This is a genomic window from Variovorax sp. CF313, from assembly GCF_000282635.1.
Taxonomy (GTDB): domain Bacteria; phylum Pseudomonadota; class Gammaproteobacteria; order Burkholderiales; family Burkholderiaceae_C; genus Variovorax.
In genome coordinates this window covers 1-56,876 of sequence record NZ_AKIW01000042.1, presented here as the reverse complement: position 1 = coordinate 56,876, position 56,876 = coordinate 1, and the positions used below count along the sequence as shown (strand labels likewise).

49 protein-coding genes and 2 pseudogenes (1 of these 51 running past the window's edge) are annotated in these 56,876 nt (G+C 67.2%); 25 read left to right on the top strand and 26 right to left on the bottom strand.

The genetic code is table 11. The features are described 5' to 3' along the window. From glgX to PMI12_RS12880, 6 genes are all read right to left on the bottom strand, one after another. A protein-coding gene (glgX, locus tag PMI12_RS12905; protein WP_007832914.1) for a glycogen debranching protein GlgX crosses the window boundary here: on the bottom strand, positions 1 to 279 show its 5' end (the start). The gene continues 1,884 nt to the left of window position 1, outside the view; 279 of the gene's 2,163 nt are visible here — the first part of the coding sequence; it begins with the start codon at positions 277 to 279; its stop codon lies beyond the left edge, outside the window. Next, on the bottom strand, positions 280 to 1,029 hold the full coding sequence (locus PMI12_RS12900; protein ID WP_007832912.1) for a mechanosensitive ion channel family protein: 750 nt from the start codon (positions 1,027 to 1,029) through the stop codon (positions 280 to 282). A 33-nt stretch (positions 1,030 to 1,062) separates the two neighbouring features. Further along, positions 1,063 to 4,365 carry a maltose alpha-D-glucosyltransferase gene (gene treS / locus PMI12_RS12895; RefSeq protein ID WP_007832910.1) on the bottom strand — a complete coding sequence of 1,101 codons (3,303 nt, stop codon included), beginning with the start codon at positions 4,363 to 4,365 and terminating at the stop codon, positions 1,063 to 1,065. A 15-nt stretch (positions 4,366 to 4,380) separates the two neighbouring features. Beyond that, positions 4,381 to 6,423 (bottom strand): alpha-1,4-glucan--maltose-1-phosphate maltosyltransferase, encoded by a 2,043-nt coding sequence (locus tag PMI12_RS12890; RefSeq protein ID WP_007832908.1) that lies wholly within the window; start codon positions 6,421 to 6,423, stop codon positions 4,381 to 4,383. Further along, complete coding sequence (gene glgB / locus PMI12_RS12885; protein ID WP_007832906.1) at positions 6,420 to 8,312, bottom strand: 1,4-alpha-glucan branching protein GlgB; 1,893 nt, start codon at positions 8,310 to 8,312, stop codon at positions 6,420 to 6,422. Before glgB ends, PMI12_RS12890 begins: the two co-directional genes overlap by 4 nt. Positions 8,313 to 8,578: 266 nt before the next feature. Next, positions 8,579 to 9,490, bottom strand: a complete 912-nt coding sequence (locus tag PMI12_RS12880; protein ID WP_007832904.1) for a formate dehydrogenase accessory sulfurtransferase FdhD — start codon at positions 9,488 to 9,490, stop codon at positions 8,579 to 8,581. A gap of 107 nt (positions 9,491 to 9,597) precedes the next feature. Between PMI12_RS12880 and PMI12_RS12875 the strand changes: the two genes are divergently transcribed. The 14 genes from PMI12_RS12875 (at position 9,598) to PMI12_RS29620 (ending at position 24,992) form a co-directional block, all read left to right on the top strand. Continuing rightward, on the top strand, positions 9,598 to 10,182 hold the full coding sequence (locus PMI12_RS12875) for a DUF3305 domain-containing protein (RefSeq protein WP_007832902.1): 585 nt from the start codon (positions 9,598 to 9,600) through the stop codon (positions 10,180 to 10,182). Then, positions 10,175 to 10,798, top strand: a complete 624-nt coding sequence (locus PMI12_RS12870) for a DUF3306 domain-containing protein (RefSeq protein ID WP_007832900.1) — start codon at positions 10,175 to 10,177, stop codon at positions 10,796 to 10,798. The genes PMI12_RS12875 and PMI12_RS12870 overlap by 8 nt, the downstream gene beginning before the upstream one ends. Then, on the top strand, positions 10,758 to 12,836 hold the full coding sequence (locus tag PMI12_RS12865; protein WP_007832898.1) for a 4Fe-4S dicluster domain-containing protein: 2,079 nt from the start codon (positions 10,758 to 10,760) through the stop codon (positions 12,834 to 12,836). Before PMI12_RS12870 ends, PMI12_RS12865 begins: the two co-directional genes overlap by 41 nt. Beyond that, positions 12,833 to 13,450: a TorD/DmsD family molecular chaperone gene (locus tag PMI12_RS12860; protein WP_007832890.1), complete on the top strand. Its 618-nt coding sequence runs from the start codon at positions 12,833 to 12,835 to the stop codon at positions 13,448 to 13,450. Before PMI12_RS12865 ends, PMI12_RS12860 begins: the two co-directional genes overlap by 4 nt. Positions 13,451 to 13,563: 113 nt before the next feature. Continuing rightward, positions 13,564 to 13,785, top strand: a complete 222-nt coding sequence (locus PMI12_RS28185; protein ID WP_007832888.1) for a hypothetical protein — start codon at positions 13,564 to 13,566, stop codon at positions 13,783 to 13,785. Positions 13,786 to 13,797: 12 nt separating this feature from the next. Beyond that, positions 13,798 to 16,785, top strand: coding sequence for a formate dehydrogenase subunit alpha (locus PMI12_RS12855; RefSeq protein ID WP_007832886.1), 2,988 nt, complete (start codon positions 13,798 to 13,800; stop codon positions 16,783 to 16,785). Between the two features lie 9 nt (positions 16,786 to 16,794). Beyond that, the gene (fdh3B, locus tag PMI12_RS12850) at positions 16,795 to 17,415 is read left to right on the top strand and encodes a formate dehydrogenase FDH3 subunit beta (protein ID WP_007832884.1); all 621 of its coding nucleotides are present in this window, start codon (positions 16,795 to 16,797) and stop codon (positions 17,413 to 17,415) included. After that, positions 17,412 to 17,663 (top strand): hypothetical protein, encoded by a 252-nt coding sequence (locus PMI12_RS12845; protein ID WP_007832882.1) that lies wholly within the window; start codon positions 17,412 to 17,414, stop codon positions 17,661 to 17,663. Before fdh3B ends, PMI12_RS12845 begins: the two co-directional genes overlap by 4 nt. Before the next feature lie 12 nt (positions 17,664 to 17,675). Then, on the top strand, positions 17,676 to 18,935 hold the full coding sequence (locus PMI12_RS12840; protein ID WP_007832881.1) for a formate dehydrogenase subunit gamma: 1,260 nt from the start codon (positions 17,676 to 17,678) through the stop codon (positions 18,933 to 18,935). Next, complete coding sequence (locus tag PMI12_RS12835; protein ID WP_007832880.1) at positions 18,932 to 19,330, top strand: hypothetical protein; 399 nt, start codon at positions 18,932 to 18,934, stop codon at positions 19,328 to 19,330. Before PMI12_RS12840 ends, PMI12_RS12835 begins: the two co-directional genes overlap by 4 nt. Before the next feature lie 39 nt (positions 19,331 to 19,369). Next, positions 19,370 to 20,623: a molybdopterin molybdotransferase MoeA gene (locus PMI12_RS12830; protein ID WP_042673310.1), complete on the top strand. Its 1,254-nt coding sequence runs from the start codon at positions 19,370 to 19,372 to the stop codon at positions 20,621 to 20,623. Continuing rightward, positions 20,620 to 22,539 (top strand): molybdopterin biosynthesis protein, encoded by a 1,920-nt coding sequence (locus tag PMI12_RS12825; protein ID WP_007832878.1) that lies wholly within the window; start codon positions 20,620 to 20,622, stop codon positions 22,537 to 22,539. The genes PMI12_RS12830 and PMI12_RS12825 overlap by 4 nt, the downstream gene beginning before the upstream one ends. A gap of 48 nt (positions 22,540 to 22,587) precedes the next feature. Then, the gene (locus PMI12_RS12820; protein ID WP_042673340.1) at positions 22,588 to 23,418 is read left to right on the top strand and encodes a substrate-binding domain-containing protein; all 831 of its coding nucleotides are present in this window, start codon (positions 22,588 to 22,590) and stop codon (positions 23,416 to 23,418) included. A 71-nt stretch (positions 23,419 to 23,489) separates the two neighbouring features. Then, on the top strand, positions 23,490 to 24,992 hold the full coding sequence (locus PMI12_RS29620) for an ABC transporter permease (protein ID WP_007832873.1): 1,503 nt from the start codon (positions 23,490 to 23,492) through the stop codon (positions 24,990 to 24,992). 71 nt (positions 24,993 to 25,063) lie between these two features. Here PMI12_RS29620 and PMI12_RS12810 read toward each other — a convergent pair whose 3' ends face one another. From PMI12_RS12810 to PMI12_RS12795, 4 genes are read right to left on the bottom strand one after another with little or no spacing between them, the layout of a single operon-like run. Next, positions 25,064 to 26,398, bottom strand: a complete 1,335-nt coding sequence (locus tag PMI12_RS12810; protein ID WP_007832871.1) for an MmgE/PrpD family protein — start codon at positions 26,396 to 26,398, stop codon at positions 25,064 to 25,066. A gap of 32 nt (positions 26,399 to 26,430) precedes the next feature. Beyond that, on the bottom strand, positions 26,431 to 28,515 hold the full coding sequence (locus PMI12_RS12805) for an acetate--CoA ligase family protein (protein ID WP_007832869.1): 2,085 nt from the start codon (positions 28,513 to 28,515) through the stop codon (positions 26,431 to 26,433). A 5-nt stretch (positions 28,516 to 28,520) separates the two neighbouring features. Further along, on the bottom strand, positions 28,521 to 29,321 hold the full coding sequence (locus PMI12_RS12800; protein WP_007832867.1) for an enoyl-CoA hydratase/isomerase family protein: 801 nt from the start codon (positions 29,319 to 29,321) through the stop codon (positions 28,521 to 28,523). 17 nt (positions 29,322 to 29,338) lie between these two features. Further along, positions 29,339 to 30,337, bottom strand: coding sequence for a tripartite tricarboxylate transporter substrate binding protein (locus PMI12_RS12795; protein WP_007832865.1), 999 nt, complete (start codon positions 30,335 to 30,337; stop codon positions 29,339 to 29,341). Positions 30,338 to 30,535: 198 nt separating this feature from the next. Here PMI12_RS12795 and PMI12_RS12790 point away from each other — a divergent pair. After that, positions 30,536 to 31,334, top strand: a pseudogene (locus tag PMI12_RS12790) (IclR family transcriptional regulator). A gap of 33 nt (positions 31,335 to 31,367) precedes the next feature. On the opposite strand, the gene PMI12_RS12785 reads toward PMI12_RS12790, so the two are convergent. Continuing rightward, positions 31,368 to 32,225, bottom strand: coding sequence for an alpha/beta fold hydrolase (locus PMI12_RS12785; RefSeq protein WP_081502650.1), 858 nt, complete (start codon positions 32,223 to 32,225; stop codon positions 31,368 to 31,370). Between the two features lie 134 nt (positions 32,226 to 32,359). Further along, the gene (locus PMI12_RS12780; RefSeq protein ID WP_007832854.1) at positions 32,360 to 33,244 is read right to left on the bottom strand and encodes a LysR substrate-binding domain-containing protein; all 885 of its coding nucleotides are present in this window, start codon (positions 33,242 to 33,244) and stop codon (positions 32,360 to 32,362) included. A gap of 70 nt (positions 33,245 to 33,314) precedes the next feature. On the opposite strand from PMI12_RS12780, the gene PMI12_RS12775 reads away from it, so the two are divergent. From PMI12_RS12775 to PMI12_RS12755, 5 genes are read left to right on the top strand one after another with little or no spacing between them, the layout of a single operon-like run. Beyond that, positions 33,315 to 34,154: an amidohydrolase family protein gene (locus tag PMI12_RS12775; RefSeq protein WP_042673309.1), complete on the top strand. Its 840-nt coding sequence runs from the start codon at positions 33,315 to 33,317 to the stop codon at positions 34,152 to 34,154. After that, entirely contained in the window at positions 34,151 to 34,951 is an 801-nt protein-coding gene (locus PMI12_RS12770) for an SDR family NAD(P)-dependent oxidoreductase (RefSeq protein ID WP_007832850.1), read from the top strand. The genes PMI12_RS12775 and PMI12_RS12770 overlap by 4 nt, the downstream gene beginning before the upstream one ends. A gap of 37 nt (positions 34,952 to 34,988) precedes the next feature. After that, positions 34,989 to 35,948: a Bug family tripartite tricarboxylate transporter substrate binding protein gene (locus PMI12_RS12765; RefSeq protein WP_007832849.1), complete on the top strand. Its 960-nt coding sequence runs from the start codon at positions 34,989 to 34,991 to the stop codon at positions 35,946 to 35,948. Next, positions 35,945 to 36,472: a carboxymuconolactone decarboxylase family protein gene (locus PMI12_RS12760; RefSeq protein ID WP_007832847.1), complete on the top strand. Its 528-nt coding sequence runs from the start codon at positions 35,945 to 35,947 to the stop codon at positions 36,470 to 36,472. The genes PMI12_RS12765 and PMI12_RS12760 overlap by 4 nt, the downstream gene beginning before the upstream one ends. A gap of 13 nt (positions 36,473 to 36,485) precedes the next feature. Continuing rightward, entirely contained in the window at positions 36,486 to 37,013 is a 528-nt protein-coding gene (locus PMI12_RS12755) for a DUF4286 family protein (RefSeq protein ID WP_007832845.1), read from the top strand. 24 nt (positions 37,014 to 37,037) lie between these two features. Here PMI12_RS12755 and PMI12_RS12750 read toward each other — a convergent pair whose 3' ends face one another. From PMI12_RS12750 to PMI12_RS12720, 7 genes are read right to left on the bottom strand one after another with little or no spacing between them, the layout of a single operon-like run. Then, positions 37,038 to 38,336, bottom strand: coding sequence for an MSMEG_0569 family flavin-dependent oxidoreductase (locus PMI12_RS12750; protein WP_007832843.1), 1,299 nt, complete (start codon positions 38,334 to 38,336; stop codon positions 37,038 to 37,040). 32 nt (positions 38,337 to 38,368) lie between these two features. Then, positions 38,369 to 38,653: an MSMEG_0570 family nitrogen starvation response protein gene (locus PMI12_RS12745; RefSeq protein ID WP_007832840.1), complete on the bottom strand. Its 285-nt coding sequence runs from the start codon at positions 38,651 to 38,653 to the stop codon at positions 38,369 to 38,371. Further along, the gene (locus PMI12_RS12740; protein ID WP_007832838.1) at positions 38,644 to 39,654 is read right to left on the bottom strand and encodes a sll0787 family AIR synthase-like protein; all 1,011 of its coding nucleotides are present in this window, start codon (positions 39,652 to 39,654) and stop codon (positions 38,644 to 38,646) included. The genes PMI12_RS12745 and PMI12_RS12740 overlap by 10 nt, the downstream gene beginning before the upstream one ends. Then, entirely contained in the window at positions 39,651 to 40,211 is a 561-nt protein-coding gene (locus PMI12_RS12735; protein WP_007832837.1) for an MSMEG_0567/Sll0786 family nitrogen starvation N-acetyltransferase, read from the bottom strand. The genes PMI12_RS12740 and PMI12_RS12735 overlap by 4 nt, the downstream gene beginning before the upstream one ends. Positions 40,212 to 40,213: 2 nt before the next feature. Next, positions 40,214 to 41,284, bottom strand: a complete 1,071-nt coding sequence (locus PMI12_RS12730; protein WP_007832836.1) for an MSMEG_0568 family radical SAM protein — start codon at positions 41,282 to 41,284, stop codon at positions 40,214 to 40,216. Next, a complete protein-coding gene (locus PMI12_RS12725; protein ID WP_007832835.1) occupies positions 41,247 to 42,293 on the bottom strand; it encodes a Nit6803 family nitrilase in 1,047 nt (348 codons plus the stop codon). Before PMI12_RS12725 ends, PMI12_RS12730 begins: the two co-directional genes overlap by 38 nt. A 15-nt stretch (positions 42,294 to 42,308) precedes the next feature. After that, the gene (locus tag PMI12_RS12720) at positions 42,309 to 42,791 is read right to left on the bottom strand and encodes an MSMEG_0572/Sll0783 family nitrogen starvation response protein (RefSeq protein WP_007832834.1); all 483 of its coding nucleotides are present in this window, start codon (positions 42,789 to 42,791) and stop codon (positions 42,309 to 42,311) included. Between the two features lie 351 nt (positions 42,792 to 43,142). Here PMI12_RS12720 and PMI12_RS12715 point away from each other — a divergent pair, with 351 nt between their 5' ends. The 4 genes and pseudogenes from PMI12_RS12715 to PMI12_RS28180 all read left to right on the top strand — a co-directional run. Next, positions 43,143 to 44,543 carry an aminotransferase-like domain-containing protein gene (locus PMI12_RS12715; RefSeq protein WP_007832833.1) on the top strand — a complete coding sequence of 467 codons (1,401 nt, stop codon included), beginning with the start codon at positions 43,143 to 43,145 and terminating at the stop codon, positions 44,541 to 44,543. Between the two features lie 246 nt (positions 44,544 to 44,789). Continuing rightward, entirely contained in the window at positions 44,790 to 46,220 is a 1,431-nt protein-coding gene (locus PMI12_RS12710) for an aldehyde dehydrogenase family protein (protein ID WP_193386551.1), read from the top strand. Between the two features lie 20 nt (positions 46,221 to 46,240). After that, positions 46,241 to 47,566, top strand: a complete 1,326-nt coding sequence (locus PMI12_RS12705) for an NAD(P)/FAD-dependent oxidoreductase (protein WP_007832829.1) — start codon at positions 46,241 to 46,243, stop codon at positions 47,564 to 47,566. 71 nt (positions 47,567 to 47,637) lie between these two features. Continuing rightward, positions 47,638 to 47,910: pseudogene (locus tag PMI12_RS28180) on the top strand (FAD/NAD(P)-binding oxidoreductase); the annotation flags it as partial. Positions 47,911 to 48,048: 138 nt separating this feature from the next. On the opposite strand, the gene PMI12_RS12695 reads toward PMI12_RS28180, so the two are convergent. The 6 genes from PMI12_RS12695 to PMI12_RS12670 form a co-directional block, all read right to left on the bottom strand. Continuing rightward, positions 48,049 to 49,077: an alpha/beta fold hydrolase gene (locus PMI12_RS12695; protein WP_042673303.1), complete on the bottom strand. Its 1,029-nt coding sequence runs from the start codon at positions 49,075 to 49,077 to the stop codon at positions 48,049 to 48,051. 193 nt (positions 49,078 to 49,270) lie between these two features. Further along, complete coding sequence (locus PMI12_RS12690) at positions 49,271 to 50,749, bottom strand: cytochrome P450 (protein WP_007832824.1); 1,479 nt, start codon at positions 50,747 to 50,749, stop codon at positions 49,271 to 49,273. A 520-nt stretch (positions 50,750 to 51,269) separates the two neighbouring features. Beyond that, on the bottom strand, positions 51,270 to 52,271 hold the full coding sequence (locus tag PMI12_RS12685; RefSeq protein ID WP_007832821.1) for an NADP-dependent oxidoreductase: 1,002 nt from the start codon (positions 52,269 to 52,271) through the stop codon (positions 51,270 to 51,272). 58 nt (positions 52,272 to 52,329) lie between these two features. Further along, complete coding sequence (locus tag PMI12_RS28175) at positions 52,330 to 52,851, bottom strand: alpha/beta fold hydrolase (RefSeq protein WP_007832819.1); 522 nt, start codon at positions 52,849 to 52,851, stop codon at positions 52,330 to 52,332. Positions 52,852 to 52,907: 56 nt separating this feature from the next. Next, positions 52,908 to 53,894, bottom strand: a complete 987-nt coding sequence (acuI, locus tag PMI12_RS12675) for an acrylyl-CoA reductase (NADPH) (protein WP_007832817.1) — start codon at positions 53,892 to 53,894, stop codon at positions 52,908 to 52,910. A 34-nt stretch (positions 53,895 to 53,928) separates the two neighbouring features. Further along, positions 53,929 to 54,717, bottom strand: a complete 789-nt coding sequence (locus PMI12_RS12670) for an SDR family NAD(P)-dependent oxidoreductase (RefSeq protein WP_007832815.1) — start codon at positions 54,715 to 54,717, stop codon at positions 53,929 to 53,931. Positions 54,718 to 54,858: 141 nt separating this feature from the next. Between PMI12_RS12670 and PMI12_RS12665 the strand changes: the two genes are divergently transcribed. After that, on the top strand, positions 54,859 to 55,464 hold the full coding sequence (locus tag PMI12_RS12665) for a TetR/AcrR family transcriptional regulator (protein WP_042673337.1): 606 nt from the start codon (positions 54,859 to 54,861) through the stop codon (positions 55,462 to 55,464). Between the two features lie 207 nt (positions 55,465 to 55,671). Here the strand turns inward: PMI12_RS12665 and PMI12_RS12660 are convergent, their stop codons facing one another. After that, complete coding sequence (locus PMI12_RS12660; protein ID WP_272943563.1) at positions 55,672 to 56,601, bottom strand: DUF3363 domain-containing protein; 930 nt, start codon at positions 56,599 to 56,601, stop codon at positions 55,672 to 55,674. Between the last annotated feature and the right edge of the window lie 275 nt (positions 56,602 to 56,876).

Sequence of the window (56,876 nt, the reverse complement as noted above, 5' to 3'; positions counted from 1 at the left end):
CCCCTCCTCCGGCTTGTAGGGGCCGTGCACGCGGTAGCCGTAGGCCTGGCCGGGGCGCGCCTCGGGCAGGTAGCAATGCCATACGCCGTCGGTGCGTTCGCGCATCGCGATGCGCTGCAGCTCGTGGCGTCCGCGCTCGTCGAACAGGCACAGCTCGACGCCGCTCGAATGCTGCGAGAACAGGGCGAAATTGACGCCCCCTCCGTCCCAGGTGGCGCCGCGCGGATACGGTCGGCCGGGCCAGACGGCCGTGATCGACGGATTGGGTTTTCGTGTCATTCAATGCGGCAGGTGATCATTGCCGGGACGCGGGGTGGAACTGTCGACAGTGGTCACGTTCGGCGGCGGCGGCTTGCCGCCCCTGATCTGCCTCGGCCACCAATGTTCGATCTGCGCCTTCGCCCAGTCCTTGCCTGCCAGTCCGAAGGCCAGGGCGAGCGCGAAGACCACGCCGGCGAGGATCACGAGGAAGCTCTCGCGCACGATGTCGCCGCCGACCTTGATCTGGTCGAGCGCGATCAGGATCACGAAAGCCATCACCGCGTACTGCGCCACCTTGCCGAAGAGGGCCGCGTCCTGCATCTGGATGCCGCGGAAGTAGCTCGACACCGCGTCGCCCACGAAGCGCGCGAAATAGGAGCCGAAAGCCAGCACCAGCAGCGCCACGAACACGTTCGGCACGAACCAGACGATGCGCCCGAGCAGGTCGGCGATGTAGCTCAGCCCCATGCCGTTGAAGGCGATGAGCAGCGAGGCGAAGATCACCAGCCAGTACGCGAGGATGCCGAACAGGCTGCTGGTGTCCCCCGCGAGCCCGCCCTGGCGCAGGAAGTTGTCGAGCCCCGCGCGCTCGGTCAGCACGTTGAAGTTGACGGCGCGCAGCGCCCTGGTCACCGCGAAGCGCACCGCCTTGGCGACCAGCCAGCCGGCGATGACCACGACCACCGCGATCAGCAGGCGCGGCACGAAGGCGCCGACCTGGTAGAGGATGGCGCGCAGCGGCTCCAGGTGAATGCCGAAGTTTTCCATGGTGTGAGCTCCCTTGGGGTTGCGTCGACAACGTCAGGCGCGGGACGGTTGGATGAGCGCGAGCACGCCTTGCAGCGGCACCTGCGCCCAATCGACACGGTTGTCGAGTTCGTAGCGCAACTCGTAAAGGGCTTTCTCGAGTTCGAACAGCGCGAGCAGTTCGCCGTCGAGCGCCCCGCCGTAGCCCGCCAGGAAAGCTTCGCGCGTCGCCTGCTCCCACGCGACGGCCGGGGCGGCCAGCCGCTCGGCCTCGTCGGGGTTCTGCGCCACCCGGCGCAGCGCCGACCAGCGCGCGTAGTTGAACGAGCGCAGCATGCCGGCCACGTCGCGCAGCGGCGAGCTCTTGGTGCGTCGCTCCTCGAAGCTGCGCGCGGGCTCGCCCTCGAAATCGATGATGACGAAGTCGTTGTCCTTCACCAGCACCTGGCCGAGGTGGTAATCGCCGTGGTAGCGGCTCTTGATGCCGGTGCCTTCCACCGGCCGTCTCGCCTCGATGCCGGCCTGCAGCGTGCCGGACGCCGCGAGCAGCGTGCGGGCGTCGGCCTGCACCGTGGGCGGCAGCAGGTCGAGCCGTTCGCGCAGCAGCGCGAGCGTTGCCTCAGCGTCGCTCGCGGCATGGGCCTTGAACCCGGCGAAGTCGGCAGACGCCAGCGGCTCGGGGTCGAATGCGGCGGCGCCCGTGCGCACGGCGAGCGCCTGGTGCAGCTCGGCCGTGCGGCGGCCCAGCGTGGCCATCAGCGCGAGGAAGCCGCCGTGCACCTCCGACACGGCGGGCGCGCCGCCGTCGGTGGTGGCCACGTCGCGCAGGAAGCGCTCGAGGTAGCCGAGCGTGTAGTCCCAGCCGTCGCCCTGGTTGGACACGTAGCTCTGCACCATGGCGAGCGTGATCGTGCGGCCGTCGTTCGCCATGTACTCGAGCGCGCCGAGCACCGGCACGCAGTGCGGGTAGCGCGCCACCTCGGTCAGGAAGCGGCCCATCTCCAGCTCGGGGTTGATGCCTTCGCGCACGTGCCGATAGCCCTTGAGGAACAGGGTCTCGTCCAGCGTGACCACCGTGTTGCTGCTCACGCCGCTCGGGCGGCCCACAGGCAGCGCGTCGATGTCGGCGCCGACTTGCGCGAAGGCCGCCGTCGGCTTGAAGACCAGCCTGCCGTTCGCCGTCGCAAGCTCGGTCCCCTTGCCGATGGCACGCACCAGCTCGCGGCAGAAGGCCTCGTCGTAGAAGGCGTCGCCCATCAGCCCGACCTGCGCCTGCTGCCGCACCTTCGCGATCGCGGCCTGCGCCACGCCGGCCATGCGCTCCTCGTCGCGCTCTTCCCACGCCAGCGCGAGCGGCATGAAGTAGGCGGCGCCGCCGGGCGGGCCATCGAGGTCCAGCAGCGGCAGCATCCAGCTCAGGCCGCCGACCTCCCACACGGCATGGTCCACCAGCCGCGCGCGCCCGATGGCCGTGCCCTTGGAGGCATACCAGCGCTGGATCTCGATGTGGCGCGGCAGGATCTCCAGCTCGAACTGGTTGCGCATGCGTTCGGCCATGTTGATGCGCCAGGGCATCACACGGTCGCGGAAGAAGCTGGTCCAGCCGTCGAACAGTACCAGCGTGGGCCACTCCTGCAGCGCCACGCCTTCCTGGTGCCAGCTCGGCGCATCGGCCTCGGCGGCGAGCTTGAACCAGTAGAAGCCGTACGAAGCCAGCGTGAGCAGGTACGGCAGCTCGCCGATGGGCGGGAACGGTGCGCGCCCCAGCATCTCGATGGGCACGAAACCCTTGAACTCCGACAGGTCCAGCTCCACCGGCTGGGCCGCGCGCGACAGGTTGAACACCGTCAGCACCACGTCGCTGTCGTACTCGCTCAGGTAGGCCAGGATCTTGCGGTTGCCGGGCTTCAGGAAGCGGCGCCTGCCGCGCCCGAAGGCGTGGCTGGTCTTGCGCACGGCGAGCATGCGCCGGGTCCAGTTGAGCAGCGAGCTGCTGTCGCGCGCCTGGGCCTCGACGTTGAGCGCCTCGTAGCCGAACATCGCGTCCATGATCGGCTGCAGGTAGAGGCGCTGCGGGTCGGCGCGCGAGAAGCCCGCGTTGCGGTCGGGGCTCCATTGCATCGGGGTGCGCACGCCATTGCGGTCGCCCACGAACACGTTGTCGCCCATGCCGATTTCGTCGCCGTAGTAGATGATGGGCGAGCCCGGCATGGACAGCAGCATGCCGTTCATGAGCTTCACGCGATCGGGGTCGTTCTCCATCAGCGGCGCGAGCCGGCGGCGGATGCCCAGGTTGATGCGCGCGCGCATGTCGGCGGCGTACATGGTGTACATGTAGTCGCGCTCCTTGCTGGTCACCATCTCGAGCGTCAGCTCGTCGTGGTTGCGCAGGAAGATGGCCCACTGGCAGCCCTCGGGGATGTCGGGCGTCTGCGCCATGATCTCGACGATCGGGTGCCGGTCTTCCTGTGCGATGGCCATGTACATGCGCGGCATCAGCGGGAAGTGGTAGGCCATGTGGCACTCGTCGCCGTCGCCGAAGTACTCGCGCACGTCCTCGGGCCACATGTTGGCCTCGGCCAGCAGGAAGCGGTTGCGGTACTGCGCATCGATGGCCGCGCGCAGCCGCTTGATCACCGCATGGGTCTCGGGCAGGTTCTCGTTGCTGGTGCCGTCGCGCTCCACGAGGTAGGGAATGGCGTCGAGCCGGAAGCCGTCCACGCCCATGTCGAGCCAGAAGCGCATGGTCTTGAAGATGGCTTCCATCACCGCCGGGTTGTCGAAGTTCAGGTCGGGCTGGTGGCTGAAGAAGCGGTGCCAGAAGTACTGCTTGGCCACCGGGTCCCAGGTCCAGTTCGACGTCTCGGTGTCGGTGAAGATGATCCGCGTTCCCTGGTAGATCTGGTCGGTGTCGCTCCACACGTAGAAATTGCGCTCGGGCGAGCCGGGCGGTGCGAGCCGCGCGGCCTTGAACCAAGGGTGTTCGCTCGAGGTGTGGTTGATGACCAGCTCGGTGATCACGCGCAGGCCCCGCTTGTGCGCCTCGGCCAGCATCTCGCGGAAGTCGTCGAGCGTGCCGTACTGCGGGTGCACGTCCTCGTACTCGGAGATGTCGTAGCCGTCGTCGCGCAGCGGCGAGGGGTAGAAGGGCATCAGCCAGATGGTGTTGACGCCCAGCTCCTTCACGTAGTCGAGCTTGGCGGTCACGCCCTTGAAGTCGCCCATGCCGTCGTTGTTGGAGTCGAAGAAGGCCTTGACGTTGAGCTGGTAGATCACGGCGTCGCGGTACCACAGCGGATCGTCGCTGTTGTCGATCTCGACGGTTTCGAGCGCGATGTGCGAGACGGGTGCATTCATGGGCCGGCGACCTCCTCACAGGAAATAATCGAAGTCGCGCTCGTCGCCATGGCGCCGGCGGACCACGAAGATGTGTGCGGGCACGCTGCGCGGATCGAGCCGCACGTAGTGCCAGTCGCCCTGCCAGGTGAAGCGCTGTCCGCTCAGCAGGTCGTGCATCTGGAAGGCCCGCGAGGAAGGAACGCCGACGCTGCCGGGTTCCAGCCCGAGCCAGCCCGATTGCGGCTCGTGCGGATCGAGGCTGACGACGGTGACGATCACGTTGAGGCCGTCCGGCGATTCCTTGGCATAGGCCAGCAGCCGGTCGTTGTCGATGTGCAGGAAGCGCAGGCTCCGGTCCCGCTGCAGCGCCGGGTTCTCGCGGCGGATGCGGTTCACCCGCGCGATGAAGGGGGCGAGGCTCGCGGGATCGTCGTGGTTCCAGTGGCGCAGCTGGTACTTCTCGGAATCGAGGTATTCCTCGCTGCCGGGTCCGCGCGGCAGGTGCTCGCGCAACTCGTAGGCCGGCCCGTAGATGCCGTAGTTGGCCGCCAGGGTGGCCGCCAGCACGAGCCTGGCCATGAACACCGCGGGCTCGCCGGTCTGCAGCTGCTCGTGCAGGATGTCGGGCGTGTTGGGCCAGGCATTCGGGCGGAAGTAGTCGATGCCGGGGGCGCTCGAAAGCTCGGTGAAGTACTCCTGCAGCTCCTGCTTGGTGTTGCGCCAGGTGAAGTAGGTGTACGACTGCGAGAAGCCCAGCTTCGCGAGCCGGTGCATCACCTTGGGCCGCGTGAAGGCCTCGGCAAGGAAGATGGTGTCGGGGTGTTCGCGCTTCACCTCGCCGATGGCCCACTCCCAGAACGGGAAGGCCTTGGTGTGCGGGTTGTCCACCCGGAAGATGCGCACGCCCTCCCCGATCCAGTGGTCGATCACGCTCTTGAGCTCGGCCCACAGTTCGCGCCATTCCTTGCACTCGAAGTTGAACGGATAGATGTCCTGGTACTTCTTGGGCGGGTTCTCGGCGTATTGCACGCTGCCGTCCGGGCGCCAGCGGAACCAGTCGGGATGCTCCTTCACGTAGGGATGGTCGGGTGCGCACTGGAAGGCGATGTCGAGCGCGATCTCGAGGCCGTGTTCCGCGGCGCGTGCAAGCAGCCGCCGGAAGTCTTCGGGCGTGCCGAGCGCCGGAAGGATCGACTTGTGCCCGCCTTCTGCCGCCCCGATGGCCCATGGGCTTCCCACGTCTTCGGGGCCGCTGGCGAGCGCGTTGTTGGGGCCCTTGCGCTGCACGCGGCCGATCGGGTGGATCGGCGGGAAGTACAGCACGTCGAATCCCATCGCCGCGATGGCCGGCAGGCGTGCTTCGACATCCTTGAAGGTGCCGTGCACGCCCGGCTGGGGACTGGTGGAGCGCGGGAACAACTCATACCAGGTGCTGAAGCGCGCGCGCTCCCTGTCGACGGCCAGCGGCAGCTCGATGGGGTAGCGCGCCTCATGCCGCCTGTCGGGATGGCGGCGCACGAGCGCGGCATATTCCTCGTCGAGCGCCAAGGCCTTGAGCGAACCGATGTCGCAGCCGGGATCGGCCGCCATGGCGTCGAGCTCGGTCGCCCAGCGCTGCAGCTCGACGCGGTCGGTACCCTCTGCCCGCGCGGCGGCGGCGGCGATTTCGAGCGCACCGATCTGGGCCGCGATGCGCACGTCCGCGGGATCGACGCGCCGCGTGAGCTCGTGGTGCCACGAGTCGAAGGAATCCACCCACGCAACGCAGGTGTAGACGTAGCGACCGAGGGACGGCGGCGAGAACGCGGCCTCCCACACGTCGTTGCCGAGCGGCTTCATCGGTACTTCGCGGAAGTCGGCCTGCTCGTGCGCGCGCCAGCACAGCTGCACCCGCAGCACGTCGTGCCCGTCGGTGAAGCAATGGGCGCGAACCCGGACCCGCTCGCCGACGACGCACTTGACGGGAAACCGCCCGTTGTCCACGCATGGCAGGACGGCATCGATCACGGCGCGCACGGCGCCCTTCTCGATGTCTGCCGCCGCGGGTACGGGACGCGTCGCAAAGATGTTCTTCATGAGGCGCTGTGCTCCAGGATCAGCGTGGACAACGGCGGCAGCGTCAGGCACACCGATTGCCTTCGGCCGTGCGAACGCACGGGGGCCGCTTCGACGCCCCCGAAATTGCCCCAGCCGGAGCCGCCGAATTCGGTGGCGTCGGTGTTGATGAGCTCGCGCCAGTGGCCGCCGAGCGGCACGCCCAGCAGGTAGTTGGTGCGCGGCACCGGGGTCATGTTGCTCACGACGAGCAGCGGCGGACTGCCGTCGCTCGCCTTGCGCAGGAACGCGAACACGCTGGCGTCGGCATCGTCGGCGGCAATCCATTCGAATCCCGGCGACGAAAAATCCAGCTGATGGAGCGCGGGCGCGCCGCGGTAGACGTGGTTGAGCCGGGCCACCAGGCGCTGCAGCCCGCCGTGCCCCTGGAGCTCGCACACCCACCACTCGAGCTCGCCGTCGTGCGTCCATTCACGGCGCTGGCCGAATTCACCGCCCATGAAGAGCAACTTCTTGCCCGGATGCGCCCACATGAAACCGAACAGCGCGCGCAGGTTGGCGAACTGCTGCCATTCGTCGCCCGGCATCTTGTTGAGCAGCGACCCCTTGCCATGCACCACCTCGTCATGCGAGAGCGGCAGCACGAAGTTCTCGTGAAAGGCGTACACCAGCGAGAAGGTCAGCTTGTGGTGGTGGTACTTGCGATGGACCGGCTCTTCCTTCATGTACGCCAGCGCGTCGTGCATCCAGCCCATGTTCCATTTCTCGCCGAAGCCGAGGCCGTCCATGTCGGTGGGCCGCGATACGCGCGGCCACGCGGTCGATTCCTCCGCCACCGTGATGGCGTCGGGGTGCTCGCGATAGACCGCCCGGTTCAGCGTCTGGATGAAATCGATCGCCTCCAGGTTCTCCCGGCCGCCGTGGCGATTGGGAATCCATTCGCCATGCCCGCGCGCGTAGTCGAGATAAAGCATCGAGGCGACGGCATCCACGCGCAGGCCGTCGACGTGGTACAGGTCGAGCCAGAACAGGCCGGAAGACACCAGGAAGCTGCGCACCTCGGGCCGGCCGTAGTTGAAGATGCTTGAATTCCATTCCGGATGGAAACCCTGGCGCGGATCGGCATGTTCATAGAGGTGCGTACCATCGAAATACGCAAGGCCGTGCTCGTCTGTCGGAAAGTGCGAAGGCACCCAGTCGAGCAGCACGCCGATGCCCTGCTGGTGCAGGTGATCGACGAGGTACATGAAGTCCTGCGGCGAGCCGAAGCGCGACGTGGGCGCGAAGTAGCCGGTGGTCTGGTAGCCCCACGAGCCGTAGAACGGATGCTCGGTCACGGGCATGAGCTCCACGTGCGTGAAGCCCATCTCGTTCACATAGGCGGCGAGCTGGCGCGCGAGCTCCCGGTAGTCCAGGAACCGCCCGTCGCGGCGGCGCCATGAGCCAAGATGCACCTCATAGACCGACATCGGGGCGTCGAGCGCATTGCGCGAGCCGCGCGTGGACATCCACTGCGCGTCCGCCCATTCGTACGAAAGCTCGCAGATGCGCGATGCGGTCGCGGGTGGCGGCTCGGCACTGAAGGCGACCGGGTCGGCCTTGTCCACCGAGTAGCCGCCGTAGCGGGATCGAATGCGGTATTTGTAGGCCTGGCCGATGGTGGCATTGGGAGCATGGCCTTGCCATATGCCGGTGCCATCGGCACTGGGCCTCAGCGGATCGGCATCGCCGGACCAGTAGTTCCAGTCTCCCACTACCGACACCGACTCTGCATTCGGCGCCCACACGGCGAAATGGGCGCCGCCCTCTTTGGAGGGATGGCAACCCAGCACGTCATACAGGCGGGAGTGGGTCCCCTCGCGGAAAAGATGGACGTCTTGCTCGTTCTGGAGTGAATGATTCAACGGCACCGGCAACCCTCGGATTGAAGCCGGCGGAACGATGGTCAAGGAACGACGTCGGTTTCCGCAGGGCTTGGTGCCAATCTGCAGCGAGCCAAGGCAGCGCAGGTACGGCCTGCACCGCCTCGTCTTGTCGGAGAGTTGCCTGTTCGCCGGGGTTTCGCTTCGCGCAGCGTGCAGGACATTTGGCATAACGCCTGGTGCCCGGGGCGACGCCGCGCACTGGAAAGGGGCGCTCAGCGCGCAATCGGAATGATGGGCGGAGGCCTAATGACTTACTGCGCAGTCTTGTCCTGCGGCTGGTCGTGCGGCAGCGGCTCGGCATCGAAGCGCTCGAACCCGCAGTAGCAGAGAAAGTGGCGATTGGCGGCTCGGCCGAACAGCGTCATGCCGAGCTTGCCTGCCAGCTCGTGCCCCATCGCGGTGACGCCATTGCGCGAGGCGATGATCGGCACACCCATGTGGGCCGACTTCATCACCATCTCGCTCGTCAGACGCCCTGTCGTGTAGAAGACCTTGTCGCCACCGTCGACGCCATGGACCGCCATCCACCCTGCGATGGTGTCAATGGCGTTGTGCCTTCCGACGTCTTCCACGAACACCAGCATGTCGGTTCCGCGGAACAGCGCACAGCCGTGCACCGACCCTGCGTGCCGATGCACGCTGTTGCGCGATCTCATCAGTTCGAGAATCCGCAGCAGCGTGCCTTGGGCGATGCGTGCCGATTGCGCCGGCGGCAGGCGGACGGAGGCGAGCTGGGCCATCGCATCGCCGAAAACGGTGCCTTGTCCGCAACCTGTCGTCACGACCCGGCGCGCGGTCTTCTCCCCGAGTCTGGCGACGCCGCGATGCGACTTCACGGCGGCCGCATCCACGCTCCAGTCGACATCGATGCTCTCGATGTCGCTTGCGCGCTGGATCAGGTCCTGATTCAGCAGATAGCCCAACACCAGCAGCTCCGGCGAGGCGCCCAAGGTCATCAGCGTGACGAGCTCGCGCTTGTCCACGAAAACGGTCAACGGCCGCTCCGCCGGAATATCGATGTCGCGCCGTTCTCCGTGCTGGTCGACGATCTCGATCCGGCGCAACAGCGGGCTGCGCGCCTGGTTCAGGCGAGGCGTGCCGGCACGCGTGGAGAGCTGTACCGCATCAAAGGCCAGCGGCGCTTCGTCTTCAGGTGGGGCCATGCAGGAATCCTACGCCACCGGACTGCCGCGACATGCCGGATCCGCGGGCCTCCCGTCGAAGGGGATACTTCTCGCAGGCTTTCGTGCCATCGGCTATCGTTCGTTCGATGCCTTCCTCGGACACTCCTGCCGCCAAGGGCCGCCCGGCGCTCGACGTCGCGGTGGTCATGCGCCGCGAGCGCCTGCACGGCCCCTCGAGCCACTGGCAGCCCTGGCGCTGGACGCTCGACAGCGTGCTGCCCGACGAGCCCGGCTTCGGCACCGAGCCGCGCCTGCTGCGCAATGACGGCGGCGAGCAGCACTGGCTGCATCCCGGCTTCAAGGTCGAGCTGTTCCGCGACGAGGCCGAGGGCTACCACCTCAACGCGATCACGCCAACGCCGTGCTGGTTCGTGCTGTGGCGCATGGACGAGGAGGCAACGCTCGCGTCCGAGCCCATCCCCCGACCGGTCGTGGTGACTCTGAGCTACTACGAGGCCGGGCGCTGGCTCGATGCGCAGGAAACGGTAGAACAGGTTCCGGCACCTGCAGAGGTGGTCGACTGGGTGCGCGCCTTCGTGGACGAGCACTACGTGATCGAACCCAAACGCCGCCGGCGGCCCGAGAGCTTCCGGTCGCTGGTCGACCGTTTCGGCAACGCCGCGAGCGTGACGACCGAGAAGAAGCGCGGGCGGGGCGCTGGCGATGTCTGAGGGTTTTCTCGGACGGTGGTCGCGCCGCAAGCAGGAGGTGCGGGCGGCCGAGACCGCCGTGGAAGAGAAGGCCCCGCCGGCAGCGGCACCTGTTCCGACGCCAGCGGCGGCACCCGCCCCCGTCGCGGAGGCTGCCGCCCTGCCCCCGGCGGGTGAACAGGAAGCTCCGCCGCCACTGACGCTCGCCGACGTGGACGAGCTGGGCATCGAGTCGGACTACAAGCCCTTCCTGGCCAGGGAGGTCACGCCCGAGGTCAAGAACGCGGCCTTGCGCAAGCTCTTTTCCGATCCGCATTTCAACGTGATGGACGGCCTCGACACCTACGTCGACGACTATTCCCGATCCACCCCCGTGCCCGAGAGCGTGCTGCGCCAGATGGCGAGCGCCAAGTTCCTCGAGCTCTTCGACGAGGCGCCCGAGGACACTCCCCCGGAAACCCCCGACGACGCCGAGGCAGCGAAAGTGGCACAGTCCAGGGAATGTGAAACGCTTCCCAGCCCGCCGGTTGCCGAAATGCAGCCCGCCAGCCAAGAAACCGATGACCACCACGCTGATTTGCGACTGCAACCGGACGATGCCGCTCGAGCCGAAGACCCTCGGCGCGGCACTGGCTGAAACGCTTCCGCTGCATTCGTCGCTGTGCCGCCGCGAGGCGACTTCCTTCCAGCGCGCCATCCAGTCCGGCGACGAGGTCGTGGTCGCCTGCACCCAGGAAAAACGGCTCTTCGGCGAACTCGCCACGCAGACGCCCGACGCGACCTCGCCGGTCCGCTTCGTCAACATCCGCGAGACGGGCGGCTGGAGCCGCGACGCCAAGAGCGCGATGCCGAAAATCGCCGCGCTGCTGGCCGCCGCCAGCCTGCCCGAGCCGGAGCCCGTCCCGACCGTGAGCTACACCAGCCAGGGCCGCCTGCTGATCATCGGTCCGCTCGACGAAGCCGAGCGCGCCGCGGCACTGGTCGGCGACACGCTCGACGTGACCTTGCTCGCGCAGGGTCCCGGTGCAGTCGGCGGCGCACAGGCGCGCCGCTGGCCGGTGATAGCCGGGCGCATCGATTCGCTCACCGGCTGGCTCGGCGCCTTCACGCTGCACTGGACGCACGACAACGCGATCGACCTCGACCTGTGTACCCGCTGCAACGCCTGCGTCGTCGCCTGCCCCGAGCAGGCCATCGGGCTGGACTACCAGATCGACAACGCGCGCTGCACCTCGCACCGCGATTGCGAGCGCGCCTGCAGCGCGGCGGGCGCCATCGATTTCAGCCGCAAGCCCCAGGCGCTCGATGCGGCGTTCGACCTCGTGCTCGACCTTGGCCCCGCGCCGCTCATCGACTGGCACGCGCCGCCGCAGGGCTACTTCCACCTGTCCGGCGGCGTCGCGCATGCCGAGGGCCTGCAGACGCTGCTGCGCGTGCGCGAACTGGTCGGGGAATTCGAAAAGCCCAAGTTCTTCGACTACAAGCAGAAGCTCTGCGCGCACAGCCGCAACGAGGTGGTCGGCTGCAATGCCTGCGTCGACGTGTGCTCGGCCCATGCCGTGAGCAGCGACAAGGAACGCCAGCGCATCGTGGTCAACCCGAACCTGTGCGTGGGCTGCGGCGCCTGCACCACGGTGTGCCCGACGGGCGCGCTGGGCTACACCTACCCGCGCGCGCCCGACCAGGGGCTCAAGCTGCGCAAGCTGCTCGCCACCTATGCAGCGGCGGGCGGCCGCGACGCCGCGCTGCTGCTGCACAGCCAGGAAGGCGGCCAGGCGCTGCTCGAGCAACTCGGCCGACAGGCGCAGCTCGGCAAGGCGCAGGGCGTGCCGGCGCAGGTGATCCCCGTGGACCTCTTTCATGCGGCCAGCACCGGCATCGACCTGTGGCTGAGCGCGATCGCCTTCGGCGCCTCGCAGGTGGCGGTGCTTTGCACCGGAGAGGAAGCGCCGCAGTACCTCGCGGCACTCAAGACGCAGATGGACATCGCGCAGGCGCTGTTGTTGGGCCTGGGCTACACCGGTACGCATTTCCGCGTGATCGAAGCCGACTCGCCCGCCGTTCTGGATGCCGCGCTGGCCAGCTTGCGCACGACCACGCAGCGCGTGCCGGCCACCCCCGCCCGCTTCGCCGTCGGCGCCGACAAGCGCGACCGGCTCGAGATGGCGCTCGACCACCTGATGGGCACGGCGCCCGCCCTGCAGACGCAGCTCGACGCACCGCTGGCTTTCGGGTTGCCGGCAGGATCGCCCCTGGGCGCCATCGCGGTCGACAAGGACAAGTGCACGCTGTGCCTGGCCTGCGTCGGCGCCTGCCCGTCGGGCGCGCTGCTGGACAGCCAGAGCGCACCGCAGCTGCGCTTCATCGAAAAGAACTGCGTTCAATGCGGCTTGTGCGAGACCACATGCCCCGAAGACGCCGTCTCGCTCTTGCCGCGCCTGCTGGCTGCGCCCGAGCGCAAGCAGCAGGTGCTTCTGAACGAGGCCAGGCCCTGGGTCTGCATCCGCTGCAGCAAGCCCTTCGGTACGCAGAAGGCGATCGAGGCCATGCTCGGCAAGCTGGCCGGGCATGCGATGTTCCAGGGCGAAGCGCTGGAGCGCCTCAAGATGTGCAGCGACTGCCGCGTCATCGACCTCTACAGTGCCACCAACGAAGTGAAGATCGCCCCGCTATGAGCCAGACCTTTCCCGCCTCTTCCGCACTCGACGAGGAGGTGGCCCGGGCGGAGCTCTACGGCCTGCTGGCGCGGCTCTGGTACGCCGCACCCGATGCCGGGCTGCTGGAGGCCTTCCAGGTGGCGCCCACCGAGGCGCCGGCCGCGGGCGCCTTTCTCGAGGAACCGTGGCGCCAGCTGGTCGGCATCGCGCGCGACACGAGCGCGGCCGCCGCGCACGACGAATACGACGCGCTCTTCGGCGGCATCGGCAAGCCCGAGGTCTTCCTCTTCGGCTCGCACTACCTGAGCGGCTTTCTCAACGACAAGCCACTCGTGCAGTTGCGCAACGACCTCGACCGGCTGGGCCTGGCGCGCACCGAGACCACCTGCGAGACCGAGGACCACATCGCCTGCCTGTTCGAGGTCATGCGCTACCTGATCGCCGGCGAAGACGCAGCGGTCGCCAACCTCACGCAGCAGCAGGCCATCTTCTCGAAGCACATCCAGCCCTGGCTGCCGGCCCTGTGCGAGGCCGTGTCGCAGCATCCGAAGGCGCGGTTCTACGCGGCGCTCGCCGTCTTCACGCGCGCGTTCGGCGACGTCGAGGCACAGGCCTTCGACATGCTGGCCTGAGGCAACGGAACGCAAGGGCTATTCAGGTTGCTCACCGGTTGCTGCTGGTCTAGTATTTGTAAGGGCGGACGGGTTTTCTTCTCTCGTCGGGCCCAGCCACTCCAGGGGTCAGCATGCAGGACAGCAAAAATACCGGCCTCGAGCCGGCATCCCGTCGGGGATTCTTCCTCGGTGCCGCAACGGCCGGCGTCGCCGCAGTGGCCGTCACGGCGCTTCCGAAGGTGGTGCAGACGCCCGTCGCCGCCCCCTCCCCCCTGCCACCCGCGCCTGAAAACGGCGGCGGCTATTCCCTGAGCGAGCACGTCAAGCGCTACTACGCGACCGCTTCAGCCTGAGGAGTACCTGTTGTGCTTCTGACCAAAAAATCCCCAGGCACCGCGAGTCAACCTGCCTCCGGCGCGTCCACCCACGCGTCGCCCTTCGTCCACAGCCTTCGGCGCGGCCTCGCGAACGCGCTGCCGACGATGGACCGGCGCGCCTTCCTGCGGCGCTCCGGCCTCGGTGTCGGTGTGGGCCTGGCCGCCAGCCAGCTCACGCTGATCCAGAAAGCCAAGGCCGCTGACGGCAAGCCCGCGGCCATCGGCGCCGGCAAGATCGAGGTGAAGCGCACCGTGTGCTCGCACTGCTCGGTCGGCTGCGCGTCCGACGCCGTGGTCGAGAACGGCGTGTGGGTCCGGCAGGAACCCGTGTTCGACTCGCCCATCAACCTCGGCGCCCACTGCGCCAAGGGCGCCGCGTTGCGCGAACACGGCCATGGCGAATATCGCCTGCGCTACCCGATGAAGCTCGTCAACGGCAAGTACGAGCGCATCAGCTGGGACACAGCGCTCGACGAAATCACGGCCAAGCTCAAGGAGCTCACCAAGGCCAGCGGGCCCGACGCGATCTACTGGATCGGTTCGAGCAAGCACAGCAACGAGCAGGCGTACCTGCTGCGCAAGTTCGTGAGCTTCTTCGGCAGCAACAACTGCGACCACCAGGCGCGCATCTGCCACTCGACCACGGTCGCGGGCGTGGCGAATACTTGGGGCTACGGCGCCATGACCAATTCGTACAACGACATGCGCAACGCGAAGGTCGCGATGTACATCGGCTCGAATGCGGCCGAGGCGCACCCCGTGAGCATGCTGCACATGCTGCACGCCAAGGAACACGGCTGCAAGATGATCGTGGTCGACCCACGCTTCACCCGCACCGCGGCCAAGGCCCACGAATACGTGCGCATCCGCTCGGGCTCGGACATCGCGTTCCTGTTCGGCATCCTGCACCACATCTTCAAGAACGGCTGGGAAGACAAGCGCTACATCAACGACCGTGTCTACGGCATGGACGAGGTGCGCGCGGACGTCATGAGCAAGTGGACGCCCGACAAGGTCGAAGAGGCCTGCGGCGTCGGCGAAGCCCAGGTATTGAAGATCGCGACCATGCTGCACGAGAACCGCCCCGGCACCGTGGTCTGGTGCATGGGCCAGACGCAGCACACCATCGGCAATGCCATCGTGCGGGCTTCGTGCATCCTCCAGCTGGCGCTCGGCAACGTCGGCACGTCGGGCGGCGGCACCAACATCTTCCGCGGGCATGACAACGTGCAGGGCGCGACCGACGTCGGCCCGAACCCCGATTCGCTGCCGGGCTACTACGGCCTGGTCGAAGGGTCGTGGAAGCACTTCGCCGCCACCTGGGGCGTGGACTTCGAATGGATCAAGAGCCGCTTCGCATCGCCCGCGATGATGAGCAAGCCCGGCATCACGGTGTCGCGCTGGATCGACGGCGTGCTCGAGAAGAACGAGCTGATCGACCAGGACTCGAACCTGCGCGGCGTCTTCTACTGGGGCCATGCGCCCAACTCGCAGACCCGCGGCCTCGAGATGAAGCGGGCGATGGACAAGCTCGATCTGCTCGTCGTCGTCGACCCCTATCCGTCGGCCACGGCCGCGATGGCCGCGATGCCGGGCAGGCCCGAAGACGCCAATGCGAACCGCGCGGTCTACCTGCTGCCCGCGTGCACGCAGTTCGAAACCAGCGGATCGGTGACGGCGTCGAACCGGTCGGTCCAATGGCGCGAGAAGGTGATCGAGCCGCTGTGGGAAAGCCGCAGCGACCACATGATCATGCAGCAGTTCGCCGACCGGCTGGGCTTCGGCAAGGAGCTCAGCAAGAACTACAAGATGCAGAAGGTCAAGGGCATGGACGAGCCCGTGCCGGACGACATCCTGCGCGAGATCAACAAGTCCTGCTGGGCCGTCGGCTACTCGGGCCAGAGCCCCGAGCGGCTGCAGGCGCACATGCGCAACATGGCCGCCTTCGACGTGCGCACGCTCAAGGCCAAGGGCTCCGTCAAGGACAAGGTCAACGGCTACGACATCTCGGGGGACTACTTCGGACTGCCCTGGCCCTGCTACGGCACGCCCGAGCTGAAGCATCCCGGCTCGCCCAACCTCTACGACACGTCCAAGCACGTGATGGATGGGGGCGGCAACTTCCGCGCGAACTTCGGTGTCGAGCGCAATGGCAAGAACCTTCTGGCCGAAGACGGCTCGTACTCGCTCGGCGCCGACATCACCACGGGCTATCCCGAACTGGACCACGTGTTGCTCAAGAAGCTCGGGTGGTGGGACGAGCTCACCGAGGCCGAGAAGCCCAAGGCGGAAGGCAAGAACTGGAAGACCGACAGCTCGGGCGGCATGATCCGCGTGTTCATGAAGAACCACGGCTGCCACCCCTTCGGCAATGCCAAGGCGCGAGCCGTCGTGTGGAATTTTCCGGATGGCATTCCGCAACACCGCGAGCCGCTCTACGGCACGCGTCCCGACCTGGCCGCGAAGTACCCGACCCACGACGACAAGATGGCCTTCTGGCGCCTGCCCACGCTCTACAAGACCGTCCAGCAGAAGAACATCGCCGACAAGATCGCCGAGAAATTCCCCTACATCATGACCTCGGGCCGGCTCGTGGAATACGAGGGCGGCGGCGAGGAAACACGCTCCAACCCCTGGCTGGCCGAACTGCAGCAGGAGATGTTCATCGAGATCAATCCGAAGGTGGCGGCCGAGAAGAACATCCGCAACGGCGAGCGTGTCTGGGTGCACACGCCCACCGGCGCCAAGCTCAACGTGCAGGCTCTGGTGACCGAGCGCGTCGGGCCCGACACGGTGTTCATGCCCTTTCACTTCTCGGGCCGCTGGCAGGGCCAGGACCTGCTCGCCTACTACCCGAAGGGCGCGGCGCCCGTCGTGCGCGGCGAGGCCATCAACACCGGCACGACCTACGGCTACGACAGCGTCACCATGATGCAAGAGACCAAGACCACTGTCTGCAACATCGAGAAAGCATGAGGAATCACCATGGCAAGAATGAAATTCGTCTGTGATTCCGAGCGCTGCATCGAGTGCAACGGCTGTGTCACGGCCTGCAAGAACGAGAACGAGGTGCCCTGGGGCGTGAATCGCCGCCGCGTGGTCACGCTCAATGACGGCCTGCCGGGCGAGAAATCGATCTCGGTGGCCTGCATGCATTGCTCCGACGCACCCTGCATGGCGGTGTGCCCCGTGCAATGCTTCTACCGCACCGAAGAAGGCGTGGTGCTGCACGACAAGGACGTGTGCATCGGCTGCGGCTACTGCTCGTACGCCTGCCCCTTCGGCGCGCCGCAATTCCCGTCGCAAGGCACCTTCGGCGCACGCGGCAAGATGGACAAGTGCACCTTCTGCGCCGGCGGCCCCGAAGCCAACGGCTCCGAAGCCGAGTTCGAGAAGTACGGCCGCAACCGCCTGGCCGAAGGCAAGCTGCCGGCCTGTGCCGAGATGTGCTCGACCAAGGCGCTGCTGGCCGGCGACGGCGACGTGGTGGCCGACATCTTCCGCACCCGCGTCGTGCAACGCGGCACGGGCGCCGAAGTCTGGGGCTGGGGCACGGCCTATGGCTCGCAGCAGGCCGGCACGCCGACTACCGGAGGCACCAAGTGAAGCGCGCGGTCGCGACCCTCGTCGTGCTCGCTTCGGGCGCGATGCTGCTTGCGGCCTGCACCGAGAAGCCGCAGACGAACGCGGAGGGCGTCAAGCACGATGCAGTGCCCTGGAGCGGCACCGGCACGCAGGCCAACACCGGCACGGCCTTCACCGCGCCCGGCTGGAAGGTGGGCGACAAGACGGCGTGGGAGCAGCAGATCAAGGTTCGCTCCAACGGGCAGAACGAGTACATCCGAGAAAACTGAACCGGAGGCCGCATGAGCGTCACCATTCGCACCAGGCGGGCGTTCCACGCGCTGTTGGCGACCGCGCTCCTGGGCTGTGCGGCGGTGGCGCTGGCCCAGGACGCCAACCCGGCCGCGAGCGGCGCCGTCGCGGCTTCGCCCGCCCCTGCTTCGCCTGCTTCCGCTTCCACCGCCGCTGCCGCACCGAAGGCCGAGGGCGGCATCCGCAGCCAGAACATCTTCGAGGTCAAGCCCGAGGCCAGCGCCGACCCGAACTACCTTAACCAGACCAACGGCGAGCGCAACAAGGTGCAGCCCGGCAACAACGCACCGATGTGGCGCCAGGTGAGCGGCGGCATCACCGGCTACAGCAGCCTGCCCGTGAGCGAGGCGCCCGAGGCCGGCAACCTGATCCAGCGCTTCGTGCAGTACCCGGGCTCGCGCTTCACCAACGCGGGCGAGGCCTGGCGGCAGGTGCGCAACAGCTGGATCATTCCGTACGGCGCGGCGCTGCTCTTCGTCACGCTGCTGGCGCTGGCCATCTTCCATTTCACGCGCGGGCCGATCCGGCTGCACGGCGCCGAGACCGGCCGCAAGATCGAGCGCTTCACGCCGTTCGAGCGCGCCACGCACTGGTCGAACGCGCTTGCCTTCGTCACGCTCGCGCTGTCGGGCATCGTGATGGCCTTCGGCAAGTTCTTCCTGTTGCCGGTGCTCGGCAGCGCGCTGTTCGGCTGGCTCGCCTACATGCTCAAGACCGTGCACAACTTCGTCGGACCGCTGTTCGTCGTGACCACGCTGTTCATGATCTTCACTTTCATCCGCAGCAACTGGCCGCGGGCGGAAGACCTCAGCTGGCTGCGGCACGGCGGCGGCCTGTTCGGCGGCAAGGAGCCCGCATCGCACCGCTTCAACGCCGGCGAGAAGGCCGTGTTCTGGGGCGGCGTGCTCCTTCTGGGCAGCATCGTCATCGGCTCGGGGTTGTTCCTCGACAAGCTGTTGCCGGGCTTCGTCTACACGCGCGGCGAGATGCAGATCGCGCACATGGTGCATGCGGTGGCCACGCTGCTCATGATGGCCATGATCCTGGGCCACATCTATATCGGCACGCTGGGCATGACCGGCGCCTACAAGGCGATGCGCGAAGGCTATGTCGACGAAACCTGGGCGCGCGAGCACCATCGCCTCTGGTATGACGACATCGAGGCCGGCAAGATCCCGGCGCAGCGCTCGGCGCCCCCCGACGCATCGGACCCGGCGCGGCCGGTGACCGCGCAAGGAACCTCCGCATGAAGCACACGCTGACCCTTCTCTTCGCGCTGGCGCTACCGCTGGCTGCATCGTCCGTTTTCGCCAAGCTTCCCGCGCCCACGCCGGAAGCGCAGGCGAAGGCCGCCGAGGCTGCAGCCCGCACCGCATGGAGTACCAAGACCGACGCCTACCTGCTGTGCAAGGCACAGGACCAGGTCGCAGCCAAGTACCGCGCCAGCGCCCAGTCCGCAGGCAAGCCGGTACCGGCCGCGGCGACCACACCGCCCTGCGTGGATCCGGGCCCTTACGCCGCGGCGCCCGCGGGCGAAACCAAGCCCATCGAAGCCTCGGGCGCACATTCCCCGGCCTCCACGGCTGCATCGCCGCCCAGTACGAACCAGCCCTCGGCACAGACCCATCCCGCACCCAAGAATTAAGTCAGCCGCCGCGCGCAAGCGCGGGCGAGACTGAACCTGATGCCCCCACCCGAACGAACTGCCTCGACCGATGTGCGCATGCGCGGCTTCACCCAGCGCGCGGAGGTTCCCGATGCGCTCGCCTGGATCGACGCCCACACGCCGCTGCTGCCGGGCGAATCCGTGGCGGTTGAAGAGGCCGCGGGACGGGTACTGCTGCATGAGGTGATCGCACCCATCGCGGTGCCCGAATTCGACCGCTCGGCCATGGACGGCTATGCGCTGCGCGGCGGCGAGACCACGGGGGCCGGCGAATACAACCCGTTGGAGTTTCCGATCGCGGGCCATGCCTGGCCCGGCCGGCCTTTCGATGGCGCCGTGCCCGCGGGCGCAGCCATCCGCATCATGACCGGCGCTCCGGTACCGCTGGAACTGGATGCCGTGGTGCCCGCCGAATATGCGAGCGAGCAGGACGGGCGCCTGGCCATCACGCGGGCTGTGGCACCGGGCCAGCATGTGGGCCGCGTCGGCGAGGACATCGCGCGCGGCAGTACGGCGCTGGCCGCGGGACGCCGGCTGCGACCGCAGGACGCGGGGCTGGCGGCTTCGCTGGGCCTGGCGCAGTTGCAGGTGGTGCGCCGGCCCCGCGTGCGGCTGCTCGTGACCGGCAATGAAGTGCGCGCACCCGGCACGCCCAAGGGGCCCTTCGACATCTACGACGCCAACTCCGTGACCTTGCGCGGCCTCGTGGCGCGCGACGGCGGCCTGCTCGAGTCGCACCAGCGCCTGGGCGACGACCCGCAGGTCATTGCCCAGGCGCTGGCGGCGTCCGATGCCGACGTGGTGCTCGTCTCCGGCGGCTCCAGCGTGGGCGCCGAGGACCATGCGCCGCGCCTGCTGGCCGAACTCGGCGAGCTGGCCATCCACGGCATCGCGATGCGGCCCTCCAGTCCGGCCGGCATGGGCCGCATCGGCGACACGCTGGTCTTCCTGCTGCCGGGCAACCCGGTCTCCTGCCTGTGCGCCTACGACTTCTTCGCCGGGCGTGCGATCCGCCGGCTCGGCGGCCGGTCCGCCGACTGGCCCTACCCCCGCACGCGCGCAACCGTGGCGCGCAAGATCGTCTCCCAGGTCGGACGCGTCGACTACGTGCGCGTGAAGATCGGCGAAGAAGGCGTGGAGCCGCTCGCGCTGTCGGGCGCGTCCATGCTGAGTTCGACCACGCGGGCCGACGGCTTCGTCGTCGCGCCCGCAGAAAGCGAAGGCTTCGGGGCCGGGATCGAAGTCACTGTTCATCTTTACGAGTGCCTGTGAAACCCCAATCGCAATTTCTCGATGTCGTCACGCGCGACGAGGCCGAACGCCGCTTCCGTCGACACCTCAGGCTCGCGCCACTGGGTCGCGAGACCGTTCCCCTGCACGAGGCGCTGGGCCGTGTGCTGGCCGAAGACGTGGTCGCCGCGATCGACGTGCCCGGCTTCGACCGCTCCAACGTCGACGGCTTTGCCGTGCAGGCCGCCGACACCTGGGGCGCAATGGAAGAACAGGCCCGCCTGCTGACGCTCGCCGACGAGACGTTGGCGCCCGGCATCGTGCCGCAGCGCGAAGTGACGGGCGGCCATGCGACGGCGATCGCCACGGGCGGCATGCTGCCTCGCGGCGCCGATGCGGTGGTGATGGTGGAGCACACCGATGCCGAGGACGGCCGGGTGCAGATCCGCCGTGCGGCCACCGAAGGCGAGAACGTCAGCTACGCCGGCACCGACATCGCGCGCGGAGAAACGGTGCTGCGTGCCGGCCAGGCGTTGAGCTCGCGGGAGATCGGCGTGATCGCGGCACTCGGCCTCGCCGAGGTCGGCGTGTACCGCAAGCCGCGCGTGGCCATCTTTTCCACCGGCAACGAGATCGTCGCGCCCGGCGCGCCGCTGCCCACGGGTGCGGTGTACGACTCCAACGCCGCCATCATCGGCGCCGCCGTCGAGGAACTGGGCGGCCAGCCCGTGCGGCTGGGCGTGATTCCCGATGACGAGGCCGCACTGTCGGCCGCGCTCGCACAGGGGCTGGCCTGCGATGCCGTGGTCTTCTCGGGCGGCACATCCAAGGGCGAAGGCGACCTCTCCTACCGTGTGGTCGCCGCGCTCGGCGATCCGGGCGTGGTGGCGCACGGCGTGGCGCTCAAGCCCGGCAAGCCGGTGTGCCTGGCGGTCACGGGCGGCAAGCCGGTCGTGATCCTGCCGGGCTTTCCGACCTCGGCGGTCTTCACCTTCCACGAGTTCCTGGCCCCCGTGATCCGCGCCTTCGCCGGCCGGCCGCCGGAGCGGCGCGAGCATGTGGACGCCAAACTGCCGATGCGCGTGAACTCCGAGCGCGGCCGCACCGAGTACCTGCTCGTGGGCCTGGTGCCCACCGACGAAGGCCTGGCGGCCTACCCGATGGGCAAGGGCTCGGGCTCTGTCACCACGTTCAGCAGCGCGGACGGGTTCATCACCATCGGCCAGCACACCGAGATCGTCGATGCCGGCGCGCCCGTGCAGGTGCAGCTGCTGGGCCATGGGCTGGACGCCGCGGACCTGATCTTCATCGGCAGCCACTGCGTGGGCCTGGACTGGCTGGCCGGGGAGCTGGTGCGCCAGGGCATTCGCATCAAGGCCATGAACGTGGGCAGCACGGGCGGGCTGATGGCCGCACGGCGCGGCGAATGCGACGTGGCGGGCATCCACCTGATGGACCCGGCCACCGGCGTCTACAACCGGCCACTGCTCACGCGGGAGCTGGAACTGATCCCGGGGTATGGCCGCATGCAGGGCATCGTCTATCGCCCGTCGGACGCGCGCTTCGAGGGGCGCGATGCCACCGCGGCCATCGCCGCCGCGATCGCCGGGCCCGGCTGCACCATGGTCAACCGCAACGCCGGCAGCGGCACGCGCATCCTCATCGATCGCCTGCTCGGCAGCGCCAAGCCGCCCGGCTACGGCGTGCAGACCAAGTCGCACAACGCGGTGGCCGTGGCCGTGGCGCAGCAGCGCGCCGACTGGGGCCTGGCCATCGACACGGTTGCACGGCAGTACGGCCTGGGCTTCATCCCGGTGCAGGAAGAGCGCTACGACTTCGTGGTGCCCAGGGCACGCCGCGAGCGCGCGCCCGTGCAGGCATTCATTGCCTTGCTGCAATCGGCCGCGGCCCGCGAGGCGCTGAGCCGGTTGGGCTTTCGCGTCGATCCCGCTGTCTGATCCAGCAGGACGGTACATCCTCAACTTCCAAGGACCCACACGATGACGATGGCCTCGCGCAGACGCCTCAACCTCCTCGCCCTCGCTGCTGCCCTCGTCGGCACGCTGCTCGCGCCGATCGCCCAGGCGCAAGAAAAGTTCATCGTGCTGGCTTCCACCACCTCGACCGAGCAGTCCGGCCTGTTCAAGCACCTGCTGCCGCAGTTCACGAAAGCCTCCGGCACCGAGGTGCGCGTGGTGGCTGTGGGCACAGGCCAGGCGCTGGACATGGCGCGCCGCGGCGATGCCGATGCGCTGTTCGTGCATGACCAACCCGCCGAGGAAAAGTTTGTCGCGGAGGGCTTCGGCCTCCCGCGCCGCGCGGTCATGTACAACGACTTCGTGCTGATCGGACCGAAATCCGACCCGGCCGGCGTGCGCGGCAACGACATCGCGGCCGCGCTCAAGCGGCTGGGCGCCACGGGCGGTGCCTTCGTTTCGCGCGGCGACAAGAGCGGCACCCATGCGGCCGAACTGCGCCAGTGGAAACTGGCGGGCATCGACCTCGCGGCCGCCAAGCCCGCCGGCTACAAGGAGTGCGGCTGCGGCATGGGCCAGGCGCTCAACATCGCCGCTTCCACCAATGCCTATGTGCTGTCCGACCGCGGCACCTGGCTCAACTTCAAGAACCGCGGCGACCTGGGCATCGTGGTCGAGGGCGACCGGCAGCTGTTCAACCAGTACGGCGTGATCGTCGTGAATCCGGCCAGGCATCCGCACGTCAAGAAAGACCTGGCGCAGGCTTTTTCCGACTGGGTGGTGTCGCGCGACGGGCAAGCCGCGATCGCCTCGTACAAGATCGGCGGCGAGCAGCTCTTCTTCCCGAACGCGAGCCAGTGAACGGTGGCCCAGTCGATGGATGGGCCGCGTGATGAGCATGGCCTCGCGCTTGCATTGAGAGCCGTCCTTCGATGAACACCATGACCGAAGGCTGGGCACTGGCCTGGCAGCTCATCACGCACGCCGACCCCGAACTCGTACGCATCACGGCGCTCTCGCTGCAGGTCAGCGCCACGGCCTGCGCAATTGGCGCGCTGTTCGGCCTGCTGCTGGGCGCCTGGCTGGCAGTGGCGCGGTTCCCGGGGCACGCGCTGGCCGTGTGGTTGGTGAACACGCTGCTCGCCCTGCCCGCCGTGGTGGTGGGCCTGCTGGTGTACCTGCTGCTCTCGCGCTCGGGACCGCTGGGCGAACTGGGAATCCTGTTCACGCCTTCAGCGATGGTGGTGGCGCAGAGCGTGCTCGTCACGCCGCTGATCGCCGCCCTGTCACGCCGGCTCGTGATGGCGGCCCTGGCCGATGGCTGCGACCAGTTGCGCTCCCTGGGCGCCGGGCCGCTCACCACCTCGCTGCTGATGCTGGTGCACGACCGGATGGGCGTGGCCACCGTCCTGCTCACGGCCTTCGCGCGGGCCATTGCCGAGGTAGGGGCCGTGATGATCGTCGGCGGCAACATCGCCGGCGTCACGCGCGTGATGACCACCACCATCGCACTGGAGACCAGCAAGGGAGATCTTGCGCTGGCCTTGGCGCTGGGCATCGTGCTGCTGGCGGTGGTCGGCGCGGTCAACGGCGCCATCGGCCTGTTGCATTGGCTTGCCACGCGCCCGCTGCGCGCCGCCTCTCAGGTGCCGCCGCATGCGGCGCCCCGGACGCCCACTCCTCGCGCCCCTCGCACGCCGGCTGCCACCGAGGCGGCGCCGTTGATCCGGGCCGACCGGGTCACGGTGCGCTTCCGCTCGCTGATGGCGCTGAACGACGCATCGCTGACCGTGCGCCGAGGTGACCGGCTCATCCTCATCGGAGCCAACGGCTCTGGCAAGACCACGCTGCTGCGGCTGCTGCATGGACTTTTGCCCTGCGAAGGTCGCTGCGAATCCTTGCCACTGCATCCCGAAGGCCGCCTTCCGCGAGCGGCCATGCTGTTCCAGCGCCCTTTCCTGTTGAGCCTTTCGGTATGGCGCAATGTCTGGGTGGGCCTCTGGCTTTCCGGCGTGCCGGCCTCCGAGCGCAGCGAGCGCTGCCGCCAAAGCCTGGCAAACGTGGGCCTGCTCGAACACGCCGCGCGATCTGCCCGTTCGCTTTCGGGTGGACAGCAGCAGCGCCTTGGCCTCGCACGCGCCTGGGCGCTGCAGCCGGACATCCTGTTCCTGGACGAGCCGACCGCCAGCCTGGATCCCGGCGCCAAGAATGAAATCGAGGCCCTCATCGAGGAGGTCGCCAACAGCGGCGTGACGATCGTGATGAGCACCCACAACCTCGGGCAGGCCAAGCGCCTCGCCACGCGCGTGGCTTATCTGCATGCTGGACGGATCGTCGTCGAGCGCCCCGTGGCGTGCTTCTTCGACGCAGAGGATCTGCCCGCCGAGGCCGCCCAGTTCCTCCAGGGCGAACTTGGCTGGCGCCTGCGGCCGTAGGCAGGGCCGGCCTGGGCGTCCTGGGCGAAGCCGCTTGCGCTCCCCTGGTGGGCTCGACGCCCCCTGCCTCATCAAGATTCGTATGCAAGACTGGTCGCACTCTCCAGGCGCCACAGCCGCTCGAGAAGCCTGCGCGCCCGCGCGGCACCGATCACCGGCGTGGACAGTTCGAGAAACTTGCTTTCCAGGTCGGCGTCACTCAGTGGCTCCTCGGGATCGCCCTTCCGATTGGGCTGCAGATGGCTGAGCCGGCGCCCATCCGCGGTGTCGATCTCGATGCGTGCGGCACGCTGGCCCGGGAATGCCGCGTCGAGCGCCGGATCCACCGCGACCTCCATGCGCTCCATCAGGGCGCGCGTTGCGGGATCCTCGAGGCGCGCCGGCTCAAACGCCGCCATGCGCACGCTGCCATGCACGAGGGCAGACGCCACCATGTACTTCAAGCTGAAGCGTGCTTCGTTGGCGGAAGCCGGTCGCTCGTAGCAAGCGATATCCAATGCTGGCCGATAGGTGCCTACACGAATGCGAACGATGTCTTCAATCGCAATACGGTGCTTCGACTGCAGCGCGAGGGCGCCGTCGATCGACGGAAAAGTGTGGCCGCAGCCGATATGGTTCTTGAATGTCAGGCGTGTGATGTGAAAGTCCTGCCCGAGCGTCGCGCCGACCTGCGACCAGTCGGGCCCGTTGCTCATGGCCTGGCCGAGCCCGGCGTCGCCATCGAGGACATCCAGCGAACCCGTCAGGCCGCGCCGCGCCAGTTGGGCAGCGAGGAGGCCCGCCTCGGCTGCACGCCCCGCATGCAGTGGTTTGGACATCGAATCCATCCGGAACGCCTGCTGCAGTCCCGCCGTGAAGGTCGCAGCGGTGGCGAGCGCGTGCGCGAAGGCAACTTCGTCGAGCTCCATCAATCCGCCAGCCGCCGCAGCCGCTCCGAAGCTACCCACGGTGCCCGTGCTGTGCCAGAACTTGTAGTGCGGCCGGCCCATCACGACGCCGATTCGCGTCGAGATCTCGTAGCCAAGCACCACGCCGCGCAGAAACTGAAGCCCTGAGGCACCGATGTCCTGCCCACCGGCCATTGCGGCCGCGATGGTCGCAGCGCCTGGGTGGTACATGGCCTCGCGAAAGCTGTCATCTACCTCTGCGGCATGCGCAGCCGTGCCGTTGATGAGCGCAGCAGCGCGCGCAGTGGCCGGGCGCCCTTGCGCCAGGAAGGCGCCACCGCGATCGAGGTCGTCGCCCAGGGCTTGCTCCAGCATGCGCACCGGTGCCGCATCCAGGCCCGGGAAAAGCGATGCATACCAGTCGATCACTGCGCGCTTGGCATGATGAATGACCTCGGCAGGGAGCGGCTGCCGGTAAAACTCGGCCGCGTATCGCGCAAATACTTCCGTTGCATGCATCCAGGTTCTCCTGATTCAGGGGTTCAATTTCTTCAGGCAAGAACGACCACGCCATCGGCAGCACGCACGCCCTGCCCCTGCGGCAGCACGAACACCGGGTTGATCTCGGCTTCGACCAGACGGTCACCCAGTTGGGCCGCCATGTGAGAGAAAGCGACGATGGCCGCCAGCAGCGCCTCGACATCGGCCTTGGGCCGGCCGCGAAAGCCGTCCAGCAGCGGCCACGTCTTCAGTTCCTGCGCCATGCCCAGTGCCTCGTCGCGGCTCAGGCCACCTTGCGCCGGCAGAAGCCGCATCGCCGTGTCCTTGAACAGCTCTGCGGTGACGCCGCCCATTCCCAGCAGGATGGCCGTGCCCAGCGCATCACGGTGCATGCCGAGGATCAGTTCGGTACCGCCGGCCACCATTTCCTGCACCAGGAATCGCTGCGGCCTCGAGCCGGCGTTGGCCTCGACATCGGACGCCATCTGCAGCAGGCGCGCGCCCACCGTGTCGGGCGTGAGGTTGACCGCCACACCGCCCACGTCGCTCTTGTGCGTGACCTGGGCCGACAGGATCTTCAACACCACGCGGCCACCCAGCTCACGCGCAGCGGCCTCGGCCTGCGCTGGCTCGGTGACGACAAGCTCTCGCGCGCACGGCACGCCGAAACGGCTGAAAAGCTGCTTGGCCTGCGCCTCGTCGAGCGAGCCCGAAGGCAGATCGCCTACCGCAACCGGCTGCATGGCGGCGGTCGGCTCGCCCGGGTCTTTCCACTGGCTGGCCCGCAGCATGGCGCCGAGCGCAGCGGTGCAGCTTTCCGCCGCGGCAAAAGCGGGGACACCGCGCTGTGTCAGCAGCGCGCCGATTTCCGGCGCGTGCGGGCTCACGTAGGCAATGACGGGCTTGTCCGAGGTCGGCAGGCAGTCCTGGATCGCGCCGGCCATCAATTCGGGCATGGCGAGGCTGGATGAGCCGACGATGATGGTCAAGGCGTCGTAGCTGGGACTCTTCAACAGCACATCGATGGCGCCGCGCAGCAAGTCAGGCCGCAGGCCCGCCAGGGTCACGTCGATCGGGTTCCGATCGAGCACGGCATGGTCGCCGGTCTGCAGCGCGCGCAATGCTTCGGCCGTCGCGGCATCGGGTGCGGGCGTATCGAAGCCGGACAGGCCCAGGTCGTCCGACACCAGCGTCCCGGCGCCGCCGGTGGAGGTCAGGACCGCGACCCGGTTGCCGCGCAGCTTACGGCCGGTGGCCAGTGCGGCGGGGATGTCCAGCAGGTCATTGAATGTCCGGGCGCGGATCACGCCCACCTGCCTGAAGAGCGCGTCGTACATGCGGTCGGCACCGGCCAGCGCGCCGGTGTGCGACACCGCCGCCTTGGCGCCCGCCTCGGAACGGCCGATCTTGAACGCGACCACAGGCTTGCCCGCGCGTGCCGCCTTCAGCGCCGCAGCGCGGAACTTCTCCGGATTGCGCACCGTCTCGACGTACAGCGCGATGACCTTCGTGGCGTCGTCTTCGGCGAGATGATCGATGAAGTCCGCCAGCTCCAGGTCGACCTCGTTGCTGGTCGAGATCAGCTTGGACAGGCCGATACCGCGCACCGCAGCGCGAGACAACAGCGAACCGAGGATGCCGCCACTCTGCGACACCACGCCGACGCCGCCGACGGGAAAGTGCGCCATCTCGAGCGCACCCGTGGCCGACAGCACGATGTTGTCCGTGAGGTTGACCAGGCCGATGGTGTTGGGCCCCAGGATGCGCATGGACCCGGCCGCGTCCATCAGCTGCCTCTGGCGGCGCGCGCCCTCTTCACCGGTCTCGGTGTAGCCGCTGGCCAGCACGATGGCTGCCGCGGTGCCGCGGGCGGCCAGGTCGCGCACCGCCAGATGGGCGCGCTCGGCCCCGAGCAGCACGATGCCCACGTCAGGCACCGCCGGCAGCGAAGCCACGTCCGCATAGCAGGCCAGCTCGCCGATGCGATCGGCCTTCGGATTCACCGGATAGATTTCGCCCGAGAAGCCGTGCTTCACGAGGTACGAGATGGGCCTGCCAGCGGTCTTGGTGGCGTCGCCCGACGCTCCGATGACGGCGACGCTGCGTGGCTTGAGGAGTCGGGAGATGGCATTCATGGCGCTCACTCCTTGCCGGCCGGGGTGGAGGTCTTGGCCAGGAACGCCATCACCGATTCGCGATGCTCGGTGCTGGTGTAGCAAATGCCTTGCGCCTGGCTGCCTTGGGCGAACACCTGATGGGCCGACAACTCGAAGCTCTGGTTGAGGATGGTCTTGCCCAGGGCCAGCGCCGTGGCGGAGCCCTTGCTCATTTCGGCGGCCCAGCGCTGTGCCTGCGCAATCAGGCTGTCCGCATCGGCCTTGCGATCGGCGATGCCGAGACGAAGCGCCTCTTCGGCCTCGACCTTGCGGCCGCTGAAGATCAGCTCCTTGGCCTTGGCCAGGCCGACGCGGCGAGGCAGAAAGTACATGCCGCCGCCGTCGGGAATGATGCCGCGGTTGATATAGGACCAGGTGAAGCTCGCCGCATCCGACGCAATGATGAAGTCGCAGGCGAGCGCCGTATCGGCACCCAGGCCCGACGCGGCGCCGTTGACTGCGGCGATGGTCGGCTTGGGCATGGTGTGCAGCAGCGACTGCGCGTGGTGCACGCGTTGCTGGCGGCTCCAACCGTTGAAGCCGACCTCGCCCACGGGCGCTTGCATCCGGCGCTCCATGCCGGCGATGTCGCCGCCGGCGCAGAAGCCATTTCCCTTGCCCGTCAGCACCAGGGCGCGAATCGCCTTGTCGTTCGCCACGCGCTCGAGCGCGGCGATGAATTCGGTGCGCATGTCGTCGCTCATGGCATTGCGCTTTTCCGGGCGGTTCAACCACAGCGTGGCGACGCCGTCGACGACTTCGAGTTGGATCAGGTTTTCGGTCATTTTTTTGCCCTTGGGCCTCAGTCAGTGGTGATGTGGTTCTCTTTGACCACCTTTCGCCAGCGGGCCTCTTCACCCTTGGCATAGCGGTCGAACGCCTCCGGCGAACCCGCGTCGATCACGAGGCCTTCGCTTTCCACGCGCTTGCGGAAGGCCTCGGTCTGGACGGCTTTCCTTGCGGCGGCGTTCAGTTTCATGATCACGTCCCGTGGCGTTCCGGCCGGCGCATAGAGGCCATACCAGCTGTCCGCCACGTAACCGGGCACGCCGCTCTCCGCGACGGTGGGCACCCTGGCCAGCAAGGGCGCCGTGGAGCGCGAGGCGGTGGTCACGGCCAGCGCCCGCAGCTTGCCGCTTTCGATGAACGTGCCGACCGCGGCTGCCGTGGCGAACATCACATCGACCTGGCCGCCCAGCAGATCCGTGATGGCCGGGCCGGCGCCGCGGTAGGGGATGTGCGTGATGTCGGTCTTGGTGAGATTCTTGAAGAGTTCGCCTGCGAGATGAGCCGATGTGCCGGCGCCCTGCGATGCGAACGAGAGCTTTCCGGGATGGGCCTTGGCCGCGGCGATGATGTCGCCCACGGACTTGTAAGGACTTTCGGCCCGGACGACGAGCACGTTCGGCGAAATTCCCACCAGCATGACCGGCGCAAATGCCTTCTCGTAGTTGTAGGGAAGCTTTGGCAGGAGGCTCGGATTCACCACGTGCGCGACGGTCGCCATGACAAGCGTGTAGCCGTCGGGCTGGCTCTTCGCGACGGCGTCGGTTCCGATGATGGTGCCTGCACCGGGCTTGTTGTCGATGATCACCGGTTGACCCAGCTCCTGGCCCATGGTGATGCCCATGGTGCGCGCCACGAGATCGGTGCCTCCGCCCGGCGCGAATGGCACCACGATCTTCACGGGCTTGTCCGGAAACGCCGCGAAAGCGGGGAAGGCTGTCAGGCTTGCTGCAACGGTGGCGCAAGAGAAAAGGACGGCTCGTTTGGCACGCGCCAGGGTCAGCGTGATCTGCATGGATTTGTCTCCGGTTTGACAAGGGAAGTACGGGAAGCCCCATCGACGGCCACGTTGGGCTGCGGTTCTCATCGAATGGGTGAAGCTTAGATTTGCCAAGCGGTTCGCGCACCCCCCTATTTCCAACAGATGGAAATCGGTGATACGCTGCCCGGCGCCTCTCCCCACGTTTTCAGCGCCACACGCCACTCGCGGAACATGTCGAACACACCCTCTGAAAAAGCGCGCCGGCCACACCACGAAGACCCGATGCTCAACCGGTCGCTCGTGCGCGGTGTCGAAGTGCTCAGAGCGTTCAGGCCAGGCGCCGATCTGCTTGGCAACGGCGAGCTCGCGGAACGCACGGGACTGTCTCGTGCCACCGTGAGCCGCCTGACGCAGACGCTGGTGGAAACCGGCCTGCTGGAGCACGATCGCGCCCGCCGGGCCTACCGCCTCGCCGCACATGTCTTGAGCCTGGCCCATGCGATGCGCGCGGGCTCGCCGGTGCTGAACACGGTCGCCCCGCTGATGCGCGCGCTGGCCGAAAAGATGCGCATCAACGTCGGCCTGGCGGTGCCCGATCGCGATCGAAATGGTCTATCTCGAATCCGTTCGCTACAACCGCCGCGTTGCGCTACGCCATGTGGTGGCAGGTCAACGGGTGCCGATGGAACTCACTTCGTTGGGCCGCGCCTATCTGGCGGTCGCTCCGGAATCCACGAGGCGAGCGCTGCTGGCACTGTTCCGCAGCAGACGCTCCACCGGATGGGGGCAGTTGCGAGACGAGATCAAGTCCGCGAAACTCAGCATCGAGCAGCGCGGCTACTGCAGCGCCGCATGGCAACCGGAAGTGATCGCCCTGTCAGCACCGATCGTGCTGGCGGATCGCCCGATCTATGTGCTCAACGTCAGTGTCGCCACCGCCGCCAACATGGACGACGTGGAGCAGGAACTCAGCGGCCCATTGCTTTCCCTGCGGGAGAAAGCGACAGCCGCTCTTCTGGCATCCGCCTGAGCAGGCCTTCGGCCGCAAACCTGCATTCACCGCTCAGACAGCGAGGTACACCTTTCGCGCGAAGGACGCGATCGCGTCGCTCATCGCGCGCGGTTGCTCTGGAGCCATTGCATGCCCCGCGTCGCGAACGATCTCGACGGTGACACGATCGCCCAGCATCGGCTTCATGATGTCGGGGACGACCACGGCGTCATGCTCGGCCTGAAGGTCGAGGATGGGTACGCGGTCGCCCGCGGAGAAGTAGTCATCCACGGGGGTGATCTCCCGGGCGCGACCTTGGGCATCGTGGGCCGCAGGAAACCAGCCGCCAAGCCACACGCTGGGATCGTGCCCCGGCGCAAAGAAAGCCTTGCGAAGGCACTCGAGCCTTCGAGGCTCCGACAGGGAGAGATCGCCCGCACCGTCGATCTCATCGCGCAGGCGGCTGTAGGGCTTCTCGGTCGACCCGGGAGGAAGCTTGCCGGCGGAAGCCGCCGCCATGACGACACCGCGTACGAGATCCGGCCGGTCTGCCGCCAGTGTGCGGGCGGGTTGACTGCCCCACGCATGGCCGACGATCACGATCGGACCGACTGCCTCGCTGTCGAGGACCGCGGCGACATCGCTCGCGAAGTCGTGCAGATCGAGCTCTTCCATCGGCCCCTTGCTGCGACCGATGCCGCGCGGTTCAGGTCGAAGGACGCGAAAGCCTGATGCTGCGAGATGGGCTGCAACGACGTCATAGTCTCGCCCCGATCGAGCCAGCGACGGCAGGATGCAGACAACGGGCCCCGTGCCCTGGTCAGTGAATTCGATCTGGACATCCGCACTCGCGCGTGCCGGGCGGTATGAGATCAGCTTGCTCCGTGAAAGAGCCCCGCCTGCGGGAGTTGACTGGTTTTCGATGGACATGGTGCCGGAGTCTCCGTGGCGATACCAGCATTCGTAAGCTGGTCGCTCCTATATCAGCTATGTCTGCCAGCTATGCCTGTGCTCGCATTCGAGATCGCGAGCGACTTGTACCTACGGCCGCAGGTCCGACCCGGCTAGCGCTGCCGGAAATCCAGTTCCTGCAAGAGCTGTGCGGTTCCCCGTGTCAGGCGCGTTGCGGGACGCGCCACCGGCGTCGCCAGCATCAACGCATTCCAGATCGTCGGCGGACCGATGGGCGCGCGCTGCAGCTTCTCGTTGCCGCTCGCCCGGAGTGCGCTTTCCGGAAGGATCGTGCATCCAACACCCGTAGCGACCAATGCGAGCACGGTCTGGACGGCACCGACTTCCGCAAGAACCTGCAACTGGATTCGACGCGGATTCAACACGGAGTCAAGCAAATGGCGAATCGCATTCGGAGCGCTCGGCAGCACCATCGGGTAGTTCGCCAATGCGGCCAGGCCTACTTTGGCCGGCAATCTGCTGGCGGGCGGTGCGACCAGCAGCAGCTTCTCTCGCATCAGCGGCTGGAACGTCAACTGGGGTGAGGCCGCGGGGTCGAACAGAAGCGCAAGATCCAGCCTTCCCGCAATCAACGACTCGCGCAGTGCCACGCTCAGTCCTTCGAGCACCGTGATCACTGCGCGCGGGAACCTCTCTCTGAATCGCTGGACAAGCGACGTACTCAGCCCCAACGCCACGCGGGGCGGCATGCCGACGATGATCCGGCCGGCAGGGCTTTCATCCATGTCGCGCAACTCGTCACGGGCTTGCCGGGAAATGTCGAGCATCGCGCGAGCATGAATGAGCAAGGCCTCCCCCGCCTCGGTCGGCACCACGCCACGCCCCGTTCGCACGAGCAGCCGTTGTCCGAGGTCGGCCTCGAGAAGTGCGATCTGTCTGCTCAGACTGGGCTGGGCGAGATCGAGTACCACAGCACCTCGGCTGAGACTCCCGGCGTCGACCACCGTGACTAAGTAGAGAAGCTGCCGCAATTCCATAGCGGATGAGCATAGCTGATATAGACACGCATACCTATCACCGATATCCGCGGGTTGCAACACTCGCGGCATGACATTGACTCTTCCATCCTGGGCATGCAATGCACATTGCCATGTCTTCGGCCCTCGATCACGCTTTCCATATGCACCCGGGGCCACCTTCGTTCCCCAGGAAGATGCGCCCAAGGAAGCCCTATACGCGCTGAACGACAGCCTGGGCCTGACGCGCTGCGTGGTGGTCCAGTCGAGCTGTCACGGCTTCGACAACAGTGCGACAGAAGACGCCGTCACATCACGTCCTAGCGACTATCGTGGCATTGCCCTGCTGCCAACGGACGTCCACGATGCCGAACTTCAACGCCTCCACGCAGCCGGTTTCCGGGGCGTTCGCTTCAACTTCATGGGACATCTGGGACGGCATACGCCGATCGAAGACGTCCTTGCACTGGCCGCGCGCATCGCGCCGCTGGGCTGGCACCTGCAGATACATGGTGACCCTGCCCTGCTGACCGATCTGGCGCCGGCGCTGCGACGCTCCCCGACACCCGTGGTGATCGACCATATCGGCCGGATCGACGCGGCCCTCGGCCTGAACCAGCCGGACTTCCAGGCGCTGCTGATGCTGATGGCCGACGAGCGCTTCTGGGTGAAGGTCAGCGGCATGGACCGCATCACGCGCCTGGGGCCTCCTTACGCAGACGCTCAAGCCTTCGCCAGGACATTGGTCGCGGAATTCGGCAACCGCGTGCTGTGGGGCAACGACTGGCCCCACCCCAACCACGGAGGGCCCATTCCGGACGAGTGGCAACTGGTCGATCTCATCGCCGAGATCGCACCGAGCCAAGCCGTGCGCGAAGCGTTGCTCATGCACAACCCCCAACGACTTTATCAATTTGGAGACAACCAATGAGCTTGCGATTTGCGAACAAGGTGGCCATCGTGACCGGCGCCGGATGTGTCGGTGCCGGCTGGGGAAACGGCCGCGCCATTGCAGTGCGGCTGGCGGAAGAAGGCGCCAGGGTGCTGGCGGTCGACCGCGATCGTGCGCGGCTTGACGAAACCCTGGAGCTTGCCGGCGCTGCACGCGCCTCGATCACGCCCTGGGTCTGCGACGTGACCAGCAGCGACAGCGTCGCTGCCATGGCGGCGGCTTGCCTGCAGACCTACGGAACGATCGACATCCTGGTCAACAACGTCGGTGGCTCCGCCGCCGGAGGGCCGGTGGAACTTGCCGAAGACGCATGGGATTCGCAGATCGACATCAACCTCAAGAGCGTGTTCCTGACCTGCAAGCACGTGCTTCCCACACTCCTGGCCAAGGGCGCGGGCTCCATCGTCAACATCTCGTCGACCTCGGGCATGCGCTGGACCGGCAGCGCGCAAGTGGCCTATGCGGCGACCAAGGCGGGCGTCATTCAAATGTCGCGCGTCATTGCCGTTCAACACGCCGCGAAGGGCGTGCGGGTCAACAGCGTGGTGCCGGGGCAGTTGCACACACCGATGGTCGAGACGCGGCTGGCCAGGCAGCGCGCAGGCGGCGACGTCGAGGCGCTGCTCGCCCAACGCCAGAAACGCATCCCGCTCGGCTTCATGGGCGACGGCCGCGACACCGCGAGCGCCGTGCTGTTCCTGGCCAGCGACGAGGCACGCTTCATTACCGGCACGGAGCTGGTCGTGGATGGCGGCATGACAGCACGTTGCGATTGAACGCATTCCAACAATTCCCCTGACGGAGACAAAACTCGTGATCAAGCAATTTCTTCTCGCCGCCGCGCTCGGCCTTTCCATCGCAACCAACGCAGTTGCTCAAACGCAAGTCATGCGCATCGTCGTCACCTTCGCGCCGGGAGGCCCGGTCGAACTGGTCGCACGAATCATGGCGGAACGGCTGGGCAAGGAGCTGGGGCGCACGGTCATCGTCGAAAACAAGCCGGGCGCGAACGGAGCGATCGGCGCTGTGAGCGTGGTGCGCTCCCCGCCGGACGGCAACACGGTCTGGCTGACCAGCGTGGGCGCCGCCGCCATCAACCCTGCGCTCTACAAGAGCTTGCCCTATGACATGCAACGCGATTTCGCGCCCGTTGCCGTGGTCGTCAACAACGTCGAACTGCTGGTCGCGAATCAGGACGAACCTTCGAAGGATGCCGCCGAGTTCGTGGCGGCCACGAAAAGCCGCCCCAACCCCACCGCCATCGCGTCGTCCGGCATCGGAAGCATTCCGCACCTGGCCATCGAGCAGTTGAAGGACGCCACTGGTGCCAAGCTCCTGCACGTTCCCTACAAAGGCGGAGCCCTCGCCATCACCGACCTGATGGGCGGGCAGGTGCGCGGCTTCTTCGGTGATGTGCCGGGGCTGCTCAACTACGTGCAGGGCGGACGTCTCAAGGCACTTGGCGTGGCGTCGCCCAAGCGCCTGCCGTCGTTGCCGGACGTCAAGACCCTGGAGGAGCAAGGCATCAAGGGCGTGGACACGAACAACTGGTACGCCATGTTCGCGCCTGCCAAAACGCCTGCGGCCGTTGTCGACGCACTCAACAAGGCCGTGCGCAACACGCTGGCCGATCCGCAGGTGCGGGAGAAGCTGCTCAAGGCGGGCACCGAGCCCGCGCCATCGACGCCCCAGGCGCTGGCCGCGCTGCTGAAGCACGACACCGACAAATGGGCCAAGCTGATCCAAGACAAGAACATCAGGATCGATCAATGACCATCTCCCACATCCGCGTGCCTTTGGTGCAACCCGGCACGGTGCCCGAACTGGCCGAGGTCGAGTCCCGCATCATGGCGGAGCGCGGTCGCGTCTCCCTGCTCTACCAGGTGCTGCTCAACAGCGGCCCGATCGCTTCGGGCTGGGAGCGCCTGCTCACGGCCGTGCGCAACCAGACCGGCGTGCCGGCGGATCTGCGCGAACTGATCATTCTTCGCGTCGCCGTACTCAACGGCGCGAGCTTCGAGTTCGACGCGCATGTGCCCCACGCACAGAAGGCCGGCGTCGGCAGCGAGAAGATCGCGGCCGTTCGCGACGAGGCATTGCCGGACGTCTTCACGCCGATGGAACGCCTGGTGCTGGAACTCACCGACACCATGACCCGGCAGATCGTCGTGCCGCAGGCCCTCATGACGCAGGTGCAGCAGCACTTCGATGCCAGGGGCGTCGTGGAGCTCGTGGCGACGGTGGCGGCCTACAACATGGTGTCACGGCTGCTCGTGGCACTGAACGTCGCGCACTGAAACGAAACGAGCGATGCAAGACCTTTGGCTGCTCAAGCTGGACGCACCTGCTGCATCCAACGAATTGCTCATGGCCGAACTTCATCGGCTCCATCCGGAAGCCCGGCCCTGGCAGGCCGTGGACGACGGCGCGATCTACCTCTACCTGCCGGGCGACGCATTGCCGATCGACGCACTCCCGCGCGGCGGCTCCGGGTGGCATCGCCTTGTCTGCACACAGGAGATAGCGGGCGCTTCGCAAGGCCGGGCCGCCCCGTTCCACTACGTTGTGGAGACAGACGTACTTCCGGAATTCGAGGAAGAACTCAACGCCTGGTATGCGCAGGAGCATCTGCCCGGGCTGGCCGCGGTCAAGGGAACGGTGCGGGCCTCGCGCTACGTCGTTGCTTTCGGCTCTCCCCGGTACTACGCCTGCTACGACCTCGAAAGCCCGGACGCACTCGACAGCCCGGCATGGCTGGCGGTGCGCGCAACGGCATGGAGCTCACGCGTTCGACCGGCATTTCGCAATGCGCGAAGGACAATGTTCTTCAAGCGCTGAACACCATCGGCGCATGTTCGATCACTAGGCGGCATGAAGTGTTCGTGCCGCTGCGGCATGGGCCTCGCGCAGTTTCGATCTTCTATTTTCGATGGTTTCCGCGAGGAACGCCGCATCACCGGCTACGCCCGAGAAGCGCCCCGACCCCCAAGTGTGCAGCCACGGCAGGCCCAGGAAGTACAGGCCCGGTTCGTTCGTCACCCCGCGCAGGTGCACCGGCGCACCGCGCCCGTTGAACACCGGCGCATCGACCCACGCGAAGTCCGGCGAGAAGCCGATGCACCATACGACGCTGCCGATGCCCGCCGCCGCAAGGTCGAGCCGCGTGCGTTCTTGCGTCGGCTCCCACACGGGCGTGTAGACCGAAGGCGGTGGCGCCTCGATGCCCTTCGCCGCAATGTGTTTGTCGATCGACGCGTTGATGCGGTTGTAGGTGTCGTCCGCCGCATCGAGGTTGTCGCGCAGGTTGGGCTGCAGCTCGAAGTTTCCGCTGTCGAAGCCGCTCAGCACCCCATACAGCTCCATGCCTTCGAGCGCAAAGCGCCGCAGGTCGATGTCGCGCCCGCCGTCGCGGCCGGTCACGTAGTGGTTGGTGTTGTCGCGCACGCCTTCGCGCAGCGGATGCTCGGTGACGGGCATCTCGTAGTACTTCATGTCGGCGAGCCAGTCGACCACCTCGCGGCCGCGGTAGAAGCGCGCGCAGCGCGGCGCGTGGCCTGTGGCCAGGTGAACCTTGCGGCCGGCCAGGTGCAGGTCTTCGGCAATCTGCGCGCCCGACTGGCCGCAGCCCACCACCAGCACCGCGCCCTCGGGCAGCTGCGCCGGGTTGCGGTACTGCGCCGAGTGGAACTGCGCCACACCCGCAGGCAGCTTCTCGGCGAGGCGCGGCACGATGGGGCGGTGGTAGCCGCCCGAGGCCACGACCACCTGGTCGGCGGTGTAGAGGCCGGCGTCGGTCTGCACGTTGAAGCGCTCGCGTTCTCCATCGCGCGAGACGCGCTCGACCGTCACGCCCTCGATGGCCGGTGCCTTCACATGATCGACGAAGCCTGCGAGCCATTCGTTGATCTGGTCCTTGACCATGAAGCCGTGCGGATCGCTGCCGAGGTAGCTCCATCCCGGCAGCTGGCACTGCCAGTTGGGCGTGACGAGGCAGAACGAGTCCCAGCGCTGCGTGCGCCAGGTGTGCACCAGGCTGCGCTTCTCGATCACGAGGTGGTCGATGCCGCGCTGCTGCAGGCAGTGGCTCAGCGACAGGCCGGCCTGGCCGCCGCCGACGATGACGACGCTGTAGTGGCTGCGTCCGCTGTAGGGGTGTGACATGGGGTGCTTCTTTCTCTCTGGGGATGGGGTCGTCAGTCGAAGGCGACGACGGTGACCTGCGCGCCGGCGGTTTCCGCGAAGCGCTCAGCGATGTGTTCGATCTCCGCGAGCTGGTCCATCGCCTGCGAGCACGCGAAGCCGTACTTCGCGCGCACGCGCTCGCTGGCGAGGCCCAATGCCTCGCGCGCGTGCTGCATGAACTCGCCGAGGGCATAGGGCTCGCCGGGCACGAGGTGTTCGCGCACCACGCTGGAGGGCGAGTAGCAGCGGGTCTCGCTGGCGTCGGGCCAGCGCACGCGGAAGTGCGTCACCGGCATGCGGCGGCCTCCAGTCGAATGGCGGGTGGCTGGATGAAGGCGTCGCTGCCGAAGTCCCACAGCAGGGCTTCTTCTCCACCGGCACGCAGGTGCACCTGCCGCGTGGCGTCGACCTCGCCGATCACGCCGCAGGCGATGTCGCGCGCGGCGAAGCGCGCCAGTACCGGGCCCGCCTGCGCAGGCGCGACGCTCAGCACGAAGCCGTAGCTCGGAAACGAGGACAGCCAGCGCATCAGCGGCACGCCCGCGGGCCTGGGCAGTGCGTCGAGCTCGATGCGCGCGCCCACGCCCGAGCACTCCAGCAGCATCATGGCCGTGCCCACCGCGCCCGCCATGCTGATGTCCTTGGCTGCACGGCACAGGCCTTCTTCGGCCAGCGCGGGCAGCACTTCGAGGTCGGCGCGCAGGCGCGCGGCGGGCGCGGCGGTCGATGCGTTCCAGTAGGGAAAGGGCTCCTCGTAGGCGCCGCGCAGGTCGGCCGCCATCACGAGCAGGTCGCCGGGCTTCGCATCGAAGCTGCTGAGCAGACTGCGCGCATGGCCGAGGATCGCGACCGCGAGCTGCGGCCGCTCGCTGCGGTTGTTGCTGTGGCCGCCGACGATGGGCACGCCGTAGCGCACAGCCGCCTCGGCCAGCCCGCGCAGAACATCGTCCGCAGGGCTCATGCCGGTGCTCCACAGTGCATCGACCACGGCGGTCGGCCGACCGCCCATGGCGTAGATGTCGCTCACGTTGACCATCACACCGCAGTAGCCCGCGAACCACGGCATGCGCACGATGAAGTCCTCGACCAGCCCCTCGATGGCGAACAGCAGGTAGCCGCCGTGACCGTCGGGAATGGCGGCGCAGTCGTCGCCGATGGGCACGGCCTGCGCGAGCGCCGCGTGGCCGCCCGGAAGCGCCCGACCGAGGGCGGAGACCACATCGCTGATGTCGCGCTTGTGGGCGAAGCCGCGCGTGGCGCGAAGGGCTTCGGCGATTTCGTGGACGTTGTCGGTCATGGCAGCACCTTGGAGCGCGTGACGAAACCGCTCACGGGGTCGTGGCAGGGCGGGTACCAGCCGAGCTCGGCCTGCATGCGTGCATGCGGGCGGCCGTGCACGCCGGTTTCTTCGAGCAGTTGCCAGCCCAGCTTGCGAAAGAGCGGCACGTTCTGCATCTGCACCTGCGCGAAGAAGCGCTTGCAGCCAAGCGCGTTGGCGCGCGAAACCGCCAGGCGGATCAGCGTCACGCCCAGGTGGCCCTGGCTGCGGAACGCGGGATGCACGGCAAGGCGTGAGCCCCACCATTCGCCATCTGCCTCCCCGCGGTGGATGCGCACCGTGCCCACCACCTGCTCCGGCATGCCCGCCGCGCAGGACATCGCCACCAGCAGTTGCGCGTGGTCGTCGATGGCATCGCGGTCGTCGCGCACGAAGATGCCCTGCTCGATGCAGAACACCGCCCGGCGCAGCCCCATCGCTTCGTCGCGCTCCCACTGCTGCGCCGCCTCGCGCACCAGGTACTCGACCGGCGCGTAGTGCAGGTCGAGCTCGCTCAGGTCGTCGATGCACAGCATGGTCAGCTTTCGTAGACGGACAGCGACGAGCACGCGCCGCACTTGCCGCAGCCGGCCTTGATGTCGGCCGAGCGCAGGCCCGCCGCCACCACGCGCTCGCCCAGCGGCGCGAGCAGCGACTTCATGAACTCGGGCGTGGGCGCCGGATGGTCTTCGAGCGGCGTGCCGCTGATCGGCACGAAGGGCACGACGAAGGGGTACACGCCGCGCGCGAGCAACTGGTCGCAGGTGTCGAGGATGGCTTCGCGCGTATCGCCCAACCCCGCCAGGATGTAGGTGCTGACCTGCCCGCGTCCGAACACGCCCACGGCCGCCTCGAAGGCGCTCATGTAGCGCGAGACGGGCACGCTCGCCTTGCCCGGCATGAGGCGTTCGCGAACCTCGGGCGTCACCACTTCCAGGTGCATGCCCAGCGTGTCGATGCCGGCCGCCTTCATGCGGTGGAACCACTGGTCGTCGTCGGGCGGCTCGCACTGGCCCTGGATGGGAATATCCACCGCGGCCCTGATGGCGAAGGCGCTCTCGCAGAGGATGGCGGCGCCGCGGTCGGTGGCGTTGGGCGTGCCGGTGGTCATCACCATGTGCTTCACGCCGTCGAGCAGCACGGCGGCGCGCGCCACCTCGGCGAGTTGCTCGGGCGTCTTGCGCGCTACCGTGCGGCCGGCCGCGAGCGACTGGCCGATCGCGCAGAACTTGCAGCTCTTTTTCCGGCTCTCGTAGCGGATGCAGGTCTGCAACACCGTGGTGGCGAGCACGTCGCTGCCGTGCAGCGTGGCGATGTGCGAATAGGGCACGCCGTCGAAGGTCTGCATCGCGTAGAAGCGCGGCTGCTTCGGAAAGCTGATGCTGGCAATGGGAATGCTGCCGCGCATCACGCGGCTCATGCCCTGCGCGTCGGGCGCCTCGGCGGTGAAGGGCGAGTGCCAGGCCGTGGAGGTATGGACCGGCACCATGATCGTGTGGCCGTCCACCGTCACGGCCTTGTGGTCCGAGGGGCCCGCGCCGCCGCGGCGGCTCGCAACGCCCGCCGAAGGATCAACCAGCCGCAACCCGAAGGACTGGAGCTCGGTCATCAGTTGCCGGCTGTCTTGCTGTGTCGTCGTGGTGGTCATGGTCGGAGCTCCGTTGAACAAAGGGTTGCGTGAGATGCATCGGCACGGTGGTTTGCGCCGGCCGGTCGTTGATGGCGAGCGACAGCAGTTCGGGCCGCGCATAGTGGCCGACCGAATCCATCATTCGCTTGCGCTTGGCGATGAGCGCCATGTCGAGGTCGGCCACCACCATGCCCTCTCCCTCGGTGAGCGGCGGCGCGAGGTGCTTGCCCTCGGGCGAGACGATGGCGGTGTGGCAGCCGCCGCGCAACGCCTTCTGCAGGTTGGCGTCGGGCGTGACCGAGCGGATCTGCTCGTCGCTGAGCCAGCCGGTGGCGTTGACCACGAAGCAGCCCGACTCCAGCGCGTGGTGGCGGATGGTCACTTCCATCTGCTCCGCGAAGATCGGGCCGACCAGCGAGCCGGGGAACTGCGCGCAGTGAATCTCCTCGTGCTGCGCCATCAGCGCGTAGCGCGCGAGCGGGTTGTAGTGCTCCCAGCAGGCCAGCGCGCCGACGCGACCCACTGCGGTGTCGACCACCTTCAGCCCCGCGCCGTCTCCCATGCCCCAGACCATGCGCTCGTGGTACGTGGGCGTGATCTTGCGGCGCTTGAGCGCGAGCGTGCCGTCGGCATCGAACACCAGCTGCGTGTTGTAGAGGCTGCCGTGGTCGCGCTCGTTCACGCCGAGCACCACGACCATGCCGTGATGGCGCGCGCGCTCGGCCACGGCCTGCGTGACCGGGCCCGGCACGACCACCGCGCGTTCAGCCAGCCGCAGGTGCGGCGCACCCTGCAGCACCGGCGGCAGCACGAAGCTGAAGTAGGGGTAGTAGGGCACGAAGGTCTCTGGAAAGACCGCGAGCTGCGCGCCCTTGGATGCGGCCTCGTCGATGGCGCTGCACACCCGGTCGAGCGTGCCGTCGGGCCGGTCGAGGTCGGGCGCGATCTGGATCGCCGCGGCACGCACGATGCGGGATGTGGAAGCCATCGCCGGTGCCCTGCCCTACAGCGTCCAGGTGTCGAGGATGACCGCGCCGGCCTTCTTGTGCAGCAGCACCAGGTCCAGCACGTCCAGCGGGTTGATCGGCGTGATGCCTTCGATCAGCGCCCCTTCGCCGTGGCCGTACAGCGCCTGCAGCGCGAAGCGGCAGGCGTAGACCTTGCCGCCTTCTTCCATGAACTTGCTGATCTGCTTGTTGAAGTTCTGGTGGCCCGGGAAGGCCTCGTCGCCCAGCGTGGGAAAGCCGCGCTGCACGCCCAGCGTCACGCCGGGGCCGTACAGCAGCACCGAGGTTTCGTAGCCCTTGCGGCGCAGGCGCGTGGCCTGCAGCAGGTTCACGAAGCCGATGGAACCTTCGAAGGCGACCGTGTGGAAGGTGACGAGCGCCTTCTCGCCGGGGTCGGCCTTGACGTCTTCGAACACCTTCTCTTCGTAGTCGACGAGGTACTCGCCTTTCTCGTTGCGGGGGCGGGTGACTTTGGGCATGGGGTACTCCGGTTGAGGGGTTGAACGCAGGTCTTGCGTGCCTTTCTCTTTGCAGGCGATGTGCCAGCGTGCGGCCGGGTGCGTGCGATCAACTCGCGATCAATGCGCAGCGGTGCGCCTTGCGTGCGGATAAAAAATTTCGGAAGGTCGCAAAGACGGGCACGCACAGAGGCTGCCGGCCTGTTTCCGCACCGCGACGACGCATCCGCCATGCGATCAATGCACCCGATCAATGAGGTTGATCGCACCCGATCGAAGCATTCGGCGCCTCCGGGGCGGGCGCGATTCCTGCGTGCTTGATCGGTGGCCCGATGCAATCAATGGATGCAATCAACTTCGACGATCCGCCCCATGCCCACGATCACCACCCACTGGCGCAAGCAGCTGCGCAACAGCGACCGGCCGGCCTACCTGCTGCTGGCCGATCTGATCGCCGACGACATCAAGACAGGCCGCCTTGGCGTGCGCGACCGCCTGCCTACGTTGCGCGAGCTCGCGGCCGACCTGGATCTCAACTACACGACGGTGGCGCGCGGCTATGCCGAGGCGCGCAAGCGCGGCCTGATCGACTCGCGCGCCGGCACCGGCACCTTCATCCGCTCCGGCAGCCCCAGCCTGCGGCTGCGTGGCGGCAGCGGCGCCGAGATGACGATGAACATGCCGCCAGAGCCCGACGACGCGCACCTGATGGCGCGGCTGCACGAGAGCGCGAGCCGTGCCTTCGCCGAGATCGACTTCCACGACCTGCTGCGCTACCAGGACTTCGGCGGCACCGCGCACGACCGCGAAGTGGCCTTGCAATGGCTGCGACCCTTCGTGCCGCATGCGAGCGTGGACCGCATCCTGGTGTGCCCCGGCATCCACGGCGTGCTCACGGCGCTGTTCTCGCAGCTCGCGCGGCCGGGCGAGCTGATCTGCGTGGAGTCGCTCACCTACCCGGGCGTGAAGGCCATCGCGGCGCAACTGGGCGTGCAGCTGCATGCGCTGCAGCTGGACGACGACGGCCCCATCGCCGATGCCTTCGAGCATGCCTGCAAGACGCTCAAGCCCAAGGCGCTGTATTGCAACCCGACGCTGCTGAATCCGACCGCCGGCACCGTGTCGCGCGCACGGCGGGAAGCGTTGGCCGACGTGGCGCCGCGCTATGCCATTCCGATCATCGAGGACGACGCCTACGGCATGCTGCCGCGCCAGACGCCGGGTACCATCGCCACGCTTGCCCCCGCGCTCACTTACTACGTGAGCGGGTTCTCCAAATGTTTCGGCGCGGGGCTGCGCAGCGCGTATGTGTGTTCACCGACGGTGGTGCAGTCGCAGCGCCTCGCGGGCGCGATGCGCGCCACCACCGTGATGGCCTCGCCGATCACCAATGCGCTGACCACGCTGTGGGTGGAAGACGGAACGACCGAGGCGATGCTGCAGGCGGTGCGCGCCGAATCGGGGGCGCGGCAACTGCTCGCGACGCGCCATCTGGGCGACAGCGGGTTGCAGGCACACCCTGAGGGCTTTCATGCATGGCTGCCGCTCACACCGGGCTGGAGCCCGGTGGAGTTCGCGTCCTACCTGCGCACCCAGAACGTGGGCGTGGTGGCGAGCGCAGCATTTTCGACGGATGGCGATCCGCCAGATGCGGTGCGCATTTGCCTGGGCGGGCCGATGTCGCGGGAGCAGTGCGATCAGGCGCTGAGGCTCATCGCCGACACGCTGGCGCATCCGCTGCATCCGCACTCGACATTGCAGAAGCGCGGTTAGCCGATCACACGGAGAGCGAGGTCGAGGCGTCGGCAGAACGGATGGCGTGATGGCACGATCTGCTGTAGCGACTCGCACAACCGCAGTCTGCTTCGTGCAAGACCCCCATTGCAGCACCGGCGCGAGGGGCACGCGGCCTAGACTTTTGGACATCCACAAGTCCGACCTCAGCCCCTTTTCCAAAGGACCAACTCCGTGAACTCCTCCATCGTCGAACGCCTCCGGAGCACTGGCCGTCTGGACCGCATGTTCATCGACGGCGAGTGGGTGCTGCCCCAGGGGCAGGCTCGCGCCTCCGTCATCGACCCGTCGACCGAGGAACCCGTTGCGGAGATCGCGCTGGGAACTGCGCAGGACGTCGATGCGGCGGTGGCTGCGGCGCGGCGTGCCTTCGCCGCCTGGTCCGTGAGCTCCGTCCGGAGCAGGGTCTTGCTTCTCGACCGTGTCCACGCCCTGATCCTCGAACGAGCAGAGTCGTTCGCCCAGGTGATCTCGCAGGAGATGGGCGCTGCCATCGGCTTTGCGCGCAGCACACAGGTGCCGGTCGCGGCGCAGCACATCCGCGTGGCCCGGGACAATCTGGCCAGCTATCCGTTTCTCACCCATCGGGGGGACGTGGCCATCATGCGCGAGGCCATCGGCGTGTGCGGCCTGATCACTCCCTGGAACTGGCCGCTCTACCAGATCACCGCCAAGGTCGGGCCGGCCTTGGCGGCGGGATGCACGCTGGTCCTGAAGCCCAGCGAACTGTCGCCGCTGAGCGCCCTGCTCTTTGCGCAGGTGATGCAAGACGCCGGCATCCCGCCGGGCGTTTTCAACCTGGTGAGCGGCACTGGGCCGGAGGTCGGCGCCGCGCTGTCGGCGCATCCGGACGTGGACATGATCTCGATCACCGGCTCGACCAGGGCCGGCGTCCTGGTGGCCCAGGCGGCCGCCCCGACGGTGAAGCGCGTGGCTCAGGAACTCGGCGGGAAATCGCCCAACGTGATCCTGCCGGACGCGGACCTGGTGCGAGCCGTGCCAGCAGGTGTGGCGGCCGCCTTGCGCAACGTCGGCCAGTCGTGCAGCGCGCCGACGCGCATGATCGTGCCGCGTGAGCACCTCCAGGAGGTCGAACGCATCGCGCACGAAGCGGCGTCCAGCTTCGTCGTGGGCGATCCGCGCGCCGAGCAGACCACGCACGGCCCTGTGGCGAATCGCGCCCAGTTCAATCGGGTGCAGGAAATGATCGGCATCGGAATCGCCGAAGGCGCGCGGCTCGTTTGCGGCGGCCTCGGCCGGCCCGAGGCCTTGAGCCGCGGTTTCTACTGCCGCCCGACCATCTTCTCCGCGGTGCATCCGCGGATGCAGATCGCGCAAGAGGAGATCTTCGGGCCGGTACTCGCGATCATTCCGTACGACAGCGTCGACGAGGCCGTGGAGATTGCCAACGGCACCGTCTACGGCCTGGGCGCTCACGTTCAGGGGCAGGACCTTGCAGCGGCACGCGCCGTCGCGGCGCGCATCCGCTCCGGGCAGGTGCACATCAACTATCCGGCCTGGAGCCCCCATGCACCCTTCGGCGGATACAAGCGCTCGGGGAACGGCCGCGAATACGGCATCGAAGGTCTCGAGGAATACCTGGAAACCAAAGCCATTCTTGGCTTCCAGGAAAGCAGCGAAAGCGTCCGGGCTTGAATCGACGAGCGAGATTCATCATGTCCCCTCCGCTGCACCATCTCAACACTTCCTCCAAGCCGCCGGCCTCCGCTGACGTCGTCGTGATCGGCGGCGGCATCATCGGCGTCTTTACCGCCTACTACCTGGCCAAGCGCGGTGTATCGGTCGCCCTGGTCGAAAAGGGAAGGATCGGCGCCGAGCAATCGAGCCGCAACTGGGGCTGGTGCCGGCAGCAGAACCGGGACGCTCGCGAACTGCCGATGGCGAGCAAGAGCCTTGATCTCTGGGAACGGTTTGCCGCTGAAAGCGGGGAAGACACGGGCTTCCATCGCTGCGGGCTCCTGTATCTCAGCAACGACGAGGCCGAGCTGTCCCGCTGGTCCAACTGGCGCGATTTTGCGAAGACCGCCGACGTGGCGACCCACGTGCTCGGCAGCCGCGAGGCCGCCGAGCGCGGCCGAGCGACCGGCCGCGCCTGGAAAGGCGGCGTCTTCTCGCCCAGCGACGGCACCGCTGATCCTGGCAAGGCTGCGCCCGCCGTGGCCGCTGCGCTCATCAAGCTTGGCGGCAGCGTCAACCAGAACTGCGCGGCCCGCGGCATCGAGACGGAAGGCGGGCGGGTCAGCGGCGTCATCACCGAAGCCGGGGTCATCAGGACCAGGACGGCCGTGCTGGCCGGGGGCGCGTGGGCCTCCTCGTTCTGCCGCCAGCTCGGCATCCGTTTTCCGCAGGCCTCGATCCGGCAATCCATCCTCAGCGTGTCTCCCGTGGAGCACCGCCTTCCGGATGCCCTGTTTACCTCAGGCGTCTCCGTGACGCGCCGCAACGACGGACGCTACGCACTGGCCATCAGCGGCCGCGCACGCGTGGACGTGACACCCCAGTTCATGCGCTTCGCCCCGCAATTCGTGCCCATGTTCGCCAAGCGCTGGCGCAACCTTCTTCCGGGGGGCCTGGAAGGCATTCGCGGTGGCCACGAAACGCTGGGGCGGTGGCGACTCGATGCGCCGACGCCGATGGAGCGGGTGCGCATCCTCGATCCGAAGCCATGTTTGTCCACGATCAGGGAGACCCACCGACGCGCCGTCGAGCTCCTGCCCGAACTGCGCGAAGCAAGGATCACGCACGCCTGGGCCGGCTTCGTCGACAGCACGCCGGACGGTGTGCCCGGCATCGGCGAAGTGCCGGGCCTGCCGGGCTTCATCCTGGCTGCGGGCTTTTCCGGACACGGCTTTGGCATCGGCCCCGGGGCCGGCCACCTTGTCGCGGACCTTGCCACCGGTGCCAAACCGATCGTCGATCCCATACCGTACCGGCCCGAGCGGTTCAGCGACTCAGCATGGGGTAAGGTCGCTGATTTCTAGGCCGCGCCTGCGACGCGCCGAACCCTGCCCTGCATCTACGGCATCGCGACAACGGAGATCAAAGGCTCCAGCATCGCGTGCCGGCCGACGACGTGATTGCCTGCCGCTGCCAGGAAGTCACGGCCGGCGAACTGCGCCGATCGTTTGCCCTGGGCTGCCTGGGGCCGAGCCAGGGCAAAGCCTTCACGCGCTGCGGCATAGGCCCCTGCCAGGGCCGCCTTTGCGGCCTCACCGCCACCGAGGTCATCGCACATGAGCGCGGCGTCTCTCCGGCCGAGGTCGGTCACTACCGGATCTGCTCTCCCATCAAGCCGATCACGCTCGAAGAGCCTGCCGCACGTTGATTCCGGCCAGACGCAGACCTGGTCGAGCCGCTCGCCGGCCAACTGGGGCTGCCGGTATTCGTCACGCGACCCTTGTGAAATCGGCTCGGCGACGAAACGTAAGCAGGCCATAGGCTCTCAGCCGAGCCGCCAGCGGCGTCACGAAGCCGCAGACGCATCCCCGAGCAGGCCACGCTGAAGTGCGACACGCACGCCCTCGGCCCGAGACCGGCAATCGAGCGCCGCCAGCGAGTGCCGGACATGCATCTCGACGGTGCGGTGGCTCAGTCCCATCACCCGCGCGATCTCCTTGTCAGTGTGGCCCTGCCCCACCAGGCGCAGCACTTCCCGCTGCCGCGGCGTCAGCCGTGGCGCTGGTGCGCCCGCGCCGTCGACCGTTGCCCCGATTCCCACCGCAGCAGAGGCAAACCCCAGAAACGAATGGATCACGCTCGAGATGCGCGGCCACTCGGGATCGCCCGCGAGCGGCAGATGCAGGCAGCCCTCCAGCGGCATGAATCGCGCACCAGGAATCAGCGCCGCCAGGTGACTGCCTTCGGCGAAGGGCACCACAGGGTCCTGCCGCGCATGCAAGACGAGCGCTGGGCAGGCGATGCGGCACGCAAGGTCCGACACATCGGCTTCGAACGAGAACCGGGTGTACCGCGCCGCGATCGCCGAGGTCATCCGCGAGATCGACGCCCGATCGAGTTCGATGAGCTGCTCGTCATTGGCCTGCGGAACGAGGCGTGAGAGCAATGCCCGCCGGAATGGCACGCTGTAGGCGAGATCGGTGCCGTAGGCCACCTGCATCGTTTCGGCAATCGCCTGGGATTCACGGTCCAGCTCCGGCCCGGCGTTGCGCCGCATCCGTCCGCGCGCGTAGCCGTCCAGCACCACGATGCGCTCCACACGCTCCGGATGCAGCGCCGCAAAGGCGATGACGGGCAGCGCCCCGTGCGTGAGTGACACCAGTGCCACGGGCCCATCGGATGTCGCATTCACGACGGCCGCCATGTCCTCAACGCAGGTCTCCAGGCTCAGGGGCCCGACGAAGCTGCCCGCGGACAGGCCGCAGCCCCTCGGCTCATAGCGCACGAGCCTTGCATGCGGCGCCAGCAGTTCCAGCCAGTGGCGCGAGTCGATCGACGGGGCATCGAGGTGGTCGCCAACGTGCAGTGTGGCCATGACCACCGTGCGTGGTCCGGCGCCATACGTGGCCCTGGCCAAGCGGGTGCCATCACGACTGCTGCAGAAGCTGATGTCCGGAACCCAATGCATGGCAGGTCGTACGCCGCAAATAGCGACATATTACCGACCAGAATGGCTCCGGCAGGACTCCGCTCGCCAACGCGGCCGGACGCGCGGGAATGCGCCCCCGTCAGTCCAGCGGCGCGAGCCGCACCCGCAGCGAGCGCGGGCGCATCGTGAACGCAAAGTGCTCGCCGTCGCGCTCCTGTGGTGCATCGAGCTCCTCGACGCGGAAGTTGCGCAGCAGCATGGCTGCGGCCATGCGAATCTCCAGCAGGGCGAGCTGGCGACCCGGACAGATGCGGGGACCGCCGCCGAACGGCACGCTTATGCGCCGGATCGACGCGCCCTGGACAGCGTTCGCTTCATGCGCTGCCTCCTGCAGCCAGCGCTCCGGAGCGAAGCGCGCCGCGTCCGGCCAGCGGTGCACGTCGACCGCGGCCGGCCGGACCAGGCACATCACGACTGTCCCCGCGGGAATCTCGATGCCGTCCACCACCGTGGGTTGCACGGCCTGGTGCCCCTGCACCGGCGCGACCGGCTTGAGCCGCATGGTCTCGTGCGCGCAGGCATCCAAGTATCCGAGCTGCTCGATCTGTGCGTAGGCGATCGGGAACGAAGCATCACCGACCGCCTGCTTCACCTCCTCATGCGCCCGCTGCCAGGCGCCGGGCTCGCGCGCGAGCAGCCGGACCATCCAGGCGAGGGAATGGGCGGTGGTGTCCTCACCGGCCAGCAAAATGGTGAGGACGTTGCCGGCGACATCGCGATCAGTGAACCGGCTCCCCTCATGATCGCGCGCGCAGACCAGGGACTCGATAAGGTTCGTCGGATGCTCGCGCCGGTCCGGTTCGTCGGCCAAGCGCTGACGCGCCTTGGCGATCAGGCCCGTCACCATCCGATCGAGTTCGCGTGCATGGCGATCGAAGGCGCGGTCGGCGGGAAGCTTCAGGTAGCGCCAGTAAGGGAAGAGCGCGAAGAGGCGTCGCTGGACGGTCGGGAACACCGCGTCCAGGTGCGCCTGGACCGTCGGTCCGCTTTCTTCGATGGTATTGATGTCAATGCCCAGGGCCAGGCCCGCGACGACGTCCACCGTGTACCGCGTGAGGTCGGCCAGCAAGTCGATCTCCTCGCGGCGTGCTGCGGCCCGCCGCCAGCGCTCAAGCAGGCGGCCCGTCACCTGCACCATCGTCGGGAAGTAGCCGCGCAGGTGCGCGGGGTCAAAGGCCCGCATCACCAGCGAGCGCTGCGCGATCCACGCGTCGCCGTTGCTCGCGAACAGACCGGGCGGTCCCATCTCGCTGAACACGTCGACCAGGCGCTTGGAGCGCTGAAACCCCTCCGGACGATCGCGCAGCACGGTCCGGATGGCGTCCGGATCGCTGATCACGACGAAGGTGCGGCTGCCGACGCGAAAGCGGTAACGGTCGCCATACCGGGCCTGCCAGGCTTCCAGGGTCCGGTGTGTGGCGTTCGATTCCAGCTGGAGCGCATTGCCGATCCAGGGCCAACCGCGCGGCCCGGGTAGATCCTCGATGCGCAGGGATGCAGTCGGACAGGCGGGGGCTTCGTGCGAAGCGGAAGCATGGGCAACGGGGCAGCGATCCATGGCGAGCTCCTGGACTGGCAATTGCCTGCAGTCTGCGCCAGACGGCCGTCCCGCATCAGTCGTGCAATTGCCGTAGGCCCTGGAATTGGCTACCGTGAAGCTACGGTATCCATGTCACCGCCCTTGCTGCGCGACCAGATCGCGGCCTTGGCGTGATCCGGTCAGGCAAGGTGCCGGGCGCGCCGCACCGCAGGCCGCAACGCCAGTGGAGGACCGGCAGGCCCGAGAAATTTGCCGTGCGAGGAATCCGCGCAGCGGAGGGGAAATTTGTCGGGCCGGACGGTTGCGGCGATGAAGCCCGAGGCGACGCGAAACGCAGAGAAGCGCCGCCGTGCCCGCGCCAGGATTCGCGACCCGCGGCAGGTTGGTCTTGGCAGACGTGCTTGGCAACCTATGGACGTACCGCAACTGCATTGGATGCGCTGCGAAACAACCGAAAGGCGACCCCCATGCGAACCCAGACCGACATCGAATCGAACGCACTCCAAGGCATGCGAGGCATTCGAGGCATGCCCGGCGGCTACCTCATTTGCACCACGACCTTGCCCTTTGCGCGCCCACTGTCGACGTAAGCCAAAGCTTCGTGGGTGTCCTGAAACGGGAATACCTTGTCGACGACCGGGTGGATGGCACCCGATTCGACGAGCGAAGTGATCTCGCGCAACTGCGCCCCATCGGCCCGCATGAAGACGAACGAGTATTCGCTCCCGATCTTTTTTGCCTTCTTCCTGATGCCGAAACTCAGCAGGCGCAGCACCTGCTGGAGCGGCCAGGCCAGTCCTCGCGCGACGGCGAACGCCGGGGTGGGCGGCCCCGAGATGGAGATGAGATGCCCGCCCGGCTTGAGAACCTGGACGGATTTGTTCAGCTCGTCGCTGCCGAGGCTGTTCAGCACCACGTCGTAGCCGCGAAGCACCGTGGCGAAGTCCTGCTGCTTGTAATCGATGACGACGTCCGCGCCCAGGGATTTCATCCAGGCGATGTTGGCCGTACTCGTGGTCGTGGCCACGAACGCGCCGAGATGCTTGGCAAGCTGAATGGCGATGGTGCCTACGCCGCCGGAGCCGGCATGGATCAGCACCTTCTGCCCCTTTTTCAGCTTGGCGGTCTCGACCAGCGTCTGCCAGGCCGTCAGGGCCACCAGGGGAAGGGATGCGGCCTCGACCATGCCGAGTTTCGCGGGCTTCAACGCCACCGAAGATTCCTTGATGGCAATGAACTCGGCGAAGGTGCCGATGCGATCGTCGTCGGGGCGTGCATAGACCTCGTCACCGGGCTTGAAGTTGCGAACGCGGGGGCCGACGCGCATGACCGTTCCGGCCACGTCGTTGCCCAGGATCAGCGGGAGGCGGTAGGGAAGAATCAGCTTGAATTCGCCGCTCCTGATTTTCGAATCCAGGGGATTGATGCTCGCCGCGTGGATCCGGATCAGGACGTCATCGTCCCGGACCTCGGGGTCGGGCATCTCGCCGATGCGGCCGACTTCCTTCTTTCCGTAACGACCGATGATGAAAGCTTTCATGGGGGGTTTTTTTCAGGTTTTTTGATTGAAGCTGGTCGCCGAGGATGCCGACGTTCAGTCATTGAGGAAGGCCAGCGCCTTGGGCACGAACTCGCCGTGGTACTGGAAAATCCCCCCATGCCCGGCGTCCTTGTAGCTGACCAGTTGCGAGCCGGGAATGCGCTCCGACATCGTCGATGCCTTTGCCGCCTGCCGGCCCCGTGCCGGTCAGGATGAGTCGGCGCACCAGCCCGGGTGCTTTCAGCACGATGTCCTGCGCCACGAATCCTCCGAGGGAGAAGCCAAGCAGGTCGATCTTCTCGAAACCCAGCGCGTGGATCAGTGCGGTCGCATCTCGTGCCGTCGCATCGATGGTCACGGGTGCCGTTCCGCCTGAAGCGCCGATACCCCGGTAGTCGATGGCGATGATGCGATGCCGGCGGGAAAGCCCATCGACGATACGCGGGTCGAAATTGTCGAGGACCGCGCCCCAGTGGTTGAGCAGGACCAGCGGCACGCCGCTGCGCGGCCCCAGATCGCGGTACGCGAACGCAGTCCCGTCGACATCGATCGATTGGGTGGGGGTCTCGATATAGGGCATGCGCGATCCTGGGTGCCGGTCGGTCGGGGTCAACGTCATCGTCATCGCGTTGGCGGTCAGGCGTTCACATCGACGATGGTGCGCCCCTGAACCTTCCCCGCGAGGACTTGGCTGGCGATTTCAGGAACCCCTGCCAGGCCAATCACCTTGGTGGTCCGTGCAAGCTTGCCCAGATCCAGGTCGCTGGCCAGGCGCGACCACGCCTGCAGCCGCACAGGCTGCGGCGCATTGACCGAGTCGATGCCGGCGAGGGTGACGTTGCGCAGGATGAACGGCAGCACGGATGCCGGCAGATCCGCGCCCTGTGCGAGGCCGAAGGCCGCGACCACGCCGCGATACCGGGTCTGCGCCAGGACGTTCGCCAGCGTATGGCTGCCGACCGAATCGATGGCCCCGGCCCACCGCTCCTTGGCGATCGGTGCGCCCGCTTCGGACAGGGTGTGGCGGTCGATGACGTCCGCCGCGCCCAGCGCACGCAGGTAGGCGGCTTCGTCGAGTCGGCCGGTCGACGCGATCACGCGATAGCCCAAGCCCGACAACAGCGTGATAGCCACGGAACCGGCGCCGCCATTGGCGCCGGTCACCAGGATGTCTCCACGCTCGGGCGTCAGGCCCCCATGCTCCAGTGCGAGCACGGACAGCATGGCGGTGAACCCGGCGGTGCCGATGGCCATGGCATCCCGGGTCGAAAAGACCTCCGGAATCTTGACCAGCCAATCACCGCTCACCCGCGCCTTCTGCGCGAAGCCACCATGGTGCATCTGACTCAGTCCCCAGCCGGTCGCCAGCACACGGTCGCCGGCGACGAGGCCGGGATAGCTCGACGACTCGACGACACCGGCAAAGTCGATACCCGGAATCAGCGGAAACTGGCGAATGACCGGTGACCGGCCACTGAGCGCCATCGCGTCCTTGTAGTTCACCGTCGAGTACTCGACCGCGACGGTGACGTCGCCCGGCATCAGATCCTCTTCCTTGAAGTCGACCAGGCTGGTTGATATGGTGTCGCCGGTCTTGCTGGCGAGCAGTGCCTTGAATGTCATGTGCTGTCCGTTCCGTTCTGAGCTGTTTGCGGTTTCAGGCGGCGGCTCGATAGCGCTCTGCCACATGCGCCTGCCGGATGTCTGCGATCAGGGTCTGCCGTGCCGCGTTCAGCACTTCCCAGCGCGCGGCATCATGCAGCGGCGGGATGGTCACGAGTTCGCGGCGGTCGAATCCGACCAGTGCGGCATCTACCAGCTCTTCCACTCCCATCAGATCAGGCATCGCGCTGCTGTCGATGCCCGCGCGCTCCCAGATCTCGGTACGGGTTCCGGCTGGCAACACCGCCTGCACATAGACACCCTTGGGCGCGAGCTCCAGGCTCAGCCCCTGGGACAGGAACAGCACGAAGGCCTTGGTCGCACCGTAGACCGACATGCCGAACTCGGGCGCCAGGCCGACCACCGAGCCGATGTTGACGATCGCGCCTTTGCCAGCCTGCGCCAGGCGCGGGGCGATGGCGCTCGCCAGCCTGACGAGTGCGGTGGTGTTGAGGCTGACCAGGCGGGCGACATCGTCTGTCGATTGGTCGATGAAGTGACCGGACAGCGCGGCCCCGGCGTTGTTGATCAGGATTTCGATCTTGGCGTCCTCGCGCAGGCGCATCTCGACTGCGGCCAGATCGCCGGGCTGGGTCAGGTCGGCCGGGAGGGTATCGACGGCAGCGCCGGTTTCCTCGCGCAGCCGCGCAGCGAGCGTTTCCAGCCGCGCCTTGTCGCGTGCCACCAGCACAAGGTCGTGGCCGCGGCGTGCGAAGCGGTCGGCATAGATGGCGCCAATGCCGGTCGAGGCGCCCGTGATGAGAACAGTGGAGCGGGAGGCCATGTGTTTTCTCTTGATCGAAAAGGTCGTTGGAGTTGATTTAATGATGTCGATCATCATCTTTATTGTCAAGGGATTTGATGATGATCGACATCAATGTATATTCATAACTTCACTGATGGCACATCTAGAGAGATCCTGGACATGAAGGTCACCAAAGCGCAGGCGCAGGCGAACCGGGCACACATCGTCGAGACGGCCTCCACGCTGTTTCGCGAGCGAGGCTATGACGGGGTAGGGATTGCGGACTTGATGGCGGGTGCAGGATTCACCCATGGTGGCTTCTATAAGCACTTCGGGTCCAAGGCCGACCTGATGGCAGAGGCGGCAACATGCGGTTTTGCGCAGACGGCGGCCAAGGCCGAAGGCGTCGATGCGATGGAGTTCGTCAAGCACTACTTGTCCCGTGAGCACCGCGATGCTCCTGGTGACGGTTGCACGATGGCCGCACTATGCGGAGATGCCGCGCGTCAGACGGAGTCGATCAAGACGGCTTTTGCGGCCGGCGTTGAAAGCTTGCTGGCGAACCTGGCAAACCAATGCGGCGCGACAGAGGAAGGCAATCAGGGCGGCGACGCGCGTGCCATGCAGATCGACGTCATTGCACAGGTAATCGGCGCAATAGTGCTGTCACGGGCGTGTCCTGACGACTCACCACTCGCCGATGAAATTCTGGATGTCTGCCGCACTGCAGTCCTGTCGAGGCTTTCCTCGCCGACCCTTGGCGCCTCCCTTGCCCAGATCAGCTAGTGCAGACTCATGAAGATGAGGAGTCGAAGGCTGGACAACCATGGGCACGATGCGTCAAGGCATTGCGAAAAGTGACCCTTTGGGGGTGCGGACGAAAACTTGGACTACCAGGAGGTAGTTCGTGTATTCCTACGAAGACAGGGTTCTAGCGGTCGAGCTCTACATCAAGCTCGGTAAACGCTTCAGAGCGACCATTCGTCAGCTGGGTTACCCAACAAAGAATGCCTTGTAGACGCCGCTAGCGCGCGCACCCTCCTGCATCGATCGGTAGGTCTTGCCGGTCTGGTCTTGCAGAGACTTCCCCGCAGTCGCCAGTTCGCGGTCGCGCAAGGTGGACAGCAGGTTACGCGAGAACACCATGCGTCGGCCTCGGCGTTCGGCCAGTCCCTGCTCGACGAGGAAGTCTGCGCGGCCGCGCATCGCCTCGCGTACCTGCGCGCCAAAGCCCTGCGCTGCCACCCCACTGCCCTCCACGATCAATTGCCTGTCCAGCCAAGTCGCGCCCACGGCGCGTACCTGCTGGTCGATGGGAAGGTGCGACCGCAATTCGATGGTCGGACCCGCCCCCCTCTGTGCTTCAAGCCGTTGGACCTTCTGTACCAGGTCCTGCGGCACCTGCCAGACGCCGTCGGCCACGTGCGCCGCGACACCAACGCGACGCAGTGCCTCGAGCCGGCGCACATGAACATCGACCGTGGCCTGCGGATCGCGGTCTGCTGCCTGCTCTAGTCGGGCCAGATGGTCGGCGGTCTTGTAGATGCCAGCCTGGGCGATGGCCGCAATGGAGCGGTCCACGGCCCTCCCCCGCTCCGGCGGCTTTGCTTCCACAATGCCGCCCACCGGCAGCGCCGACAAATCGGCACCGGCCGGTAGTTTCAGGTAGTGCGCCCGGCCATCGATGCCGTCGACCACCAGGTAGCCCCGGTCGTGCAGTTCGTCGGGTAGCCCCTTGCCCGCGATACGGCCAATGACAGGGGCGGTCATAGCCCCATCCAACACGTAGTCGCGCTGCTGGCCCTTGAATGCCCGGCGCATGGAGGCCAGCATGTCCTCACGCTCGCCCATTGCGATCAAGGTCCGCGCCATGTCCGGCACCAGCTTCCATCGGTTGGCATCGACCCGCTCGGCCAGCGCCATGGCTTCGAGCCGCTGCAGCCGCGCGCGCAGCAAATTCTGGCGCTGGCGTTCTTCGGGGCGGCCGGTCAGGTCGATGGTGTCCGCCACGGCTTGGCGCAACAATGCCCGATCCAAGCCTGTGAGCCGCTGCTGCGTGACCTCGCGTTGCAGGCTCTGCCGCATCTCTATCTCGGTTCGTGGCCCCAACCACTCGGTGGCGATCTCGCTGGCGCGCATGCGCATGCCCTGGGCGATGTAGTCCGGCGCGATCACTAGGTGTGAAGCTCCAATAGGTT

Excerpts from the sequence above, each read along its gene's own strand:
- PMI12_RS12900 (WP_007832912.1), bottom strand. The coding sequence starts at position 1,029 with ATGGAAAACTTCGGCATTCACCTGGAGCCGCTGCGCGCCATCCTCTAC.
- treS (WP_007832910.1), bottom strand. The coding sequence starts at position 4,365 with ATGAATGCACCCGTCTCGCACATCGCGCTCGAAACCGTCGAGATCGAC.
- PMI12_RS12890 (WP_007832908.1), bottom strand. The coding sequence starts at position 6,423 with ATGAAGAACATCTTTGCGACGCGTCCCGTACCCGCGGCGGCAGACATC.
- PMI12_RS12880 (WP_007832904.1), bottom strand. The coding sequence starts at position 9,490 with ATGGCCCCACCTGAAGACGAAGCGCCGCTGGCCTTTGATGCGGTACAG.
- PMI12_RS12875 (WP_007832902.1), top strand. The coding sequence starts at position 9,598 with ATGCCTTCCTCGGACACTCCTGCCGCCAAGGGCCGCCCGGCGCTCGAC.
- PMI12_RS12870 (WP_007832900.1), top strand. The coding sequence starts at position 10,175 with ATGTCTGAGGGTTTTCTCGGACGGTGGTCGCGCCGCAAGCAGGAGGTG.
- PMI12_RS12865 (WP_007832898.1), top strand. The coding sequence starts at position 10,758 with ATGCCGCTCGAGCCGAAGACCCTCGGCGCGGCACTGGCTGAAACGCTT.
- PMI12_RS12860 (WP_007832890.1), top strand. The coding sequence starts at position 12,833 with ATGAGCCAGACCTTTCCCGCCTCTTCCGCACTCGACGAGGAGGTGGCC.
- PMI12_RS28185 (WP_007832888.1), top strand. The coding sequence starts at position 13,564 with ATGCAGGACAGCAAAAATACCGGCCTCGAGCCGGCATCCCGTCGGGGA.
- fdh3B (WP_007832884.1), top strand. The coding sequence starts at position 16,795 with ATGGCAAGAATGAAATTCGTCTGTGATTCCGAGCGCTGCATCGAGTGC.
- PMI12_RS12840 (WP_007832881.1), top strand. The coding sequence starts at position 17,676 with ATGAGCGTCACCATTCGCACCAGGCGGGCGTTCCACGCGCTGTTGGCG.
- PMI12_RS12835 (WP_007832880.1), top strand. The coding sequence starts at position 18,932 with ATGAAGCACACGCTGACCCTTCTCTTCGCGCTGGCGCTACCGCTGGCT.
- PMI12_RS12830 (WP_042673310.1), top strand. The coding sequence starts at position 19,370 with ATGCCCCCACCCGAACGAACTGCCTCGACCGATGTGCGCATGCGCGGC.
- PMI12_RS12820 (WP_042673340.1), top strand. The coding sequence starts at position 22,588 with ATGGCCTCGCGCAGACGCCTCAACCTCCTCGCCCTCGCTGCTGCCCTC.
- PMI12_RS29620 (WP_007832873.1), top strand. The coding sequence starts at position 23,490 with ATGAACACCATGACCGAAGGCTGGGCACTGGCCTGGCAGCTCATCACG.
- PMI12_RS12810 (WP_007832871.1), bottom strand. The coding sequence starts at position 26,398 with ATGCATGCAACGGAAGTATTTGCGCGATACGCGGCCGAGTTTTACCGG.
- PMI12_RS12805 (WP_007832869.1), bottom strand. The coding sequence starts at position 28,515 with ATGAATGCCATCTCCCGACTCCTCAAGCCACGCAGCGTCGCCGTCATC.
- PMI12_RS12800 (WP_007832867.1), bottom strand. The coding sequence starts at position 29,321 with ATGACCGAAAACCTGATCCAACTCGAAGTCGTCGACGGCGTCGCCACG.
- PMI12_RS12795 (WP_007832865.1), bottom strand. The coding sequence starts at position 30,337 with ATGCAGATCACGCTGACCCTGGCGCGTGCCAAACGAGCCGTCCTTTTC.
- PMI12_RS12785 (WP_081502650.1), bottom strand. The coding sequence starts at position 32,225 with ATGTCCATCGAAAACCAGTCAACTCCCGCAGGCGGGGCTCTTTCACGG.
- PMI12_RS12780 (WP_007832854.1), bottom strand. The coding sequence starts at position 33,244 with ATGGAATTGCGGCAGCTTCTCTACTTAGTCACGGTGGTCGACGCCGGG.
- PMI12_RS12775 (WP_042673309.1), top strand. The coding sequence starts at position 33,315 with ATGACATTGACTCTTCCATCCTGGGCATGCAATGCACATTGCCATGTC.
- PMI12_RS12770 (WP_007832850.1), top strand. The coding sequence starts at position 34,151 with ATGAGCTTGCGATTTGCGAACAAGGTGGCCATCGTGACCGGCGCCGGA.
- PMI12_RS12760 (WP_007832847.1), top strand. The coding sequence starts at position 35,945 with ATGACCATCTCCCACATCCGCGTGCCTTTGGTGCAACCCGGCACGGTG.
- PMI12_RS12755 (WP_007832845.1), top strand. The coding sequence starts at position 36,486 with ATGCAAGACCTTTGGCTGCTCAAGCTGGACGCACCTGCTGCATCCAAC.
- PMI12_RS12750 (WP_007832843.1), bottom strand. The coding sequence starts at position 38,336 with ATGTCACACCCCTACAGCGGACGCAGCCACTACAGCGTCGTCATCGTC.
- PMI12_RS12745 (WP_007832840.1), bottom strand. The coding sequence starts at position 38,653 with ATGCCGGTGACGCACTTCCGCGTGCGCTGGCCCGACGCCAGCGAGACC.
- PMI12_RS12740 (WP_007832838.1), bottom strand. The coding sequence starts at position 39,654 with ATGACCGACAACGTCCACGAAATCGCCGAAGCCCTTCGCGCCACGCGC.
- PMI12_RS12735 (WP_007832837.1), bottom strand. The coding sequence starts at position 40,211 with ATGCTGTGCATCGACGACCTGAGCGAGCTCGACCTGCACTACGCGCCG.
- PMI12_RS12730 (WP_007832836.1), bottom strand. The coding sequence starts at position 41,284 with ATGACCGAGCTCCAGTCCTTCGGGTTGCGGCTGGTTGATCCTTCGGCG.
- PMI12_RS12725 (WP_007832835.1), bottom strand. The coding sequence starts at position 42,293 with ATGGCTTCCACATCCCGCATCGTGCGTGCCGCGGCGATCCAGATCGCG.
- PMI12_RS12720 (WP_007832834.1), bottom strand. The coding sequence starts at position 42,791 with ATGCCCAAAGTCACCCGCCCCCGCAACGAGAAAGGCGAGTACCTCGTC.
- PMI12_RS12715 (WP_007832833.1), top strand. The coding sequence starts at position 43,143 with ATGCCCACGATCACCACCCACTGGCGCAAGCAGCTGCGCAACAGCGAC.
- PMI12_RS12710 (WP_193386551.1), top strand. The coding sequence starts at position 44,790 with ATGTTCATCGACGGCGAGTGGGTGCTGCCCCAGGGGCAGGCTCGCGCC.
- PMI12_RS12705 (WP_007832829.1), top strand. The coding sequence starts at position 46,241 with ATGTCCCCTCCGCTGCACCATCTCAACACTTCCTCCAAGCCGCCGGCC.
- PMI12_RS12695 (WP_042673303.1), bottom strand. The coding sequence starts at position 49,077 with ATGGCCACACTGCACGTTGGCGACCACCTCGATGCCCCGTCGATCGAC.
- PMI12_RS12690 (WP_007832824.1), bottom strand. The coding sequence starts at position 50,749 with ATGGATCGCTGCCCCGTTGCCCATGCTTCCGCTTCGCACGAAGCCCCC.
- PMI12_RS12685 (WP_007832821.1), bottom strand. The coding sequence starts at position 52,271 with ATGAAAGCTTTCATCATCGGTCGTTACGGAAAGAAGGAAGTCGGCCGC.
- PMI12_RS28175 (WP_007832819.1), bottom strand. The coding sequence starts at position 52,851 with ATGCCCTATATCGAGACCCCCACCCAATCGATCGATGTCGACGGGACT.
- acuI (WP_007832817.1), bottom strand. The coding sequence starts at position 53,894 with ATGACATTCAAGGCACTGCTCGCCAGCAAGACCGGCGACACCATATCA.
- PMI12_RS12670 (WP_007832815.1), bottom strand. The coding sequence starts at position 54,717 with ATGGCCTCCCGCTCCACTGTTCTCATCACGGGCGCCTCGACCGGCATT.
- PMI12_RS12665 (WP_042673337.1), top strand. The coding sequence starts at position 54,859 with ATGAAGGTCACCAAAGCGCAGGCGCAGGCGAACCGGGCACACATCGTC.
- PMI12_RS12660 (WP_272943563.1), bottom strand. The coding sequence starts at position 56,601 with ATGGCGCTGGCCGAGCGGGTCGATGCCAACCGATGGAAGCTGGTGCCG.